This is a genomic window from Spirosoma lacussanchae, from assembly GCF_005870035.1.
Taxonomy (GTDB): domain Bacteria; phylum Bacteroidota; class Bacteroidia; order Cytophagales; family Spirosomataceae; genus Spirosoma; species Spirosoma lacussanchae.
The window spans coordinates 115,344-173,014 of sequence record NZ_SWJG01000001.1 but is presented as its reverse complement, the minus strand read 5'-3'; the positions used below and the strand labels follow the sequence as shown (position 1 = coordinate 173,014).

51 protein-coding genes and 1 tRNA gene (2 of these 52 cut by a window edge) are annotated in these 57,671 nt (G+C 55.3%); 14 read left to right on the top strand and 38 right to left on the bottom strand.

Features of this window, described 5'->3' with window-relative positions:
- From FBR45_RS00795 to FBR45_RS00755, 9 genes are all read right to left on the bottom strand, one after another.
- Nucleotides 1-144: the 5' portion of an AMP-binding protein gene (locus tag FBR45_RS00795; RefSeq protein ID WP_138498426.1), read on the bottom strand. 1,563 nt of this gene lie to the left of the window's left edge; 144 of the gene's 1,707 nt are visible here — the first part of the coding sequence; the start codon lies at nt 142-144; its stop codon lies beyond the left edge, outside the window.
- Between the two features lie 139 nt (nt 145-283).
- A tRNA-Arg gene (locus tag FBR45_RS00790) sits at nt 284-355 on the bottom strand.
- 73 nt (nt 356-428) lie between these two features.
- The gene (locus FBR45_RS00785) at nt 429-1,115 is read right to left on the bottom strand and encodes an NUDIX hydrolase (protein WP_138498424.1); all 687 of its coding nucleotides are present in this window, start codon (nt 1,113-1,115) and stop codon (nt 429-431) included.
- Between the two features lie 166 nt (nt 1,116-1,281).
- Nucleotides 1,282-1,944, bottom strand: a complete 663-nt coding sequence (locus FBR45_RS00780) for a hypothetical protein (protein WP_138498422.1) — start codon at nt 1,942-1,944, stop codon at nt 1,282-1,284.
- Nucleotides 1,945-2,028: 84 nt separating this feature from the next.
- Complete coding sequence (locus tag FBR45_RS00775; RefSeq protein ID WP_171044804.1) at nt 2,029-2,901, bottom strand: phosphodiester glycosidase family protein; 873 nt, start codon at nt 2,899-2,901, stop codon at nt 2,029-2,031.
- Between the two features lie 66 nt (nt 2,902-2,967).
- Nucleotides 2,968-5,196, bottom strand: a complete 2,229-nt coding sequence (locus FBR45_RS00770) for a S9 family peptidase (protein ID WP_138498418.1) — start codon at nt 5,194-5,196, stop codon at nt 2,968-2,970.
- A gap of 93 nt (nt 5,197-5,289) precedes the next feature.
- A complete protein-coding gene (locus tag FBR45_RS00765; protein WP_138498417.1) occupies nt 5,290-5,814 on the bottom strand; it encodes a DinB family protein in 525 nt (174 codons plus the stop codon).
- A 109-nt stretch (nt 5,815-5,923) separates the two neighbouring features.
- The gene (locus FBR45_RS00760; protein WP_138498415.1) at nt 5,924-8,050 is read right to left on the bottom strand and encodes a S46 family peptidase; all 2,127 of its coding nucleotides are present in this window, start codon (nt 8,048-8,050) and stop codon (nt 5,924-5,926) included.
- 90 nt (nt 8,051-8,140) lie between these two features.
- Nucleotides 8,141-9,481, bottom strand: coding sequence for an NAD(P)/FAD-dependent oxidoreductase (locus tag FBR45_RS00755; RefSeq protein WP_138498413.1), 1,341 nt, complete (start codon nt 9,479-9,481; stop codon nt 8,141-8,143).
- Nucleotides 9,482-9,694: 213 nt separating this feature from the next.
- Between FBR45_RS00755 and FBR45_RS00750 the strand changes: the two genes are divergently transcribed.
- Together FBR45_RS00750 and FBR45_RS00745 are read left to right on the top strand one after the other, a co-directional pair.
- A complete protein-coding gene (locus FBR45_RS00750) occupies nt 9,695-12,133 on the top strand; it encodes a TonB-dependent receptor (RefSeq protein ID WP_138498411.1) in 2,439 nt (812 codons plus the stop codon).
- A gap of 2 nt (nt 12,134-12,135) precedes the next feature.
- The gene (locus FBR45_RS00745) at nt 12,136-13,089 is read left to right on the top strand and encodes a DUF4249 domain-containing protein (RefSeq protein ID WP_138498409.1); all 954 of its coding nucleotides are present in this window, start codon (nt 12,136-12,138) and stop codon (nt 13,087-13,089) included.
- A gap of 79 nt (nt 13,090-13,168) precedes the next feature.
- Here FBR45_RS00745 and FBR45_RS00740 read toward each other — a convergent pair whose 3' ends face one another.
- Nucleotides 13,169-14,266, bottom strand: coding sequence for a chorismate mutase (locus FBR45_RS00740; protein ID WP_077923739.1), 1,098 nt, complete (start codon nt 14,264-14,266; stop codon nt 13,169-13,171).
- Nucleotides 14,267-14,541: 275 nt separating this feature from the next.
- Between FBR45_RS00740 and FBR45_RS00735 the strand changes: the two genes are divergently transcribed.
- Complete coding sequence (locus FBR45_RS00735) at nt 14,542-15,762, top strand: proline dehydrogenase family protein (RefSeq protein WP_138498407.1); 1,221 nt, start codon at nt 14,542-14,544, stop codon at nt 15,760-15,762.
- Between the two features lie 112 nt (nt 15,763-15,874).
- A complete protein-coding gene (locus FBR45_RS00730) occupies nt 15,875-16,678 on the top strand; it encodes a lipoprotein signal peptidase (RefSeq protein ID WP_138498405.1) in 804 nt (267 codons plus the stop codon).
- Nucleotides 16,679-16,695: 17 nt separating this feature from the next.
- Here the strand turns inward: FBR45_RS00730 and FBR45_RS00725 are convergent, their stop codons facing one another.
- From FBR45_RS00725 to FBR45_RS00705, 5 genes are all read right to left on the bottom strand, one after another.
- On the bottom strand, nt 16,696-18,282 hold the full coding sequence (locus FBR45_RS00725) for a hypothetical protein (protein WP_138498403.1): 1,587 nt from the start codon (nt 18,280-18,282) through the stop codon (nt 16,696-16,698).
- Between the two features lie 212 nt (nt 18,283-18,494).
- Nucleotides 18,495-19,169 carry an OmpH family outer membrane protein gene (locus tag FBR45_RS00720; protein ID WP_138498401.1) on the bottom strand — a complete coding sequence of 225 codons (675 nt, stop codon included), beginning with the start codon at nt 19,167-19,169 and terminating at the stop codon, nt 18,495-18,497.
- A 6-nt stretch (nt 19,170-19,175) separates the two neighbouring features.
- The gene (locus FBR45_RS00715) at nt 19,176-19,763 is read right to left on the bottom strand and encodes an OmpH family outer membrane protein (RefSeq protein WP_077923734.1); all 588 of its coding nucleotides are present in this window, start codon (nt 19,761-19,763) and stop codon (nt 19,176-19,178) included.
- 208 nt (nt 19,764-19,971) lie between these two features.
- Nucleotides 19,972-22,569, bottom strand: coding sequence for an outer membrane protein assembly factor BamA (gene bamA, locus FBR45_RS00710; RefSeq protein ID WP_138498399.1), 2,598 nt, complete (start codon nt 22,567-22,569; stop codon nt 19,972-19,974).
- A 77-nt stretch (nt 22,570-22,646) separates the two neighbouring features.
- Nucleotides 22,647-23,384, bottom strand: a complete 738-nt coding sequence (locus tag FBR45_RS00705) for an isoprenyl transferase (protein ID WP_138498397.1) — start codon at nt 23,382-23,384, stop codon at nt 22,647-22,649.
- 245 nt (nt 23,385-23,629) lie between these two features.
- Between FBR45_RS00705 and FBR45_RS00700 the strand changes: the two genes are divergently transcribed.
- Both FBR45_RS00700 and rsgA read left to right on the top strand, forming a co-directional pair.
- A complete protein-coding gene (locus FBR45_RS00700) occupies nt 23,630-24,592 on the top strand; it encodes a fasciclin domain-containing protein (RefSeq protein ID WP_138498395.1) in 963 nt (320 codons plus the stop codon).
- 28 nt (nt 24,593-24,620) lie between these two features.
- Nucleotides 24,621-25,547, top strand: coding sequence for a ribosome small subunit-dependent GTPase A (gene rsgA, locus FBR45_RS00695; RefSeq protein WP_138498393.1), 927 nt, complete (start codon nt 24,621-24,623; stop codon nt 25,545-25,547).
- 42 nt (nt 25,548-25,589) lie between these two features.
- Here rsgA and FBR45_RS00690 read toward each other — a convergent pair whose 3' ends face one another.
- From FBR45_RS00690 to mce, 5 genes are read right to left on the bottom strand one after another with little or no spacing between them, the layout of a single operon-like run.
- Entirely contained in the window at nt 25,590-26,981 is a 1,392-nt protein-coding gene (locus tag FBR45_RS00690) for a cystathionine beta-synthase (protein WP_138498391.1), read from the bottom strand.
- A complete protein-coding gene (locus FBR45_RS00685) occupies nt 26,978-27,559 on the bottom strand; it encodes a hypothetical protein (RefSeq protein WP_138498389.1) in 582 nt (193 codons plus the stop codon). The genes FBR45_RS00690 and FBR45_RS00685 overlap by 4 nt, the downstream gene beginning before the upstream one ends.
- On the bottom strand, nt 27,556-28,626 hold the full coding sequence (locus tag FBR45_RS00680; RefSeq protein ID WP_138498387.1) for an AAA family ATPase: 1,071 nt from the start codon (nt 28,624-28,626) through the stop codon (nt 27,556-27,558). The genes FBR45_RS00685 and FBR45_RS00680 overlap by 4 nt, the downstream gene beginning before the upstream one ends.
- A 38-nt stretch (nt 28,627-28,664) precedes the next feature.
- Nucleotides 28,665-30,320: a M1 family metallopeptidase gene (locus tag FBR45_RS00675; protein WP_138498385.1), complete on the bottom strand. Its 1,656-nt coding sequence runs from the start codon at nt 30,318-30,320 to the stop codon at nt 28,665-28,667.
- Between the two features lie 6 nt (nt 30,321-30,326).
- Entirely contained in the window at nt 30,327-30,734 is a 408-nt protein-coding gene (gene mce / locus FBR45_RS00670; RefSeq protein ID WP_138498384.1) for a methylmalonyl-CoA epimerase, read from the bottom strand.
- 153 nt (nt 30,735-30,887) lie between these two features.
- On the opposite strand from mce, the gene FBR45_RS00665 reads away from it, so the two are divergent.
- Entirely contained in the window at nt 30,888-31,214 is a 327-nt protein-coding gene (locus FBR45_RS00665) for a HesB/IscA family protein (protein WP_077923727.1), read from the top strand.
- Between the two features lie 144 nt (nt 31,215-31,358).
- Nucleotides 31,359-31,952 carry an acyl-CoA thioesterase gene (locus FBR45_RS00660; RefSeq protein WP_138498382.1) on the top strand — a complete coding sequence of 198 codons (594 nt, stop codon included), beginning with the start codon at nt 31,359-31,361 and terminating at the stop codon, nt 31,950-31,952.
- Nucleotides 31,953-31,984: 32 nt separating this feature from the next.
- Here the strand turns inward: FBR45_RS00660 and FBR45_RS00655 are convergent, their stop codons facing one another.
- From FBR45_RS00655 to FBR45_RS00625, 7 genes are all read right to left on the bottom strand, one after another.
- Nucleotides 31,985-33,013: a methionine synthase gene (locus tag FBR45_RS00655; protein WP_138498380.1), complete on the bottom strand. Its 1,029-nt coding sequence runs from the start codon at nt 33,011-33,013 to the stop codon at nt 31,985-31,987.
- A gap of 73 nt (nt 33,014-33,086) precedes the next feature.
- Nucleotides 33,087-33,455: a nuclear transport factor 2 family protein gene (locus FBR45_RS00650; protein ID WP_138498378.1), complete on the bottom strand. Its 369-nt coding sequence runs from the start codon at nt 33,453-33,455 to the stop codon at nt 33,087-33,089.
- Between the two features lie 77 nt (nt 33,456-33,532).
- Complete coding sequence (locus FBR45_RS00645) at nt 33,533-34,060, bottom strand: GNAT family N-acetyltransferase (RefSeq protein ID WP_138498376.1); 528 nt, start codon at nt 34,058-34,060, stop codon at nt 33,533-33,535.
- Complete coding sequence (locus FBR45_RS00640) at nt 34,057-34,851, bottom strand: sugar isomerase domain-containing protein (RefSeq protein ID WP_138498374.1); 795 nt, start codon at nt 34,849-34,851, stop codon at nt 34,057-34,059. The genes FBR45_RS00645 and FBR45_RS00640 overlap by 4 nt, the downstream gene beginning before the upstream one ends.
- A 74-nt stretch (nt 34,852-34,925) precedes the next feature.
- Nucleotides 34,926-35,810, bottom strand: a complete 885-nt coding sequence (locus tag FBR45_RS00635) for an ROK family protein (RefSeq protein ID WP_138498372.1) — start codon at nt 35,808-35,810, stop codon at nt 34,926-34,928.
- Nucleotides 35,807-36,589: an SDR family NAD(P)-dependent oxidoreductase gene (locus FBR45_RS00630; RefSeq protein ID WP_138498370.1), complete on the bottom strand. Its 783-nt coding sequence runs from the start codon at nt 36,587-36,589 to the stop codon at nt 35,807-35,809. The genes FBR45_RS00635 and FBR45_RS00630 overlap by 4 nt, the downstream gene beginning before the upstream one ends.
- Nucleotides 36,590-36,887: 298 nt before the next feature.
- Nucleotides 36,888-38,081 (bottom strand): Gfo/Idh/MocA family protein, encoded by a 1,194-nt coding sequence (locus FBR45_RS00625; RefSeq protein WP_138498368.1) that lies wholly within the window; start codon nt 38,079-38,081, stop codon nt 36,888-36,890.
- Between the two features lie 71 nt (nt 38,082-38,152).
- Between FBR45_RS00625 and pnuC the strand changes: the two genes are divergently transcribed.
- The 4 genes from pnuC to FBR45_RS00605 all read left to right on the top strand — a co-directional run bounded on the left by pnuC (nt 38,153) and on the right by FBR45_RS00605 (nt 41,044).
- Nucleotides 38,153-38,830 (top strand): nicotinamide riboside transporter PnuC, encoded by a 678-nt coding sequence (gene pnuC / locus FBR45_RS00620; protein ID WP_138498367.1) that lies wholly within the window; start codon nt 38,153-38,155, stop codon nt 38,828-38,830.
- 320 nt (nt 38,831-39,150) lie between these two features.
- Nucleotides 39,151-39,558, top strand: coding sequence for a lipocalin-like domain-containing protein (locus tag FBR45_RS00615; RefSeq protein ID WP_138498364.1), 408 nt, complete (start codon nt 39,151-39,153; stop codon nt 39,556-39,558).
- 46 nt (nt 39,559-39,604) lie between these two features.
- Nucleotides 39,605-40,570, top strand: a complete 966-nt coding sequence (locus tag FBR45_RS00610) for an AAA family ATPase (RefSeq protein ID WP_138498362.1) — start codon at nt 39,605-39,607, stop codon at nt 40,568-40,570.
- Nucleotides 40,571-40,735: 165 nt separating this feature from the next.
- Nucleotides 40,736-41,044 carry an isoamylase early set domain-containing protein gene (locus tag FBR45_RS00605; protein ID WP_077923716.1) on the top strand — a complete coding sequence of 103 codons (309 nt, stop codon included), beginning with the start codon at nt 40,736-40,738 and terminating at the stop codon, nt 41,042-41,044.
- A 48-nt stretch (nt 41,045-41,092) separates the two neighbouring features.
- Here FBR45_RS00605 and FBR45_RS00600 read toward each other — a convergent pair whose 3' ends face one another.
- The 3 genes from FBR45_RS00600 to lpdA all read right to left on the bottom strand — a co-directional run bounded on the left by FBR45_RS00600 (nt 41,093) and on the right by lpdA (nt 46,812).
- Entirely contained in the window at nt 41,093-42,028 is a 936-nt protein-coding gene (locus tag FBR45_RS00600) for a hydroxypyruvate isomerase family protein (RefSeq protein WP_077923715.1), read from the bottom strand.
- A gap of 41 nt (nt 42,029-42,069) precedes the next feature.
- The gene (locus tag FBR45_RS00595; protein ID WP_138498360.1) at nt 42,070-45,189 is read right to left on the bottom strand and encodes a PVC-type heme-binding CxxCH protein; all 3,120 of its coding nucleotides are present in this window, start codon (nt 45,187-45,189) and stop codon (nt 42,070-42,072) included.
- 222 nt (nt 45,190-45,411) lie between these two features.
- A complete protein-coding gene (lpdA, locus tag FBR45_RS00590) occupies nt 45,412-46,812 on the bottom strand; it encodes a dihydrolipoyl dehydrogenase (protein WP_138498358.1) in 1,401 nt (466 codons plus the stop codon).
- A gap of 370 nt (nt 46,813-47,182) precedes the next feature.
- On the opposite strand from lpdA, the gene prfB reads away from it, so the two are divergent.
- Together prfB and FBR45_RS00580 are read left to right on the top strand one after the other, a co-directional pair.
- Nucleotides 47,183-48,260 (top strand): peptide chain release factor 2 gene (gene prfB, locus FBR45_RS00585; protein WP_129605437.1). Its coding sequence is split into 2 segments (ribosomal slippage): nt 47,183-47,242 and nt 47,244-48,260, totalling 1,077 coding nucleotides; the frame shifts between segments, so codons are not numbered across the junction.
- A gap of 88 nt (nt 48,261-48,348) precedes the next feature.
- Nucleotides 48,349-49,047: an SGNH/GDSL hydrolase family protein gene (locus tag FBR45_RS00580; RefSeq protein WP_138498357.1), complete on the top strand. Its 699-nt coding sequence runs from the start codon at nt 48,349-48,351 to the stop codon at nt 49,045-49,047.
- 16 nt (nt 49,048-49,063) lie between these two features.
- Here the strand turns inward: FBR45_RS00580 and FBR45_RS00575 are convergent, their stop codons facing one another.
- The 8 genes from FBR45_RS00575 to rnr all read right to left on the bottom strand — a co-directional run.
- A complete protein-coding gene (locus tag FBR45_RS00575; RefSeq protein ID WP_138498355.1) occupies nt 49,064-49,744 on the bottom strand; it encodes a DUF2306 domain-containing protein in 681 nt (226 codons plus the stop codon).
- 120 nt (nt 49,745-49,864) lie between these two features.
- Nucleotides 49,865-51,172, bottom strand: a complete 1,308-nt coding sequence (locus tag FBR45_RS00570; protein ID WP_138498353.1) for a hypothetical protein — start codon at nt 51,170-51,172, stop codon at nt 49,865-49,867.
- A 132-nt stretch (nt 51,173-51,304) separates the two neighbouring features.
- Nucleotides 51,305-52,195, bottom strand: coding sequence for a LytTR family DNA-binding domain-containing protein (locus FBR45_RS00565; RefSeq protein ID WP_138498351.1), 891 nt, complete (start codon nt 52,193-52,195; stop codon nt 51,305-51,307).
- Between the two features lie 6 nt (nt 52,196-52,201).
- The gene (locus FBR45_RS00560; RefSeq protein ID WP_138498349.1) at nt 52,202-52,825 is read right to left on the bottom strand and encodes a rhomboid family intramembrane serine protease; all 624 of its coding nucleotides are present in this window, start codon (nt 52,823-52,825) and stop codon (nt 52,202-52,204) included.
- Nucleotides 52,826-52,834: 9 nt separating this feature from the next.
- Nucleotides 52,835-53,806: a polyprenyl synthetase family protein gene (locus FBR45_RS00555; RefSeq protein ID WP_138498347.1), complete on the bottom strand. Its 972-nt coding sequence runs from the start codon at nt 53,804-53,806 to the stop codon at nt 52,835-52,837.
- Between the two features lie 66 nt (nt 53,807-53,872).
- On the bottom strand, nt 53,873-54,697 hold the full coding sequence (locus FBR45_RS00550) for a hypothetical protein (protein ID WP_246082062.1): 825 nt from the start codon (nt 54,695-54,697) through the stop codon (nt 53,873-53,875).
- A gap of 60 nt (nt 54,698-54,757) precedes the next feature.
- Nucleotides 54,758-55,192: a nucleoside deaminase gene (locus FBR45_RS00545; RefSeq protein ID WP_138498345.1), complete on the bottom strand. Its 435-nt coding sequence runs from the start codon at nt 55,190-55,192 to the stop codon at nt 54,758-54,760.
- A gap of 68 nt (nt 55,193-55,260) precedes the next feature.
- Nucleotides 55,261-57,671, bottom strand: the 3' portion of a protein-coding gene (rnr, locus tag FBR45_RS00540; protein WP_138498343.1) for a ribonuclease R. It continues 37 nt past the right edge of the window; 2,411 of the gene's 2,448 nt are visible here — the last part of the coding sequence; the start codon falls outside the window, past its right edge — the gene reads right to left on this strand; the stop codon is at nt 55,261-55,263.

Below are 57,671 nucleotides of genomic sequence, written 5' to 3'. Positions count from 1 at the left end.
CGGTCGGTCGGCAAATTTCCGGAACGCTTCCTCCATCATAGCCCCCAAAGACGGGTAGGCATCAGGATTTATCTCATGGGGTACGCCTTTCGGGTAAAAGCGACGCCAGGGGTATGCTGTTATTTCTGTTGACTGCGTATCCATGTGAAGTGGGCTTATTTGGTAGTTCAACAAAAATAAAACGAAAGCAGGAAATCTTTGTTCTGTTTCGGGAATATACCCGTAGTGACAAGACCGGAAAAAAGCAAAACCCGCCGATTGTGTCGGCGGGTTTTGCGGCTTGTGCTCCCGAAGGGACTCGAACCCCTATCGTCGGTACCGGAAACCGAAATTCTATCCATTGAACTACGGAAGCCTATAATCCCCGGTTTGGGAGTGCAAATATAATAGATTAGTCGACTAGAGCGCAACCCCGACCCGGAAATTCTTTACAACAGCTTCATGGTCTCGTAGTCGCCGACGTGCTGGAGGTATAGAAAATGGATCAGCAGGCCGTTTACATTGTTGACCAGCTTATGCGCTTCGGGCAGGGTGGTCACCGCCGTGGTGATCCGCTCAAACTCCGATGCGTTACCCATGTCTTTGTGGTGGAAAGCCATGATCTGATCGCGGGGCAGCTCGCGCTCGATGTAGAAGAAATGCATGGCCTCGTCGCTGGTGCCGGTGCTGGGAAACCAGAGCCGGGGGTTCAGTTTGGTCAGGTCGGCGGCTGTAGCTTCCAGCCCAATTTCCTCGCCCAGTTCCCGGGCAGCTACCTCATCGGGGGCGTCGTCGGCATCGACCATACCGGCCGGGTGTTCGTAGGTATGCGAGCCGTCGGAGATGCGTCGCTGGCGGACCAGTACCACAAATTTTTCGCGGGTGTCCTGGTCGATCAGGCATACCAGCACCGAGGCTGCGTGGCCTTTCAGAAACAGGGCGGGCGGAATCTTGTCGCCCTCGGGGGTGTCGGCATCTACCTCCAGCATGGCAAACAGCACTTCGCCGTTGTGGCGGTGGCGGACGTAAAAGTCTTTTACCTCGTTTATTTTCAGCCCGTTATTTTCCATCTGGCTTTTCCAGAAACGGAATTTCGGCGCGTCCTGAATGGCTTCCAGCCTGCGTTTCTCACTCATAACAACATCCATCGGCTGACCCTATGTGCATGGTCAGTCAATCGGGTAACCGCAAGTTAGCGAGGTTGGTTGTGAAAACAGCCCGTAACGCGCGGGTACGGGCTGTTTTCACGGAACAGAGGTCTTTTGAATTGCAGCGTCTGGCTCCACGGTGCCGGCCAGCGGGCTAGTTGACTTTCAGGCGGACTTTACCGTCGGTTAGTACGATCTCGTCTTTTTTGTCCTGCTTCTTGTAGCCGTTTCCTTCGGGGTCGATGTCAGAATCATAGCCCGATGCTTTGGTAATGGCTTTATCTTCCATCTTGTTGATCAACCGGCCCATACCGCCGAAGACCGTAGCCGTGGCTTTTTCTTTCCAGTAGGTGCCGGCCAGCTTACCGCTGAACGTGGCCTCCAGAAACCCGTCGGTGCCGAGTTTGACCTGGATGGTTTCGTCGTTATTCTGCGACTTACCCACGTGGTACTCCATGCGGGGCTCACGGGTTTCTTCGACGTATTTGACGATGGCAATGCCTTTATACTTGCCGAAGTCTTCGTATTTCTGTCGATTCTCCTTGGTGTCGGGCTTATCGGCATCAACGACCAGGTAGGTGCCGGACTCGAGCGCATCGCGCCGGTCGAACGTGCCGAGCCAGATGCGAAGCGATTTGTCGGGTTTGACGGCGTTGGCCGTAACCCACCAGTAGTTGCCGACCCGAATCCGGCGGGGCTGCGTCGTATAGTCTTTCCCATCGACCTTGACGCTCAGGGTATTGTCATTCGCAATTTTTTGGCCGATGGCGGCTACCGCCGTCAGGAGAAAGCAGGCCAGAACATAAACCGTTTTCATCGCATTTGTGTGATTGAGCTACCTTATTTCCCATAAACGTAGGAAAATAAGGTAACCTGTTCCTCACCCTTTTGAGTATGCGGTTTACCGGATCAGAATTACGTTACTAACGGCCCGTTCGCCGGTATGAATCCACTGCTTACTGTCTGACGGATAGTTCACAACGCCCTGTTCGGACACCTGCTTTACTCCCGGCAAATCGGGCTGGAGCCAGAGCGTCGTTGAGCCGCCCCCGTCCAGATTGATCGCGTCGCGGCAGCCGAGCCAGCGCATCAGCCGGGTCAGCTCGTGGAGGTTCATCCCCTGTGCGTTAGCGTTGCGCCCGTCGACCGTGGCCAGCACCAGCCGTCGGCCGGGGCCCAGGCACAGGCAGGTACGCGGATGGCGATTGTCGTTAAAGGCATTCTTCGCCAGCGGATGCGGCTGGCCGTTCTGGAGCAGCAGCGGGCCGGTTGTCATTACGTTCTCGTCGGGCAGCTGGCGATCCCAGCCGGGCTGGTTACCGCCGTGTACGATGCGCACCCGGTTTCGGTCAATCACGATGGCCGACTGCTGATGCTCGGGCATGCTCTTGCCCGACAGCCGGGTAGTGTCTATAAGCCGTCCGTCTATTTTGATCAGATCGACCGAGCCGCCCTGTTTCACATCGAAGAACGTCCCGTTCAGCGCTACCAGCGCCCGATCCCGCTTCCCGAACCAGCTCGTTGGCTTCAGGCTATCGCCCGCCGATCCGAACGCTACGACCGGCCGTCGGCGTCGGTTCTTGAGCACCACCAGGTTGACATTCTGTTTTGACCCAAACAAACTGTCGAACTGCGCTTCCTGCCAGCGGAGGTGCCGGGTCAGGCGCGTAGTACGCCAGCGGGCCTTCGTCACCCGGGTCGAATCGGTCGTTGGCTGGGCGTAGAGGCTAGCGCTGGTTACCAGCCACATGACGAAAAAGAGGTTGTTTTTCATTGTCGGTTGAGATTCAGTTGTTAATAAACAAAAGGCCACGGACAACATCGATCCGTGGCCAGGTCATTACTTCTGCGTCAGCCCCTGCGCATCAGGCCCAACGTATCGCTCAAAGAACTCATAGATACGCAGCAGCCGGTCGATGCGCTGCCGCACGTTGCCGGTTCGGCTCAGCTCGTGGGTAGCGCCGGGCATACGCACATACTCGACCGGGCGACCCAGAATTTTCAGACTCTTGTACATCATCTCCGACTGAATGATACCCGTACGCAGATCGTTTTCGCCGTGCTTGATCAGCAGCGGTGTGCGAATATTCTGCACGAAGGTGTAAGGTGAGTTGGCATCCAGTACTTTGGCTTCGGGTGTCCAGGGGTAGGCGAAATAGTTCGGAATGAGCCGCCAGGCATTACCCTCGCCCAGAAAGGTAGTCAGATCATAAACGCCCCGCTGCGCAAACGCGGCTTTAAACCGGTTATCGTGCCCAACAATCCAGGCGGTGAGGTAACCAGCGTATGAGCCACCCGTAATCACCTGCCGGGCGGTGTCGACCCAGGCTTCGCGGGCCGCGTCGGTGACAGCCGCCAGCACGTCTTCGGCGGGCCCGGTGCCCCAATCTTTGATGTTGGCCCGCTGGAAGTTCAGCCCGTACCCACCCGATCCGCGCGGATTGGCGTAAACGACCCCGTAGCCCTGCGCGCACATGTACTGGAATTCGTGCCACATAGATGCTTCGCCCGGTCCCCACATGGCCGTTGGACCGCCGTGCATATTCAGCAGCAGCGGGTATTTTTTGTTGGCTTCCAGCTGGCTGGGCTTCATAATCCAGTAATCGACGGTTTGCCCGAGCGAGTTCTTGTAGGTACGTTTTTCCGGAACGCTCAGCTGCCGTTGCGCTACCCAGTCATTATGGCTCGTCAGTTTGACACCCGCCAGTGTTGGCGTGCCGGTCGTTCGGCTACTACCGCTGCCAACTTCTGCCTTGTACAATTCTGAGGGGTTAGCCACTTCGGTTTTGGCGTATACCAGCTGGTTGCCGGCCACGTCAAAATAGGTAACGCCACTGTCGAAGTCCGACAGCTGGGTTACTTGCCGGGTAGATGGGTCGAGCCGGTACAGCGGGGTACCGCCGTTCGACGATGCGGTGAAGTACAGCACGGCGGTGGCGGCAGCGCCTTTCCGGCCGGCCGGAGTCACCGACCAGGTCAGGCTGCCGGGGGCGCGGTCGAAGGTAACGAGCCGAACATCCGACGCCTGGTTACCGCTGAGGGTAGCCAGGCCGATCTGCCCGAAATTGACCCCTTCTGATGCGCTGACCAGAAACGCCAGCGTCCGGCCATCGGGCGATACATCGGGCGAGCCGTAGCTTTTGCCTGCTTCGGCCAGTACGGTAGTACGGTTACCCGACCCATCGGCCGGAATAAACACAATAGCGTTATCCTGCTCCCGGTCGGGGTGGCGGGTCGAGTCGCGGTCGGTAACGGCCAGCAAGCCCTGCCCACCCGGGAGCCAGGTGCCGGCCTGTACGGAGGCAAAGCCGCGCGTCAGGGGTTTGGGGGTAGCTCCTTCGCGTACATCGATGACGTACATATGCGTGAAACTCAGATCCGGCTCCGTTGTCGATTCGCCCTGAAAGTTGAGTCGGTTAATGACCTTCGCTTTTTTATCCTCCACATCTTTGTTGAGGTAGGCCCGGATTTCGGCCAGCGACCCGTCGGGGTTGGGTTTCGTTTTCGGATCAGTCTTAACGAAGTCGTTGGTCCGGAAGCCAGGCTTCTCGAGCGACCAGGCGGGGGTTTTACGGCCCGGGTTCAGCAACGAGTCTTTCAGCATCTCGGCCATCGTCACGGTCGATGAAAAAGCGATCCGTTTACCATCCGGCGACCACATCGGTCCCGAAGCGCCGTAGGGCAGGCTGGTGAGCTGGTAGGCCTCTCCCCCATCCATCGGCATAACGAATACCTGGCTCTTGCCTTTTACGGTTCGTGAGAACGCCACGTACCGACCATCGGGCGACCATACCGGCTGGCGGGCCGACTCGTTGCCGCGCGTCAGGGCTTTAGTATCGCCGGGCTGGAGGCCGGTTAGGTAGATGTGGGTTCGGTAATCGTATTCGTTGGCTTCGGTGGCAGGCTCGGTCGTGGTAAGCGTATAGACCGCCCGCTTCCCATCCGGCGATAATTCGATACCCGATACCTGCCTGATGCGGGTAATGTCGGTAACGGTAATTTTGGTCTTTGTCTGGCCCAGAGCGACCTGCGCAGTCAGAAAAACAAGAAGAAGTGTTCGGTTCAGCATAGCCGGTTTTGATAGTCCGGCTAAAGTACAAATTTTGGTCGACTGAATGGTACGATAAGTGGCTCTGGAGCGCCGATTGGCTCTTTATTGTAGCTATTTAGTCAGCAGCGGCACGTACCGTTCCTGGATGATGCGGGCGTGGTGCAGCGCATGACCCACCAGGACGAACCCAAGTGCCAGCGATGAGATGGTCTGGTTGTAACAAACACCCGTACGTTGCAGAGCCTCGTCGTCAAAGCTCCTGAACAAGGCCAGGCTCGACTGCCGGACAAGCGCAAACTCATCCAGCAACGACGACAGCGACCGGCGGTTGGCGTTGGCCTGCTGGCCGAACAGTTCTTCGTCGTAGCCTGGCAGGGGCGTTTTGTCGTTCCGCGCAAATCGCATGGCCCGATACGACATAATACGCTCGTTGTCGATAACGTGCTGAACAATATCCCGAACTGTCCATTTGCCAGGTGCGTAAACCTGGTCTCCGAGTGCCAGTAGGGTTTCGGCCGGAATCAGCCCGTCGAACGTAGCGGGTTGGAAAAGGGCGGTCAGCAGGTCAATATCATCGGCCAGGTTGATATACCGGTCGAAGAATTGGGGCATGATGGCAATGTCTGATTTGGTCATGAGCGTCGATAAACGATGGGGCCATAAACTTAGCCAAAATTCCGGAACGGCTGCAGCATCCGGGTCTGACCAGGTTTATGGCCCCAGGGGCCCATTCAATTCGTATGCTTTATTTCCTGGCTTTGGCCGCCGGGGGGGCAGGCGCGCCCGTGAGTTCGCCGATCAGCCGGTCCGCTTTGTAGATGTAGCGCATGGCCGCTACCATACCGCCCGCGTGGACTGAGATGCTACGATTGCGGTCGGGCACGAAGATAAACTCACCCGGCAGGCTTTCCAGATTACCGTCGAACACCAGCCCAACGGCCTCCCGGTTTTTATTGATCATCGGACTACCCGAGTTGCCACCGATGATGTCATTGGTCGAGATAAAACACATGGGCTCTTTCAGCAGTGCCATGGGCGGGTTTTTCCAGCGGGCGGGCAGGTTCCAGGGCGCTTTGTCGCCGAATGAATAGTTGCGGTCGTACAGACCGGCAAAGGTCGTAATGATCGGTGCCTGCGTGCCGTTGTACGGGTATCCGCGCACTACGCCGTCGTTGATCCGCAGCGAGAACGTAGCATCGGGTGGCACAGCCGACCCATAAACGGCATACAACATGCGGCCAAGCTGCCCCCGCAGCACTTCCTGCCGCTGACTGATCTGGCGGGCCTGACGGGCAGCGGCCAGATAACGCGGAAAGCCAATGCGGGCCAGTACCAGCATGGGGTCGTTCGACGCACCGATGGCTCCGGGCCGCGTACGCAGCTCCTGCACAAAACCCGGATCGTTCAGTTTGGTGGTCTTCAGCAGGTAAGCCGCGGCCTCTTTGGGCGACCGCCCGTTCAGGGCGGCTTTTACGTACGGGTCGTCAGTACCCAATCCCGCTTGCGCTTCGGCCAGGTGAGCCGCCAGGTAAGCCTCTTCCAGCGCCGAATTCCTGACCACCGGCGATACCACCAACGAACGCGCCCGCTCCGCATCCTGCGGGCGCGACGTCAGCAGTTCGTTATACTGGGTAAGCACGTTGGCAAAGGTCAGTAATTCACCCATGGTACGCTCGCTGGGACCGAGGAAATTGGCATCGTTGAACAAGCCGCGCAGCTGGGCCGTATTGGCCGCCAGCTCGTCCCAGGTTTTGAGCTGGTCGGCCGGCAGGTTTTTGGCCTGGGCCGCGGCTTTGAACTGCTTCTCGAACGACGCCTTTCGGGCCATCAGTACCGGGTCGCGCAGGCCGGCCAGTTGACCACCGTAAGCTTTCAGGCTGTTTTCGTAGCTGAAGATCTCATTCAGGACGCTATCGTTTTTGGCGGTGGCGTTATAGGCCTGCAGGGCGTTAGACCGGTTCCGAATAAGCTGAATCGTGGCCGGTGTCTGAAAATCGCGGTCAAACTCAAGTTCGGCCACGGTCTTCAGCCGCTCCGTATGGCCCGGATTACCGATCACGAAGATGGGCTCGCCATCGCGTACCCCGTTGGTGTTGAACTTAAAAAAATGACTCGTTTTCAGGGGCTTGCCATTATCGTACACCCGAAAAAAGGAACAATCGAGGGCGTAACGCGGATAGGTGAAGTTGTCGGGATCGCCCCCGAAAAAGCCTAGCTGCAGCTCGGGCATAAACACCAGCCGAACGTCTGTGTAGCGTTTGAAGCCATACAGCGCATAACGGCCACCGTTATAGAATGTGATGGTTTGCAACTCGAGCCCTTTCCAGTTGTCTTTATTGATATACTCGGCCTTTATGTCCGAAAAGACCTGCTCGCGTGCTTCCAGCTGCCCCTGCCCCGAACTCACCGCGCTCATGGCCTGCTGAACCCGGCTGGTGATGTCTTCGATCTGAACCAGCTGGTCGACAAACAGGCCTTCGACCGGCCGCTCTTCGGTCAGGGTTTTGGCATAAAAGCCCGTTGCGTTCAGGTCTTCGCCTTTTCGCTGTACGCCCGTACCGGACTCGCGCGCGCAGTGGTGGTTGGTCATAACCAGCCCGTTGGCCGACACAAACGAAGCCGAGCAGTAATCGGCAAACCGCAGCGAGGCCAGTCTGGCTTCATCGAACCACTTCTGATCAGCCGTGAAGTTGTAGGTTTTCTGAAAATACGCGGTGGGGGGCGCGTCGAATGTCCACATCTTACCCAGGTCGAGCGGCCCACCGGCGGTGTCAGCCTGGGTCTCCAGCGCCGACTGGGCAAAGGTGGCCGTCAGCAGGCCCGTTAGCAAAAGGCCCGACAGCACAACCGGGCGTAGGTGTTGTTTTCGCATCAGCAGTATTATATAAGAAAACAAATATAAACACCCGCCAGCATGTCTCGATGAAGGCGTGCCAGCGGGTGTATCTGAAAACGGATTGGATCAGGCTACTTCGTTCTTCAACATGATCTCGTTCGCCACCTTATCGTCTTTTCGGATAAACGGTCTGATAATAAGCCGCGTACCCCGCTGGTAAGTAAAGAGCCGGTACATCCAGTTGCTGAACACAATCAGCTTGCTCCGGAAGCCGACCAGGTACCAGATGTGTACGAACAGCCAGGCCATCCAGGCAATGAACCCACCGAGATGAATATTGCCCGGCAGATCGGCCACCGCCCGACTGCGGCCGACGATAGCCAGCGAGCCTTTGTCGAAGTACTCGAAGGGTTCGGTTGGTTCATTCTTCAGCATCCGGCGCAGGTTTTTAGCCAGGTGGTTGCCCTGCTGAATGGCGGGTTGAGCCACGCCCGGATGCCCTTTCGGCCATTTTTCGGTCTTCATGAACGCAATGTCGCCGATGGCAAATACGCCGGTCAGGCCCTGCACCCGGTTGATGGGGTCGACCAGAACACGTCCCCGCTCGGTCGACTCGGCCGGGATACCTTCAATCAGGGCTCCCGTTACGCCCGCTCCCCAAACCAGCGTCTGGGTCTTGATCTGCTCTCCGCCTTTGAACGTAACCGTTTGGCCGTCGTAACTCTCGACGAGTGTGTTGAGCTTGACAATAACGCCCAGTTCTTCGAGGTAGCGTTGCGCTTTCAGACCTGCTTCGTCCGACATGGGTGGCAGTACCTTACCCATGCCTTCAACCAGGTAGATGTTCATCTGGCTGAAGTCGAGACCCGGATAATCGGCGGGCAGCACGTGCTTGCGCATCTCGGCCAGCGAGCCAGCCATTTCGACCCCCGTCGGTCCACCCCCGGCAATGACAAAATTCAGCAGACTCTGCCGTTCCGATGGTTCGCGGGTGATGCTGGCCTGTTCGAAGCATTGCAGAAACTGGCTCCGGATGTTGAGCGCTTCGGGCACCGTTTTGAGCGGAAACGAATACTTCTGGATCTGCTCATTGCCAAAAAAGTTTGATTTGGAGCCCGTCGCTACGACCAGATAATCATACGTAAGATCACCAATGAGCGTTGTAACAGTCTTGGCCGCCGGATCTATTTTGTTGACCCGCACCATTCGGTAATGAAAGTCGGTATGTTTATCGAACATTTTCCGGAACGGCTCCGAAATAGCATCGGCCTCCAGACCGGCCGTAGCCACCTGATACAACAAAGGCCAGAATCCATTGTAATTCTGCTTGTCGAACAGCACCACCTGCACATCGGCGGTGCGCAGGCTTTTGGCCAGGTTCATCCCGCCAAACCCTCCGCCGATAATAACGACGCGGGGTTTGGTTGTATCGGGTATATTCAGTGACAGTTTATCGTATTGCAGCATCTTGAGTAAATCGTTTTCTTCTGACGGCTCCCGTTGTTACTAGACCTCGTAATCAGCCTTTTTGTTCGGATTTGGAGCCTGAATTGATCCTCTATCTCTATAACAAAGTTTTTATTAATAAATGTTAATTCCTGGATGCATTGATCAGCTCTTACAACCTTTGATCCGGCTTTAGTATCAACCCAGCATCCTTTACCTGCTCAGCTCAGACTCATGCGTTATCAGTTCTACCTTTTCATTTGTTTATTTCCCTGGTCTGCGCTCCTGGCGCAGGCCCAGCCCAGCGGTCCACGGTCGGGCGTTACCGTGAGCGGATACGTACGGGAAGCCGGTAGTCGGGAAGCCCTGATTGGCGTCAACATTTATTTACCAGGCAGCGCTATCGGCACCACGACCAACACCTACGGCTTTTATTCCCTCACGCTGCCGGCTCAGGACAGCATCAAACTGGCGTTTTCGTTTGTCGGCTACGAACCCCTGACGCGGGTCGTCGGTCTGCGGCAAAATTCCAGCCTCGACGTACAGCTCACCCCCGGTCAGGCTCTGTCGGAGGTAAGCGTTGTGGCCAGCCGCACCGACGAGCGGGTGAGTGAAAGCGCGCAGATGAGCCGGATCGATGTGCCGGTTTCGCAGATCAAGAAAATTCCGGCTTTTCTGGGCGAAAAAGATGTGCTGCGCGTGCTGCAGCTGATGCCCGGCGTACAAAAAGGTTCAGAAGGACAAACCGGCATCTACGTGCGCGGGGGCGGACCCGATCAGAACCTGATCATTCTGGACGAAGCCACCGTTTACAACGCCAACCACCTGTTCGGGTTTTTCTCGGTATTCAACGGCGATGCGCTGAAGAGTGTTGAACTGACCAAGGGAGGTTTCCCGGCGCGGTATGGAGGGCGGCTATCGTCGGTAATTGATCTGAACATGAAAGACGGCAACCGCGACAAGCTGCACGGCGAAGGCGGCATCGGACTCATATCCAGTCGGCTAACGCTCGACGGTCCGTTTACGAAGAACAAGAAAGGATCGTTTCTGGTATCGGGCCGACGCACGTATCTGGATGTGGTAGCGGCTCCGCTGATTCGGGCGCAAAGCGAAGGCGAAACCAATGCGGGGTACTATTTCTACGACTTCAACGCTAAAGCCAATTACGAATTTAGCCCCAAAAATAAGGTTTATCTGAGCGGGTACTTCGGCCGCGACCGCTTCTACGCCCGCGATACCGGCGAAGGAACCGATGTCGGCATTGGCTGGGGAAACGCCACGGGTACCCTCCGCTGGAACCACCTCGTCAACCAAAAGCTGTTTTCCAATCTATCGCTCATTTACAGCGACTACGAGTTTAAGATTTCGTCAGATGAGCGGGGCAGCAGCAACAATCTGAACACCTCGCTCCGCTACAGCTCGGGCATCCGCGACCTCTCGGCTAAGCTTGATTTCGATTATTACCCCTCGCCAAAGCATTCGGTCCGGTTTGGTACGCAGACTATCTTTCACCGGTTTACGCCCAGCGCCGTGGTGGTACAAAACAGCCTGATCGACCAGTTTACCCGGAATGTAGAGGCCATTGACGCCATTGAGTCCGGCCTCTACGCCGAGGACACCTGGCGGCCTAACGAGCGGTGGCGCATAAACGGCGGCCTGCGACTGAGCCTGTTTGCGCAGGGAACCGCCAACTACCTGCGACCCGAACCCCGGCTGTCGGCCTCGTACCAGCTGCGGCCGGGCTTGTCGGCCAAGGCTTCGTACGCCATCATGAACCAATACATTCATTTGCTCAGCAATACCGGTATCGGCCTGCCTACCGACCTGTGGGTACCTACTACAGACCGCATCGCCCCGCAGCAGTCGAGCCAGGTAGCGGTAGGTATTGCCAACGATTTTACGGACAATTTCGTACTGGGTAAGGGGTTCGCCCTAACGGTGGAGGGGTATCACAAAACCATGCAGAACATCATCAACTACCGCGAGGGGGCCAGCTTTCTGCTCATTGACGACCCCACCTCGGCCGAACGCGTACGGTGGGAAGATAACGTTACAGCCGGCCGGGGCTGGTCATACGGAGCCGAAGTTTTGCTACAACGTAAAACCGGCCGACTGTCGGGCTGGCTCGGCTATACACTCTCCTGGACCCAGTGGCAGTTTGCCGAGCTGAACGCCGGAAAGCCCTTCTTTCCTCGCTACGACCGGCGACATGATGTATCGGTAGTGGGTATTTACGAACTCAGCAAGCGCGTGACCCTGTCGGGTACCTGGGTCTATGGTACCGGCAATGCCCTCACCGTGCCCGTGGCCAACTACCGCGCCTTCCGGCATCAGCCTGGTCTGCAAACCTTTTTTGGCCCGAACGGAGTCCCATCGCCGATTGCTCCTCTTTTCGATTATGGATCTGATGTCAGTGACTACGGCCAGCAGAAAAACAGCTTCCGGGCCGAAGCGTACCACCGTTTCGATGTATCGATCCAGTTTCATAAGCAGAAAAAGCACCACGAGCGAACCTGGGAGTTCAGCCTCTACAACGCCTACAACCGCCGAAATCCATTCTTCTACCAGCTCGAATCGGTCAGTCAGGGCCAAGGCCAGCCCAGCCGAACGGCCCTGTTCCGGTATTCTGTTTTTCCCGTTGTTCCGTCGTTCAGCTATAACTTCAAGTTCTGACCATGAAATTATCTGTCTTATTTTATACTAGTCTGCTGAGCGTTCTGCTGCTGGCAGGCTGCGACAGCCTCCGGCAGGAGGTAGAGCCGAAAGGAATTACCCAGCAACCGGAGAAACTGGTAGTTACCTGCTTCATTTCTCCCCAGGATTCGGTACTGGTAGCCCTGGTGACGCGCTCTTTGCCCATACTAGGCACCACTAATCCGATCATCACCCCCACCTCGGTCAAGGACGCCACCGTAACCCTTTCGGATGGCAGCCAAACAATCACGATGATCGGTACAATTGGACGGCTGCCTCTGATAGCCTACGATTACCGCGCCGACGCCCGTGAGATGCCTATTGTAGTTGGAAAAACGTATACCTTAACTGTTAGCGTGCCCGACGGCCGGCAGGTTACCGCTACCTGTACAGTGCCGGGCCCGGTACCCATAGAGCAGGTCGTGCTCGACTCCAGCATCACCAACGAGTTTGGCCTGACCACCAAGAATTACCACGCCCGCCTGCGCTGGCGCGACCCGGCCGGACAACCGAACTATTACCGGGTGGCGGGCGATAACGAGTACACCTACAGAAGCCAGTATGTACCAACGCCGGGTGGCCCTGTTAAGGATACGCTCATCAAAACGCGGTCGGGCTGGACGTTCAACAACGGCTCTACCACTACCGATCTTGGTCGCGACGGGCAGGAGATTGTATCGCAGCGGGCGCGGCTGGCTATTGCCTACTCCTGGACAAACGGTCAGCAGCAGGTAAGTCGGCCTACGGGCCCCATAAACGCCTATCTGCTCAGCGTCGATGAAAACTACTACCGGTACCACGATTCGGTAGAACGCCAGAACGAGGTAGGCGGTAATCCATTTGCCGAGCCCGTACCCATCCAGACCAACGTTCAGGGTGGACTGGGCTGCTTCGGTGCCTACAATCAATCCACGGCCTCCGTAACGTTCAAATAAAAAGAGAGCGTCCTGATCGAAAGAGCTAGCGTTGCAGCATTCTTTCGATCAGGACGCCCCCCTTGATTAGCTACCTGACTTAAACCGCCTGGTTGTTCATCACTTCGGTCTGTTTCCGAATAGACTCCATGTGAATGATCTTGTAAATCTCTTCGACCAGCTCAGGGTACAGACCCAGCCGCTGGCCCAGTTCACCACGGGTTTTCAGAATTTCTTTCCAGCGATCGGGCTGAAACAGGGTTACGTTGTTGTCGCGTTTGTACTCGGCGAGCCGCTCAACCAGCGCCATACGGGCCGCCAGCATCTCAACGATTTGCCGGTCTACGTTATCGATATTCCGACGGGTCTGGTCAGCCACGCTGTTAAACTCAGTGCTGGGCGACTCAACCTGGCGAATTTGCAGGTGGTCGAGCATGTCGCCAAAAGCGGCTGGTGTCAGTTGCTGGGCTGCATCACTCCAGGCATTATCCGGATCGATATGCGACTCAACGATCAGACCATCGTAGTTGAGGTCCATCGCCATCTGCGCCAGTTCGTTTAGATAAGCCCGTTTGCCAGCCATGTGGCTCGGGTCACCAATGATTGGCAGCTGCGGGAAGATCGACTTCAGTTCGATCGCCATCTGCCACATCGGTACGTTGCGGTATTTGGTAGCCTCACCCGTAGCAAAGCCCCGGTGAATGGCACCGAGCTTCGAAACACCAGCACCGGCAATCCGCTCGAACGCACCCACCCAAAGGGCCAGATCGGGGTTAACCGGGTTTTTCACCAGTACAGGTACATCGACACCCCGCAGCGCGTCGGCAATTTCCTGTACGTTGAAAGGGTTCACCGTGGTGCGGGCGCCTACCCACAGGATATCAACACCATATTTCAGGGCCAGCTCAATATGCTCGGGGGTCGCTACTTCAACCGCAAACGGTAGCCCTGTTTCCGCTTTGGCGCGTTGAATCCAGGGCAGAGCGGCTTCGCCCATTCCTTCAAAACTTCCTGGCCGGGTCCGGGGCTTCCAAACGCCAGCCCGGATAACATGAACCGCATCCAGCTGTTTTAGCTGACGCGCGGTTTCAACAAGTTGTTCTTCGGTCTCGGCGCTGCACGGACCGGCAATAATGAGGGGCTTGCCGTTGGTCTCAATCCACGATTCAAGCGGCTCTACGGCTAAATCGACTTTCATAATGACGCGTAATCTGGAGGTAATATGGATACTCTATCGGGAACTTTTCAATGCTATTTTGTGGTATATTTGCAGAGGGAATCGGCTGTTTGTCAAGCTGGTTCCTTCATTTGTCTTATCACAGGTTAAGTTTCTCGAACAAGTCGCGCCGGTGAGTTTAACCGTTTGACCGAAATTTCGTTTTATATTTCGGTCGTGTTAACCGACACGCACCTAACGCTATGGACGTAGCACCGCCAAAACGGAGCATTAATATGTCGAACCGAAGTAATCTAATGCCGGAAACCGCTGAGCGGGTCACGGGCGTGAAACTGGACGAATCCCGGCCAGTCTCTTTTGAAGACACTTCGATTGCTTTTTCCTGCCAGTCGGACTTCAAACTCCGAAAAACGTACTGGCTGTTTGCGTTGATGAATAAGGGATGGCTGGTAAATATAGGGACATTTTTCATAAAGATTGCCCTGCGCTTACGGCTTCCCATCAAATTCCTCATCAAAAACACGATTTTTGAGCAATTCTGTGGAGGTGAGAGTATCAACGATTCTGAACGTACCATCAGGCACCTCCAGAAGTACCACGTCGGAACTATCCTCGATTATTCAGTTGAAGGGGAAGAAACCGAAAAAAGTTTCGACGAGACAACACTCGAAATTCTGCGCACGATAGAACGCGCCAGCGAATCCTCCGACATTCCGTTCTCTGTCTTTAAAATTACCGGCATTGCCTCTACTGAACTGCTCGAAGCAGTTCAGATCGGTGACTCGCTGAATAAAGACCAGAAAGCTGAATTTGACCGAGTGCTGAAGCGGGTCGATACCCTGTGCCGCCGGGCTCATGAGCGGAATGTCCGCATCTTTATCGATGCGGAAGAAAGCTGGATTCAGGACACCATCGACACACTGGCCTACGAAATGATGGATCGCTATAACCACGAGCGGCCCGTCGTTTACAACACCTACCAGATGTACCGCTGGGAGAGCCTGGAACACCTCCGGCGTGATACCGAAGAGGCCCGTGCCAAAGGCTACTACCTGGGTGTTAAGTTGGTTCGGGGTGCTTATCTGGAGAAAGAACGGCTCCGGGCTCATGAAGAAGAATACCAGGACCCGATCCAACCCACCAAAGAAGATACGGATCACGATTTCAACGCAGCCATCGATTTCTGCCTGGAAAACCGCGACATCGTTTCTATCTGTCTGGGTACGCATAACGAATACAGTTGTCAGTACTGCGTGCAGCATATGAAAGACTACGGCATTGCCCCCGGCGATCCGCATATCTACTTCGCGCAGCTGCTGGGTATGAGCGACAACATTTCGTATAACCTTGCTAATTCAGGTTACAACGTAGCTAAATACGTGCCTTACGGGCCGGTAGAAGCCGTTATGCCTTACCTGTTCCGCCGGGCCGACGAGAATAAGTCGATTGCCGGTCAGAGCAGCCGCGAGTTTATGCTGATCAGTAACGAGTTGAAGCGCCGGAAAGGCTGCAAATAAGTATTTGTACGGTCAGTCAGTGTCTGCCCGCAGCTACTGACTGACCAGCCGCAAGGCTAAACAGGCACAGCAGGGTGGTTTTACGCTCCGGTGCTGTGCCGTACTTTTTTATATGATTCGTAAGAACCCGTTTAAGTTTTTTCTACTGACGCTGGTGCTGATTGCGCTCGATCAGGGTGTCAAATTAGCCGTTCACCATTATATGGCTCCGGGCTTTGCGGGTCAAATTAAAGTCGTTGGCGACTGGCTAAAACTCCATTATGTACTTAATCCCGGCATGGCCTTTGGCATGCAGCTGGGCTACGAATATGGCAAGCTGCTCCTGAGTGTGTTCCGGCTATTTGCCATGGTTGGCATCGGGTACTACCTGGTCCATCTCGCCCACCGGGGGGCGCCAAATGGCCTGCTGTGGGCCATGTCGATGATTCTGGCGGGTGCTGTTGGTAACGTCATCGACAGTACGTTCTACGGTGTTTTTCTGAACAACGCGCCCTACGGCTCACCCACCCCCTGGTTCCACGGCCAGGTTATCGACATGATTTTCGTTGATGTATGGGAGGGCTTTATCCCAGAGTGGGTCCCGATCTGGGGCGGTCAGTACTACTCGACCCCAATTTTTAACATTGCCGACTCGTGCATATTCATTGGGGTCTGTCTGATCCTGTTTTTCCAGCGCCGTTTCTTCGGCGAACCACCCCTGGAAGATAACCTCCTGCCCGCTTCGGGCCCGGATGCTACGGAAGCAGCCGTATTGCCTATGGCAGAAGTGCAGGAAGAGGCCGATCAGCCAACTACGCCAGCAGTCGGCGACGTAACCGACCAACCGGCTTCTACAGACCCGCTTCCGGACGAAGTCGATCGGCCCCAGCCTAAACCGGCTTCGGTAACCCAGGACGAATCGAAACCGACCGAATAACCTGCTGCCAGCTCCAGCTATTGCGTTTCGTCCAGCGGCTGGAAATCCTTGAACGTCCGCTTGATGGCTTTGTCGTTGGCTTCTTTCTTGCTTTGCCAGTTGGCATCCAGCTCAAGGGCAACCAGTCCGTTCAGACTCATTGAGTTCCGGAAATCATCCAGCTTTTTCACGAACTCGCCGGTTCGGCGGGTCGATTTGAGCGCAAACTCCCGCGCAAACACCTCGCCTTTATTCTGTAGTTCGGCCCGCTTGCCCAGCACGTAGTTGTAGCGGTCGAGCAGGTCTTTCATCGACTTTCCAATTACTTCGGTGGCCTCCAGAGTACCCATGGTCAGCACCGCCGTCCCCCCGACGGCCGATACCAACCGCCCTGTGTTCTGCGTTTCCTTACTCGTACTGGCGCCAGTTACAGCCGGTGTGACCCCGGTTACCGCTCCAAGCGAAGCATTGGCCACTGATCGGTTCCGTTTACCGCTTTTGGCTTTCCGATAGTCGCGCTTCAGCTGCTCTTCTTTCTCGCCCAGCTGCTCAACCAGCCCCCAGGCCTGCACCAGCAACTGCCGGTACTGAGCGTAATAATACCGGTCTTTTTCAGCTTCGTTGACGGCATTGAAGACGGTAAACGTGATCCGCCGTTCTTCCCGATTCTGCGATTTATCGAGCACGTAGAACGTGACCTGAACATCCAGCGAATCGTAGGGGTCTTTCACAAAGTCATAGCCCGGTTGCCAGATGAACTCATATTGGTTCTCGGTATTCTTGACCAGCGCACTCTTCGGAATATTCTGATTATCGGAGAGGAATCCGAAGGTTGCCACATCGTCTTCGCCGTTGGGATCCAGCAACGAAAACTTCAGGTTCACGGTCGCGTTTTCGCGCATCCGATAGTGCGTTTGCTTAGGAATAACAGCGATATCGGGCGGCAGGTCCATCTGGGTTACCTCAACCTTCAGCCGACCTTTGGTACGGGTTTTGGCCGGCTGATCCTCAACCCAGAACTCAATGTACTGCGGGTTCTGTTTGAGCCGGCTAAACTGGTTAAACGACAAGGTCCACGACAATTCGCCCTGCGACGTCAGTTTACTTCCTTCGGGCATCTGATCGGGAATCGGAATAAAGACGAGCGGATCGCCGTCATCATCGCGCACAAAATCAGAGTTGAGGTTATAGGTGTTGGGCGTCCGGTACCGCACGTAGAAAGGCCGCATAGCGCCCACAACCGGCGGACGATTGACGTGGAGTACTTTGAACTCAGCCTGCTGGGTAGCGACCTGCCCGCGATTGTTGCGAACCTCAAACGTAACCGGATACAACTTAGCCGACTGCACCCGATCGGTCAGGTCGTAGCTGGGTGTCCAGCTAAAATGGCCGAGCGAGTCGAGCTGCATACCATCCTGCTTGTCAGGTCCGAACGAAAAGACAAGCGTATCCTGAGCCGAACCAGTAGCTTTCAGGTCAAACCGCACGGTACTTCCTTCCGGTACTACGTTCCAGTTGGGCTGTGTTGGTAAAACCAGTTGTATTGATTTGGTATCCTGAGCATGAGTGAAGGTGGCCTGAAGAAGACCCAGCAACCCCGCTCCGATACTGGCAAGACGGTTCATAGGCAATGGATAAATGACAATCTATCTGGAAAAACGTAAAAGTATCACCAGACATTTTGTTATTAGATAAAATTGATATTTTTCTTAGGTCAAACCCCTCTTTTTGAGCCTTGTATTGACTATTTCAAAGAAAAAGTCGAATAAAAAAGGCCTCTCTGATCACCAGAGAGGCCTTTTTAAAAGGTAAAAAGCGACTATATCAGCGTCAGCCTCTATTTATTTTTCTTGGGAGCCGGGGTGGTGGGTGCTGGCGTATTGGCGGCACCACTACCTGCCGTAGCTGGTTTAGCCGAAGCAGCAGCCTTAGCCGGATCGATACCCATTTTGCGCAGGACCAGTTCGGTAATGTTGTTTTCTTCCGGAGCTACCAGCAAAATAGGAATGGTATTGGCACCGGCATCCAGGTTGAAGACATAGGTATACCCATTGTCCTTAGCTACGGCGTCGATAGCTTTCTGGATTTTCTGAACGACCGGGTTTACCAGTTGCTGGTACTTGTTCTGCAGCGACTGTTCTGCCGTACGGCCAAACTCCTGAATGCGCTGCTGCAGACCCTGAAGTTCGGTTTCGCGGTCTTTCCGAATCACATCCGACATTTGGGCAGCTCCTTTTTCGTAGGCGCTATATTTGTCTTCCAGCTCCTTCTGCATCCGTTTCAGTTCATTTTCTGACTGAGTCCGCTGAATGGTCAACTGGTTTTGAATGTCTTTTGCTTCGGGCGTTTGAGCTAATACGTAATCAATGTTGGTATAGCCCAGTTTCAACGGACCGGCGGCTGGTGCGGCAGTCGTCGGCGTCGTTGTAGCGCTCTGGCCTTGTGCCTGTGCGTTCAGACCACCAACCAGAAAGGTTGCTGCGGCAAACGCCATGACGAGGTTTTTCTTCATCTCAGTTTACTTGTTTGTATTAGTCGGTTTTGTGGTTGTTTTTGCTCCAGGCGTGGTACCGGCGGTTGTTTTACCAGCAGCATCCAGGCCTAACTCTTCCATGACATAATCAGTATAGTCATGGCGCGGGTTGGTGTACAGCATGACAAAGTCAGACGCTTTGTCGAACATAAAATCCAGCTTTCTCTGCACCGCCACTTTCTCTATAGCCCGGTTTACTAACTCCATCGGCGCTTTCATGAGTTCCTTTTTCTTCTGGAAAAGCAGGCCCTCGTACCCAAACACCTTGTTGTTATACTCCCGCGCTTCGCGTTCCTTTTCACTCATGATCCGCTGCCGGTCACGTTTCATATCTTCCGTCAGCAGAATCTCTTCGGCCTGGTAAGTACGTTGCAGTTTTTCGATCTCAACGTACTTATCCTGAATGTCTTTCGACCATTTGTCGGTGAACTTGTCAATTTCAGCCAGCGCTTTCTGGTAGTCGGGCATTTTGCTAAAAATGAACTCCGTATCTACGTACCCAAACTTCTGAGCCTGCGCCGGTGTAGCCAGCCAAACGAAGGGCAAAAGTACGAAAAAAAGGGCTTTTCTCATTGCCGTTTTACTAAAATTAGCGAGGGAAGTGATTGATTTTCAGTTTCAATCTTCCGACCAGCGTCACCTGGTTGTTAGAGTCTGTTTGTTGCCAATGGTTTAACCGATGCGTTCTGTTGGCAACTGGTTTATATGGCTGCAAAAATCGAGCAACTTCCCTCAAAAGACTCGTTCATAAATTCATATAACGCTGACCACCCCCCAAATCTTATCTAAACTGCTGCCCAATTGTAAAGTGGAACTGACCCGATGCCTTGTCTTTCACGCCCGGAATCTTATCGAAGCCGTAGCCGTAGTCGATACCGATCAGGCCAAACGCAGGCATGAAAATACGAGCGCCAAAGCCAACCGAACGCTTCAGATCGAACGGGTTGTACTGCTTATAGCTGCCCCAGTTATTACCGGCTTCGAGGAAGCCCAGCACAAAGATGGTAGCCGACGGGTTAAGGGAAACCGGGTAACGCACCTCCGCAACGAACTTGTTATAAACGACCCCACCCCGGCTTCGTTCCTGAGCGGTGGTGTTCCGGTCGTAATCGGCCGTATACACGCTCCGGTCGTCGTAGCCCCGTAGACCGATGATGTCCTGCGCCAGCGCAAACTGACCCTGCCCGGCCAGACCCGATCCACCCAGTACAAACCGTTCAAACGGGCCGATATCCGTGCGCCGGTTGTAGCTGCCCAGGAAGCCCATGTGCGCGCGGGTGCTCAGCACCAGTTTACCAAAAATGGTCTGGAACCAGCTGGCGTCGAACATCCACTTATGATACTCGACCAGTTTGTAGCGGTCTTCGGGCGATGAAGCTTCTGAAGTGCTTTTGAACGCCGACCAGGGTGGTGTAAACGTACCGCTTAGCGAGAACGACGAGCCCGATCGCGGAAACTGGGGGTTATCGATGCTGTTCCGGGCCAGCGTCGTGTTCAGCGTCAGGTTGTTTGAAATACCATTGTTGTACCCAATCTGGAAAATATCCAGGTTGTTGAGGTTATACCGCTGGTAAGTAATCGAGTTACTCAGCGAGAAATAGTCATCGGGTACTTTCAGCTGACGGCCCAGACCCACCGTAAACGCCGTGTTCTGATACGAACCCGTTGGGGTCTGACCGCGCAGGGGCTGGTAATAGCTGGCCGGGTTAGTTGGATCGTAGAACGTCTGGTATACTGTATGGCTGGCGCTGAACGACAGAGCGTTGGGCTTGCGACCACCGAGCCAGGGCTCCGTAAACGACAGCGAATACACCTGATACTGACGACCATTGGCCTGGAAACGCAGCTGCACCCGTTGCCCATCACCAGCCGGCAGAGGTCGCCATGCGCTCAGGTTCGGGATATTACGGGCCGAGAAGTTGTTGAACGTCAGGCCGAGCGTACCTACGAAACCGACATAACCGCCCCAGCCACCTGACAATTCGATCTGGTCAGAGGGTTTTTCTTCAACGGTATACTCGATATCTACGGTGCCGTCATTCTGCGGTACGGGCGTGATCCCGATTTTTTCCGGGTCGAAGTAACCAAGGGTGGCCAATTCGCGCTGTGTCCGGATCAGGTTCGTTTTCGAGAACTTCTGGCCCGGCAGCGTCCGGATGGACCGCATCACCACGTGGTCGCTGGTTTTTGTGTTACCGTTCAGAACGATGCGGTTGATGCTGGCCTGCTTTCCTTCGTAGATCCGGATTTCGAGGTCGATCGAGTCGCCGTCGATGGTTTTCTCGATAGGCTGGGCGTTGTAGTACAGGTAGCCGTCGTCCATGTAGAGCGAGCTGAGGTCCTGACCGGGGTTTCCGTTCAGCTTCTTTTCCAGGTCTTCGGGGTTGTAGACGTCTCCTTTTGCTACACCGAGTACTTCGCGCAGACGCTCCGTTTTGTAGAGGTAGTTACCCGAAAAGTCGATGTTCCGGTAGTAGTACTTACGGCCTTCGTCCAGCTTGATGTTCAACGTGATCGTGTTGCCGCCGTTGTTGATGACGGTATCGTGCTCGATGGCGGCATCGCGGTAGCCGAGTTTGTTGTAGTACTCGATCAGCTTCTGCTTGTCTTCTTCGTACTTCTTGGGAACAAACTTAGACGGGCTGAACAACCGGCCAAAGCGCATCTCTTTGGTTCCTTTCATCTTGAGCCGCACCGCCGACTCATCGACTTCGGTACGACCGTCGAAGTTGATTTTGGCAATTTTAACTTTCTGCCCCTTGTCGACCAGTACGCGCATGGTGGCATTGTTACGGGCACTATCGGGGATGGTCGTAATCTTTACCTTGGTGTTCAGATACCCTTTGTCGACGAAAAACTTGCGGACGGCCAGCTGGGTGTTTTTCGTAATCGTGTTGGTTACGATCTTACCCAGGTTCAGTTTGATCTTGTCTTTCAGCTGGTCCTGCTCGCCTTTCTTAACGCCCATAAACGAGACGCGATACAGACGGGGGCGCTCCTGCACCCGGAACATCAGCGCTACTTTGCCTTCTGCCGCGTTGGTGGCAAACAACTCCACGTTGTCGAGCAGGCCCGACTCCATCAGCTTACGGACAGACGACCCGACGGCCTCGCCCGGAATCCGAATTTTGTCCCCTACTTTCAACCCGGCCAGCGATACCAGCGAGTTGGGGTCGAGGTAGCGGGTGCCGGTTACAGTTAGCCCCGTAATTTCATAATCTTGGGGGCTGGCATAGTTGAGTAAATCATCTGTCGTAACAGCAGGCGTATCGTTACGCCCAACGCCTACGCCAACACGCACCTGCGCCAGAACCGACAGATTGACTAAACTGCTAAGCAGCAGGCCGATTCCGAGGATGTACTTTATACGGTGTTTCAATTTTTTACAGTTTTCAGTATTCTGTTTACGGCAGGCGAGCACCCGCGCGGCCCGGCCATAGTCCATCATCAACGACCTTATTTGACCAGCTGCTCACTGGTTTTACCGAAACGACGTTCGCGTCGCTGGTAACTGAGTAGCGCTTCATACAGGTGCTCTTTCCGGAAGTCGGGCCAGAGCACATCGGGCATATACAACTCAGAATAAGCCAGTTGCCAGAGCATAAAGTTACTGATTCGCATTTCGCCACTGGTCCGGATCATCAGCTCCGGATCGGGGATACCGCCCGTGCTCAGATGACTGCCAAAGGTTGCTTCGTCGATGGCTTCGGGGGTCAGCTTGCCGTCGCGTACCTCAGCCGCCAGTTGCCGTACCGCTTCCAGAATCTCCCACCGACCACTGTAGCTAAGCGCCAGCACCAGGGTGAGTCCTGTATTACCCGCCGTTTCGCGCATAGCCTCGGCCAGTTCCCGGCGGCAGTCGCCCGGCAGGCTCTCGGTATGGCCAATGGTAGTCAGCCGCACGTTGTTGTCCATGAGCGTTTTGATCTCTCCTTTGATGGTATGCACCAGCAGGGTCATCAGCGCGTCGACTTCAAGTTTGGGGCGATTCCAGTTTTCGGTCGAGAACGCGTATAGAGTCAAATACTTGACACCCAGCTCGGCACAACCTTCAGTTACTTCGCGAACAGCCTTGATGGCATTCCGGTGCCCAAACACCCGGGCAGCTCCCTGCCGTTTGGCCCAACGACCGTTTCCGTCCATGATAACGGCTATGTGCTGGGGCAGATTGCTCGGGTCTATATGTTCCTTCATCCCAAATGGGGTATTTTAACAACCTTTAACAAGGCCGCGAAGATACGGAATTTTTAGCAGAAGGTCAGTGGTTTAGTGGAGTAGTGTTCAGTCTATACGACGCGAGTTGTTGCCACGGCAAACTACCGTTCGAAGATGGGCAGAAACAGCGATCTGTCGGGAACAGCCGGCCGACTGCTATCTTTAAACCATAAACCAGGGATGGCCGTTTGACTATCAACTAAGTATACACCTGCTTTTTCTTTATGAACAATTGTGCGCGTACCGGGCCTGGCCCACTGGCAATCATCACCCTGATGCTGTCGATGCTGCTGAGCAGCTGCCAGCAGAACGATACGGAAGTTGCCGTTCCTAAAACTATTACCGATCAGATCCTGGAAGACAGCCAGTTCAGCCTGCTGCGGGCCGCCATCCAGCACGCCGACGTAGGCGACGCCCTGAAGGCTGGTAACCTGACGTTGTTTGCGCCCAATGATGCAGCTTTTCAGGCTTCGGGGCTGGGCAGTGCCAGCGCCATTACAACTTTGCCTAAAGAACAGGTACGATCACTGGTCCTTTACCATACTCTTTATGCATCGGTAGCGTCATCGGCTCTGCCGCAGGGTCTGAATTCAGTAGAAACCGCCAGCCGGGGTGTGGCGTTCGTCAACAAAACAACAACAGGTACGCTTTTTATCAATAATGCGCAGGTAACCCAACCCGATCTGCCGACGGCCAACGGGCTGATTCACGTGATTGACCGGGTGTTAACGCCATCGACAGGTACGATCCTGGCCACTATCCAGGCTAATCCGAACCTGACGCTGCTCTCGGCGGCCCTCCGCCGGGTAAGCCAGGCGAATCCGACGCTGCTGACCGCGCTTAACAACTCGTCATCGACGAATCCGGTTACCATCTTTGCGCCCACGGACGCGGCCTTTCGGGCCGATGGACGATTCGGCACGCTGGCGGCTATCGAAACCGCAAATCCACAGACGCTGGCCAACGCCCTGTTGTATCATGTCGTTTCAGGAGTAGTTTTTTCTAACCAGCTGCAAACAGGCACGATCAACACGTTGCTGAACAATACCCGGCTCAATCTGGTAGTATCGACCAGCCAGATCACGGTTCGGGGCGCCCGAAACACGACGGCTGCTGTTGTTCAGACTCCAAACCTGCCCGCTACCAACGGTGTCGTTCACACGATCGATCAGGTACTACTGCCGTAAATCAACCATTTTAACGAGGAAAATACTCTTGCAGGAAGGCTTAATTATTCGCTCAACCGGTTCGTGGTACGACGTTCGCAACGTTGACGGCCATATTTATCAGGGTCGGCTTAAGGGCAAATTCAAAATCAAAGGGCTGAAAGTAACGAACCCCATTGCCGTGGGCGACCGGGTGGTATTCGACGTGGAAGACGAGGCCGAAAATACGGTCATCATCACCGACATCGTCTCGCGCGAGAACTACATCATTCGGCAATCGGTGCATAAAACAGCACACGGTCATATTCTGGCCGCCAACCTCGACCAGGCCGTTTTGCTGGCTACGCTGGCGCTTCCGCGTACGTCGCTGGGCTTCATTGACCGGTTTCTGGTATCGGCCGAGTCGTTTCGGATTCAGACCACGATTGTTTTTAACAAAAGTGATATTCTGAATGACGAAGGGCTGGCCTATCAGCAGGAAATCATGGATATGTACAGCCGTATCGGCTACCACTGCCTGTCGACTTCGGCCACCGAAGGCATAGGCGTAGATGCCTTTCGGCATCTGCTCGACCATAAAGTAACTCTGCTCTCGGGCCATTCAGGCGTTGGCAAGTCATCGCTGGTTAACGCCATTGCGCCTGATCTGAACCTGCGCACGAACGAAGTATCGACGTTTGCCAACAAAGGTGTTCACACGACGACTTTCGCCGAAATGTTCGAGATCGCGCCCGATACGTTCATCATCGATACGCCGGGCATCAAGGAGCTGGGCCTGATGGACACCTCGAAAGAAGAAATCAGCCACTACTTCCCGGAGATGCGTAACCGGCTGAACCAGTGCCGCTTCCACAACTGTCTGCATCTGAACGAACCCGGCTGCGCCATCAAGGACGCCGTCGGCGAGGGCGACATTGCAGAAAGCCGTTACATGAGTTACCTGAGCATGGTAGAAGGCGGAGATAACCGACGGTAACCGAGGAAGGGTACGCCAGGGTAGCCCTTCCTCCGGTCAGTATTAGTTGGTCATGGCGGCCAGCAGGTCGGCCTGGGTAATGATGTGAACCTGCTCTTTCTCGTCGCGAACGAGCAGGGCTTTGTTGTCGCGATCGATCAGCGACGAGAGCGCATCGACCGTATTGTCGAGTCCTACGAATTTGAATGGCTTATCCATCACTTCGCTGACCGGATGGTCTTTCACCGTTGGGTCATCGATAAGTCGGTTCAGGATTGTGCTGTCGGTCAGGCTACCCACAATATGTCCCTCCTCGTCGGTAACCGGAATCTGCGAGATGCCATATCGGTTCAGCACCTGAATAGCCTGACTTACCGACACGCCTGCGCCGATGGTCGTAAGCTGCGCCTGCCGATTGGTAGTTCCGCCGTTTTTACTGTGAACAATATCACGGGCGGTCTTGAAAGCCCGGTCTTCCAGGAAGCCGTGGTCTTTCATCCAGGCATCGTTGTAGATCTTGGCCAGGTACCGAGTGCCGTGGTCGGGTAACAGAATAACCAGCACATCGTCGTCGGTGAGGTGGTCTTTAGCCCACTCCAGCGCCCCGTGTACAGCCGTACCGCACGACCAGCCGATAAACAGCCCTTCTTCCCGCGATAATCGCCGGGCCATAATGGCGGCATCTTTATCGGTCACCTTGATAAACTGGTCAATTACATCGAAGTCTACGTTCTGCGGTAGTATGTCCTCACCAATGCCTTCGGTCAGGTAGGGGTAGATCTCGCCCGGATCGAAGATGCCGGTTTCTTTGTATTTCTTGAACACCGACCCGTAGGTATCCAGCCCGATGGTCACGAGGTTGGGGTTTTGCTCTTTCAGGAATCGGCTCGTACCGCTGATCGTACCACCCGTACCGACGCTGGCCGCAAAGTGAGTAATCCGACCGTCGGTATCGCGCCAGATTTCGGGGCCGGTCGTATCGTAGTGAGCCGCGGTGTTGGAAAGGTTATCGTACTGGTTGGGGTAGATGGAATTCGGAATGTCGTTGTGCAGCTTTTTGGCCACCGAATAATACGAACGCGGATCGTCCGGGGCTACGTTTGTCGGGCAAACGACTACCTCGGCTCCCACCGCCCGCAAAATGTCGATCTTTTCTTTCGATTGCTTGTCGGCCATCGTGAATATGCACTTATAGCCTTTGGCAATGGCCGTTAGTGCCAGTCCGAAGCCGGTATTTCCGCTCGTTCCTTCGATGATGGTCCCGCCGGGCTTCAGTGCTCCCCGCTTTTCGGCGTCTTCGATCATCCGAATGGCGATGCGATCTTTTACCGAGTTGCCGGGATTGAAATACTCGACCTTGGCCAGCACCGTTCCCCGAATGCCTTTCGTTACGTTATTCAGCTTGACCAGGGGCGTGTTGCCAATGGTGTCGACAATCGAATTGTAGTAGTTCATGTTGATGCAGTTTTGTTGTACTGGCTTAGGAAGTCAGTTACCTGTTTATGAAAATGCCTGAAGCTATCAGAGCGGGATTCTAACCAAGAAACATCCAAATCAACTAAAATGTCATTGGCAAATTCAACTTGCCTGGCAACAAGTTTTGTACCGGCATAGATGGCCTGCTTGGCCAAAGAGCGCGGTTGTGACTCCAAAGGAGTGTTCCTGCCGGGTTCTTCACGATGCCGCTTAATGTACCACAACCAGTATTCAATACACTGAACGGGAAGCATCAGGACCGCCGGATGTCCTTTGCACTTGCCTGCATAAAGGTCTAACCGAGTTGCGATCGTTGGCTTATGTTCGGTGTCTATATCACGGCCAACAAAGAGTACATCCAGACTGAGTAAGGCTCGTTGTCTCAGGGCATCTGGCAATAAAACGTCTACCTGCGTGCTATTGCCCGCCCTGAAGCGCCAGCGCTCGTTCTCATCTTCGATAAACGTGTCAGGAAACGTTTGATGCAGATATTTCTCCAGAAAGTTACGCTGGGCTTCATCCTCACCGAAAAAGCCATAGGTAATAATCAGGCTCATTTAGGTACACCTCCTAGAAATCCAACCGTCCAGGCATGGCCCAACGAATCGGTGTAATGTGGTGGCTCAATACCCAGTTCTTTACTTTTCGCCGTCTCTGGCTCAATGACATCATGCTGTAGATTCTTGACATGCGTAGCGCCTTCGTCGTCTTTGTCGAAAATGAAAACCGACTCCGGCATATCTTTAAACATATCAACCACAATTGGGCTATGGGTTGTCATGATAACCTGCACGTCTTTCTCTTCGGCCAGCTGAAAAATAAACTGAATTACTTCAAAGATCCGGCGCGGGTGAATGCCTTTCTCAGGCTCTTCAAGCAGTAATAACTTTGGCGGGTTGGGTTGGTTGATGATACAGAGTAGAGAAAGGAAATATAATGTACCTTCCGAGAGTTCATCAGCCCAGTACTTCACACCTTGGCGACTGTCGGTAAGACCAAGACGTTTGTACGTCCCAGGGCCAAACTGCTTTACTAATTCCTCATTTGAGGGTATGCTTTGGAAATTTATTTCCGTGAACTCTGGGACACATTCCTGTAAATCAGATTTAATACGGTCAAATATTTCGGGTTGATCATCTCTGATATAATCGAAGAAGGCAATTAAATTAGACGCATCAGCATTTACTTTCTGAGCACCTGTGCCCACAATGGAGGGCTGAGTAAGTTTGTTAGGGTCAGGTTTGTACAACACAATTGACCCAACCTTATCTTTCATTTTTTTAGGATCAAAATATAAGTAGCTTCCAGTGCCTTGGCCTCTTAACTCCGTTTTTTGTATTGAAGCTGTACCCGTAATAGTACAGACGAACCCTCTATCATGACTATTCTCATCAAGGTCATACAATAACGTAATCTCTATTTCTATCCCCTCTTGTTGCCGAAAAACTAAACGATCATATTCGGGTTCCTCCTGATTTGTATTGTCCTTGGCCATATACTCCAGCGCCTTCAAGAAATTCGTCTTGCCGGAGTTGTTCGGGCCGATGAGCAGATTGACTTTCTGCAGGTCGAGCGTGACGTCTTTCAGGCTCTTGAAATTCTGGATAGAAACGCGCTTCAGCATGGTTGGCGTTGGGTTGTGCCGGGTAAGTTACGGATTTACTATTTCATCTGCTCGGCCCGCATCAGGACCGTATTATCAGGGTCGATCACGACCTGAGCAGGTTGGGTGGTCAGCGGCACGGTAAAGGTCTGGGTCGGTTGATCCATGGTGAGCCGGGCCGTACGCTGAACCTCGCGGTTGCGACTGTCACGGATGCTGAACGTAAGCGGAATGGTAAAATACGAACCGGTCGACTGGGCCTGCCGCACATCAATCACCAACGCTTTGCGGGCTGCGTCGTAGCGCGATCCCCACACCAGTTCAGGATAGCCGGGCTGGTAGAGCCACTGCTGAAAAAACCGGTCCAGTTTTTTACCCGACACCCGTTCCATCACGGCCTGAAAGTCAGCACTGCGCGCATTGGCGTTCCGGTATTGAGTGTAGTAAGCCCGAATACCCCGCCAGAACGCATCGTCGCCCAGCTCGTGGCGGAGCATGTGTAGTACCCAGCCGCCTTTCTGATACGAGTTCGGGTTCAGCAGATCGTTCAGATTGGTCGTGACCGAATCGACCACCGTACCTTTCGGTTTGAGCGCTGTGTACCGAAAAATCTGCCCTTTGTTCTGGTTCAGCACCGCGTTGAGCGTGTCGCGTCCGTAGGCCTGTTCGAGGTAGAGCGCCGAGAAGTAGGTAGCAAATCCTTCGCTCAGCCACAACTGCGACCAGTCGGCCTCCGTGGCTGAATTTCCAAACCACTGGTGCGCAATTTCGTGGGCCAGCAGAGCCTCCACATCCGAATCTTTCCGGCCCACAATGACCTTTTCGTTGTAGAAAATACAGCTCGCGTTCTCCATACCGCCAAACACCGTCGTCGACTGTACGTTGGCTAGCTTCTCATAGGAGTATGGGCCGATCTGGTTGATAAAATACTGGAGAATGTCTTTCGCTGGCCGGTAATCTATAAACCCCTTCTGGCTGTCGTTGGGATACAGCCAGCTCTGGACCGGCACACCGCTTACAGCCCCTACGTCTTCAACCGCAAATCGAGCGGCTCCGATCACCATCACCTTGGTCGGTATGGGTGTATTTTCCTGCCAGCGGGTACGCTTGCGGGCCGTTCCTCGCCCAGTGGTCGGTATAGCTTCTTCGCCCAGCAGTTTCCCGTTAGCAACAACGCGATAGGTAGCGGGGGCATTGACCGTAAACGCGCAGGTTGCTTTATCGGACGGGTGATCAACAACCGGGAGCCAGTGTCGGGCATTATTGGGCCAGTTATCGCCGAAGAAGGTTCGTTCGCCGAATTTATTCCGGCTGATGATCAGCCCCTGGGCGGGCGTACCTTCGTAGCGAATGACAACTTCGGTGGGCTGATTCGGTGCCGGAGGCAGGTTAACAAACACCCGGTCGTTGCGATGGCTGAACGGCGCGGTTTTTCCGTCGGCCAGCCGAACCTCGCGAACCCGCATCCCCAGTGACGAATCGGCCTTACTGCTAACCAGATCGAACCAGACCGACTGCCGGTCGTCGGCGCGGGTAAAGCGAATCGTAGCTTCGCCCTGGATCTGATTTGTTGAGTCGCTTAGCGTCAATGAGAAGTTATAGTGTACTACATCGACTCCCGGCTGCGTATAACGGGCAGCACTGGTAACAGCCTGTCCGTGCGATAAAAGCGCCGGTATAAGCAACAGCGCAGTCCAAAACCCCTTTTTATTCATTCGTGTTTACTCCTTAATTTCCTGACAAAGTTCAACTAAAACGCCGTTGGTGCCTTTGGGATGCAGGAAACATACCCACTTGTTGTCGGCTCCGCGTTTGGGCGTTTCGTTCAGAACGGTGAAGCCTTCGGCGGCCAGTCGCTTCATTTCGGCCGCAATATCGTCTACCTCGAAGGCCAGGTGGTGAATACCTTCTCCTTTTTTATCCAGAAACTTCGCAATCGGGCTGTCGGGGCTGGTGGCTTCGAGTAGTTCGATTTTGGTCTGGTTGACCCGAAAAAACGAGGTCGTTACGCCCTCCGACTCGACGGCTTCGGCTTTATAGGGCGGTACGTTCAGCAGTTTTGTAAATAAGTCGTTGGATGCGGCCAGGTCGCGCACGGCAATGCCGATGTGTTCGAGATTGGTAAGCATGAGTAAAAGACGATTGACAGGTCAGGAATAGTATTCGATACCTGGTGGTTAATGAAACTTTACGGATTCTGCAAAAGTTACTAGGAAAGAGCGCGGCCAGCAGTCTGTCTGGCCGATGGCTGGTGTTTATTCATCATTATACATTGACTTGCCATGGTTACCGTTTCGGAAATCGCCAAAAATAAAATCATTGAGCTGCGTCAGAAAGATGGTCTTGCCGAAGATTACGCTATCCGTGTTGGCGTTCAGGGCGGAGGCTGCTCCGGTCTGATGTACGATCTTCAGTTCGACGCGACGCAACAACCGACCGATCATGTCGTCGAAGATAAAGGCATCCGGATTCTGGTTGATCGCAAGAGTTTGCTTTATCTGGCAGGCACTGAACTTGACTTTTCAGATGGGTTGAACGGCAAAGGGTTTCAGTTCAAGAACCCCAACGCGAGCCGCACCTGTGGCTGTGGCGAGAGCTTCGCGGTTTAATCGTTTCTCTTCTTTACCAGTAAAAGCCAATCTGTACGCGGGTTGGCTTTTTGTTTAGTGTGCCGGAGCGCGCTGGTCAGCCATCACTTTTCCGGTTGGTTTCGCCCCTATTTGCCTTATTCTGTACCTAACCCGATTAGCTTCATGAACTCTACCTTTGCGAATCATCCCGATGCTCGGCCTGTTAGTTACTCACGCACCACGCTGACCGAGCTGATGATCCCATCCTACGCCAATTTTGGCGGGCGCGTTCACGGCGGCATTCTGCTGTCGTTGATGGATAAAGTAGCGTATGCCTGTGCGGCTAAACATGCCGGTACCTACTGCGTTACGGTATCAGTCGATGGTGTCGACTTTCGGCAGCCGGTCGAGGTGGGCGAGCTGGTATCGCTGATGGCATCGGTCAATTACGTGGGGCGCACGTCGCTGGTTGTGGGTATCAAAGTCGTTGCCGAAAATGTAAAAACGGGTTTTGTCAAGCATACCAACACCAGCTACTTCACGATGGTCGCGAAGGACGATGCCGACAAGCCCACAACGGTGCCGCCCCTGCTGCTCGAAACCCCCGATGATGCCCGTCGTTTTCTGGAAAGCAAAAAACGAAAAGAGCTGCGGGTCACCTACAGCGAACACTTTAATAACGCCCGCAACCGCATGCTGCTCAACGAAAACATCAGCCAGCTGGATCAGGAGCGCTGCCAAATGACACACGCCTTACAGGAACAGTTACGCGGGTAGAGACAGACGCGAGGGGTCGCGTCTCTACGTTTTTACAGTTGAGCGCGTACCAGCTTGGCGCCGGCTACCATGTTGGCCAGCTTTTGTTTGGCGGCCCAGCGGGCGGTCTGGCTCAACCCGCAATCGGGGGCTACGGCCAGTTTTTCGGCCGGAACGTAGGGCAGGCACTTCCGAATGCGCTCGGCTACATCTTCCGGCGTTTCGATGTAATAGCTCTTCACATCAATGACGCCTACGGCTACATCAAATTTCTCCGCAAACCGTTCGAGCAGGTTTACTTCCGAGAAGTTCAGGATCGTCATCTCGGAATGGAGTTCATCGACGGTCATATCCAGAAAGTCGGGCAGCATGGGGGCAATGGTCTTCTTACCCACCGACCGGCCTTTGTAATTACCAAAGCAGAGGTGCATTGACAGGCGGGTCTTTCCGACACCCGGCGCTACCGTCCGGTTAAAAATATCGACAAACCGCTTCGTATCTTCCCGATAGGCATAGCACGACATCGATGGTTCATCGACGCAGATTTCCGGAACCCCCAGCGCCACCAGGTCGGCAATTTCCTGACGGACCAGCGGCAACAGGGCTTCGGTAACCTCCCAGCGGTCTTTGTACAGACTGCCCGGCAGTAACCGGCCGCTCAGCGTGTAGGGTCCCGGAATGGATACTTTCAGCCCTTGCCCGTCGGGCGCGAGTCGTTTCAGCCGCTGGTATTCTTCCACTACGCCGAGCCCGCGCGGGGCCGTGAGGGGCTCCACGATGTTGTGTTTGCCGCGCTGATCGTGGGCGGGCGGGCCGTAGCGCCGGAGTTCGGTATCGTTGTTCTGGATGCCGTTGATGTAGCCGTAGAACGACAGGTTGAAATCAAAACGAGTCTGTTCACCATCGGTGATGACATCGAGGCCCGCCGACACCTGGTCATGGATAGATGTCACAACGGCGTCTTCGATCATCTCGTTGATATCGGCCGGGCCGAACTGACTCAGGTTCTGGCTCGAAAACTCCAGCCAGCCCGGAAAAGGCATCGACCCGACAACGGTAGTTTTGATAGGAATGGGTTGCATAGGAAAAGAGAGAAAAACGATGAAAAGACAAGGGGGCAGGCCGTAGTGATTCTGTACTCACCCACGTCTTCACCTAACTGTAATCACTGATTCGGCTGATTTTGCCGTCGCTAAAGGCGAAGATAGTAACGCCCCGCAGCGTGAGCGCCTGTCCGGCTTTCAGCCCGTTGGGCAAATCGACGGCTACAATGGCGCTGTAGTCGATCTCGACCGCGGCCGTACGCTCACCGAGGGTTAGCGAACGGATGCGCTGCTCGCGGCTTCTAAAGACGCCCAGCGACTGACGGGCCAGGGCCTCGAACTCGGCTTTGCCGCTGGTAGCCGTGATGCCCGATGCGTTCGAGACGTTTTCGAATACGATCACATCGTGCAAAAGAGCCATCATGCCGGCTACGTCCATGGCGTTATAGGCCGATATGTATTGTCGAATGAGTTGCTCCATAGGTTGTTGACAACAAAGTTCGTGGCCGCGGTGGCGTATGATCGTCGCTGGAGAGGTAAGGACCGGGCCGGGTTTGTTTACTCAGCGCTACCAGTTTCCTGACCGATCAGGTACTCCCACCACAGCATGGTCTCGATACGATCGAACAGCCGAAACCCGGCTTTTTCCAGCACCCGCTGCGACGCCGTATTTTCCACATCGGTATCGGCCACAACCCGATGAACGTCGGGCTGCTGACTGGCCCAGCTGACCAGACCTTTTACTATTTCGGTCATGTAGCCACGTCGCTGAAAAGCCGGGTAGGTGCCGTATCCGATCTCGACCGTACCGGTTTCGTCGGGCTCACCCTTGAATTTGGCATCGGCTACGATCTGCTGCCGGTCGCGGTCGATGGCGATCCAGATCGTATGGTACATCGGGTCCAGTTTAGGATCGTTCAGGCGGGGTATCGTGTATTGTTTGATAATGCTGAGTAGCGGCTCGGTTACCTTGCGGTATCCTTTCTGCAAACCCAGCGCCTGCTCCAGTCGGTGCCCATCGGCTACGTGCAGCCGAAGCAGCTCCAGCGTTAATGGCAGCAGTGTCAGGCGGGCCGTCTCCATCATAGCCCGCTCACGTAGCTAGGTACGCCGACGTTTGCATACAGCCGGGCGAGCCGGTGGGCGTGTTCGTCGTAAGCACTTTCGAACAGTGAAACGGCTCGGTCGGCTCCGACCAGCACACCGGCGCTGAGTACGGTGGGCGGGTGACCTGCTTCGGTTAACAGCCGGGCTACCTCGGCTTTGATACTATTCACGATAACAGCTCCCCCTATCGTACTGCCCGGTGCTACGGGCGTGTCGAGTCCCGGTACGGTCAGCATCGCATCGCCAACGGGGGCGCCCGTGTCCAGGATAAGATCGGCGAAATCGCTGAGTTTTTTACCATCGGCCCGTTTGCTGGTACTGGCGTCTGAATGCGCTTTGGTAACGAGCGCAACAACGCGGACGCCCCGCTGCTGAAACAGCTCGGCCATTTCGATGGGAACAACGTTACAGCCGCTGGATGAGATAACGAGGGCCGAATCCTGTTCGCTCAGGTCGTAGTTACGCAGGATGCGATCGGCCAGCCCCGGCACGTTTTCGAGAAACATGGCCTGCCGCTGCCCGTTGGCCCCTACAACGAGGTTATGGAAGGTCAGCGACAGCTCAACGATGGGGTTGAAGCCGGGAAACGACCCGTAGCGCGGCCACATTTCTTCGACCATGATCCGGCTGTGGCCCGATCCGAACACATGAACCATACGCCCGGCCAGGATGGTATCGGCGTACCAGCGCGCCACCTGCTGAATTGATTCGGTTTGGGCTTCGACCGCGTCGAGAATAGCCCGGCATTTTTGAATGTACTCAACCGTCATGAGCGCAAAATACGGGGTGTACCGATAAAACTGATGTATACTAGCCCCATTACTTACAGAATGGGAGGTGCCCCTCAGTCGGCTGTACGCTGAATGGCGAAGCTGGCGGCCCCAATGGCCCCGGCCATATCACCGAAATGAGCAATTCTGACGGGGGTTGTCTGCCCGCCGGGTCGCCATTCGTGCAACCCCATAAACTCGGCCAGAGGCCTGAGCAGGTCCTCTTCGGCCTGGGTGATACCGCCCCCCAGCACGACAAGCTCGGGCGAAAACGCATTGGTGAGCGCACAGATACCGATAGCCAGATGCCGTACCGATGACAACCATACCCACTGCGCCAGATAGTCGCCCTGTTTATAGGCTTCGAGCAGCTGGTAGGTCGACGTAAACCGTCCCTGCGACCGTTTTTCGATGGTGGCATTGCCGATGGCATTTTCCAGGCTACCGGGCTGACCCGTAATGCTCAGGTCGCTTTCGGCGTTGACGGTGATGTGGCCCAGCGAGCCGGCTTTCTGCTGGTTACCCTGATACAGTTTTCCGTCGATCAGGACCCCACCGCCAACGCCCGTACCCAGCGTGAGCATCACCACATTTTTCAGCCCTTTGGCCACCCCGAAACGAGCCTCGGCCAGCAGGGCCGCGTGTGCATCATTGACAACATGCACGGGCGCCTTCAGGAAATTACCCCATAAAAAACCCTCCAGCCCATCCAGCCGACCCGGCATGAACGATATGCACTGGTTACCGGCATCGGGCAGACCGGGCGCCGACAGCCCAATGGCCAGCACTCCGGTTGTGGCAGCCTCGCGCAGTTCGGCTACCGTTTCGGCAACAGCCTGTTTCCAGTCTTTCTCACCATTGGTCGGATGATAGAGCTGTTTACCGATCTGGCCGGTCTGCATATCCATCAGCACGCCCTTGATCCAGGTGCCGCCGAGGTCGATGCCGATTGCGTTCATAGTTGTCCTTCGCTTACACTCCAGCCGCCGTCAACCGTCAGCACCTGACCGGTTGTGAAGCGCGACTGATCTGACATAAAATAAATAGCGGCTCCGTCCAGATCATCCGGCTGCCCGATACGACCACCGTCGAGGGGTTGCTTGGTTTTGGTAAAGGCCAGGATGGTATCGTCGGTAGCCGCGCGCTGCGCCATGGGTGTTTCGACCAGCGCCGGCGCCAGCACGTTGACCCGGATGTTATCATTGGCGTAATAGGCTGCTACCGACCGGGTAAACCCGATCACCCCCGATTTCATGGCCGCGTAGGCGTGGGTGCCAAAATGAACCGGCGAGGGATGCGACCCCAGCACCGACCCCATGTTCAGGATAGTACCACCCGACTGCTGCGCCCGGAACGCCCGTACGGCAGCCTGATTCGACAGCATCAGCGAGGTGAGGTTCAGATTGACGGTATAATGCCACCCATCGAGGGTCAGTTCGTGCAGGGGGCCATCGCCAAACCGACGTCCGGAACCGCCCGCTACGTGATACAATCCATCAAAACCACCAAAAATCTGCTGACAAAGGGCAATGGCTTTCGGGGCCGTTTGCGGGTCCGACGCATCGCCCGACATCGCCAGTCCGTTCCCGTCGAGCTGTTTTTCGGCAGCCGCACAGCTGTCGGGATTACGACCTACCACAACGACCTGCGCTCCTTCCTGAACAAACGCGAGGGCCGCCGACAGGCCCATGCCCGTTGTACCGCCCACCACTACAATTCGCTTATTTTCTAACCACATTGAGATTCGACGTTGTGCTTGTTGATTTAAGGCCTGCAAGAAACAAAATTGATCGGCTACTGCCAATCTTTGCCTTCATGGCCGGGCTTATTCAACCCCAGGCGGATCGCCAACGTTTGTTATCTTTAACCAAACCCCGTTCGTTATGGAGACCAATCAGACCGATATTATCGAAGCATACCAGCATGAAGACATCCCGTCGCTGAACCACTCTAAACTAACTCAAAGGCTACGCGTTGCCCTCGACCGGTATGTCCCCTGAAGACAAGGGCGCTGACCAGGGCCAGCGCCCCATTCCTCAGGCCAGATCGCGTTCTACGATTTTACCGCCTGCTTTTTCTTTCAGAATAACCTTATGCCGCCCGTCATGGGTGATTTCTTCCTTGATCAGGTAGTGGTCGGCGTCGTACTCCGTCAGCGTCGTCTGCTGCGACAAGCCTTCCTGACCGCGCCATACGGGTAGTTGCACCGGCTCCCACTGCTTCGTTTCGGCCGATTTATAGGCGGCATCCAGTATCGCATTCACGACATAGCCGTCGTAAAACGTTTCGGCGGGGTCGCGTCCTTCTTCGGCTGCGCTGAACATATCGGCAAACATGTGATTATAACCCAGGTCGTTTACCTCGTCGCCAACGGGAAACAGCCAGCCCGCGTTACTCTCGGCTTTCTCGGCTACGTAGTCGGCGGCTTTGCCGGTCGTGAACATCTCAAAGCCGGTCCGCAGAAAATTATTGATCCAGATGGTGCCCTCGGTGCCCATCACTTCGTCGCGCAGGTCCATACCGCCCCGGAATGTCCAGCTCACTTCGAACTGCCCGATGGCCCCATTCTCGTACTTCACCAGCGCGATGGCGTGGTCTTCGGCATCGATGGGTTTCACCTGCGTAGCGGCCCAGCACATCACCTCAACCGGCCGAACCTCTTTACCGATGAAGTTGCGCGCAATCTCTACGCAATGACAACCCAGATCGAGCATGCAGCCGCCCCCGGCCTGTTCCTTGTCCCAGAACCAGTTGGAGTGCGGACCGGGGTGCGTCTCGCGTGATTTGGCCCACAGGATGCGGCCCAGTGCCCCGTTCTTTACCGTATCGAGTGCCTTCAGGAACTTGGGTGAATAGCACAGGTCTTCCAGATACCCCCCAAAAATACCGGCTTCTTCAACCAGCTTCATCATCTGCAGAGCCTCTTCGGCGGTACGCCCCAGGGGTTTGGTGCAGACAACGTTCTTTTTGTGTTTGGCACATAACGCAACAGCGGGCGCATGCAGGTTATTGGGCAACGCAATACAGACCATCGTCACGTCCGGATGCGCGATTACCTCCTCCATGTTTGTCGACAGGAACGAGCAGCCGTAGTCATCGGCAAATTTCTGGGCGGTTTCCTCACGACGAGCGTAGATAGCCACCACTTTGTCGCGGCTGCGCTGGCCGTGAAGGGAGTCGGCATAGAAGCGACCAATGAAGCCGCCCCCGAGCATAGCAATTTTTTGCATGAGTCCGAAAAGGGTTTTAAGCGTACTTTCGTCTTTCTAAACGCCGAAACATCCGCTGATTACTTGCCCGAATGCCTGACTTTTTTGACATCGACACGCTTTTCTTTACGCTTTGGGGTTACCCCATGAGTTATCTGGAGTTCTTCGGCGTCGTGAGCGGGGGGGTAGCAGTATGGTTATCGGCGCGGGCCCATGTCTGGAGCTGGCCCATCGGTGCGGTCAGTGTGGTGCTGTTCTTTTTTCTGTTTTACCAGATTCAGCTCTACCCCGACATGTTTCTGCAGGTGTTTTTTCTGATCACGAACCTGCAGGGCTGGTGGCGCTGGAAACACCCAAAACCCGACGAAGCCAACCAGCACCAGGAGCTGCGGATTACCCGTATGCCCGCGCGTCGGTTTGCCGTTTGGGCCCTGGCGGCTGGCGTCGCTACCCTACTGCTCGGTACCTTCGCCAGCCATCTGCACGCCTGGTTTCCCGTGCTGTTCAGCCAGCCCAGCGCCTTTCCCTACGTCGACTCGTTTACGACCGTAATGAGCATTCTGGCTACGTTTCTGATGATCGAAAAGCGGGTCGAATGCTGGTACGTCTGGCTGCTGGTCGACGCTATCCTGACCTACATCTACTTCGTAAAAGGGGTCAAACTGGTAGCGGCCGAGTACTTCCTGTTTTGCTTCGTCGCCCTGTTCGGCGCCTGGAACTGGACCCGCGAATACCGCGGCTACGACCCGCCTAAACCGCTGCGCCCCTGACCGTTACAACGCTTTATCATCCAACCGGGTCTGGTTAATCCGGGGCATCGGTTTATAATTTAATGGCCCGGGTTGAAATCCGACGAATCTATATAAAAATGCCCGGCATGAATGCCGGGTCTATTCATGGGTTTAGCTCAATACAAATCCGGGCCTGTTCTGACCATGAATAGACCCGGGTTTCAACCCGGGGAAATCGGTATACAAAATACCCGGCATTCATGCCAGGGCCTATTCATTTATTTCCCTCAATCCCAATCCGGGCCTGTTCTGACCATGAATAGGCCCTTCAACCCGGGAAACTTAAAACACCCAACCGTATGAAATCGTATCTCTACCTCATCCTGCTTGGTTTTGGCCTCGCCTGTTCAACCGACAACCCCGACCCGGCTGATCAACTCGCCGGCACCTGGCGACTCATCACTTACTGCAAACCCGCTACCAGCTCGACCTGTACAACGGTCAACATACCGTCGGGCAAGGGCGTATTTATTACCTTTGACCGCAACGGGGCCTTTACCGAGTTTTACGAGAATACGATCCCCGTCGAATACGGGTTTCTGGGCTGCGGCCCCGGTCGTTATGCGGTAGAGGGCAGTGACGTTCGCATTATAGCCGGTTGCATGTCGTCGTCGAACGGGCGGTTGATGCCGTTTACGTTTCTGGCCAGTAACCGCATCGTCATTCGGCCGTTTAGCACCGGCGATTACGTATTTGTCCGGCAGTAAAACGGGCGTACCCACCAACAGAACTAGATCATTTGCATCAGTAGGTATGACAACCGGACTGGTTTTCGGCAAGTTTATGCCGGTTCATACAGGGCATCTGGCACTCATCGACTTTGCCCGCCAGCAGTGCGACCGGCTCATTGTGTCGATGAGCTACACGGATGCGGACCCGATCGCGCCCGAGCAACGGCTGGCCTGGCTCACCGAGCTGCTGGCCCCCTACCCAACCATCGAGGTAGTAGCTGAAGCCGACGACTTCCACGACCCAACGCTGCCACTCCCTGAAGCGACGAAGCTATGGGCGGCTTTTATCAAACGTCGGTTTCCGCCGGTCAGCGTTTTCTTTGCTTCCGAAGCCTATGGGCTCCCCCTGGCCTATCACAGCGGCCTTCGCTACGTCTCGTTCGATCCGGCACGGCAGCAGGTTCCGGTATCAGCCACTCAGATCCGACAAAATCCGGCCCGCTTCTGGGACTATCTGCCGACCGTAGTGCGCCCGTACTTTGTCCGGAAAATTTGCCTGTATGGTCCCGAGAGCGTCGGAAAAACGACCACCGCCCGGCAGCTGGCACTGGAGTTCAATACTACGTTTGTACCCGAAGTAGCCCGCGATCTGATTACCTCCAACGAGTTTACAGCCGACGATATCATCCGAATTGGTTATGCGCAGACGGCAGCGGTTCAAGCCGCTGAACAACAGGCTAACCGAATCCTTTTCTGCGACACCGACCTGATTACGACCCAGATCTATTCGGATATCTACCTGCATCAGATACCCCCCGTTCTCTACGAACTCGAAAGGCAGGTACATTACGATGCGTACGTACTGCTCGACATCGATGTACCCTGGGTGGCCGACGGGCTCCGCGACCTGGGGCACCGGCGCGTTGATATGATGAACCGGTTTCGGGCAGAGTTAGACCGGCGGCAATTGGCTTACAAGATCGTAAGCGGCTCGTTCACAGCGCGCTTCCAGACGATTCGTGAACTGGCCAATAATCTACTGAACTGATGAATCAGTCTGCCTCATAAATCAATCTGCGTATTTAGTAGATAAATATAAATCTAAAAAAGATAAATAGTACTATTAAAAGAATATTAATGCTTAACCTACTGATAATTATTATCTTAGTTTTTTTGTGATATAATTTTGCGTTAAACCAAACAATGATCTACTATGGCAGTTGCCAAACAGTTTCTAAAAAGTAAGCCTATTGCAAAAGTAACGTTTGAATTGCCCGCCGAAGCCGTCAATGGTGCCAAAACGGTCGCCCTGGCCGGTGAATTCAACAACTGGGACCCTGCTGCTCAGGTGCTGAAGAAACAAAAAGATGGTTCGTACAAAACCACGGTCGAACTGCCCGTTGGTGGCGAATATCAATTCCGTTACATCCTCGATGGCACGAAATGGGAAAACGACTGGGCTGCTGACAAATACGTTGCCAGCGGTATTGCGGGTGAAGAGAACTCGGTAGTAGTCTTGTAAAGAGCTAACAAAAAAGGGCTGCCAGCGCAGCCTTTTTTTGTTTTCAGCCTAGATGGTAAAGCTGTCTGATTCGAGATACGCTTTGATTAGTGCGGCTTCTCCATCTTTACCCGGCATGGAGTTGCCGTGTTCCATACCGAAGATAAACTCCTTGTTTTCGGCCTTTGCTTTGCGGTAAATGTGTTTGAAAATGTTTTTGTAGTTGATCTCGCCGGTGGTCGGTTCTTTCCGGCCGGGGTTATCACCAATCTGGAAGTAGGCAATCTCTTTCCAGCACCAGTCGATATGCGGAATGATATGTCCTTCGTTTTTCTGCATGTGGTAAATGTCGAACAGGATCTTACACGACGGGCTGTTGACTCCCCGGCAAATTTCATACGTCTGGTCTGACGTGCGCAGGAATAGATTGGGCGAGTCGCTCAGGGGTTCCAGCACCATGACCAAACCGGCCGGCTCCAGAATTTCTGCCCCCCGGCGCAACGCGTCGATGACGTGGCCGGTCTGAATACCGATGGGCAGGTTCCGCTCAAAATCGCCGGGCACAACGGTCGTAAATTTGGCGTTGACGCGCTTGGCCGTTTCGACCGCCCGCCGGCAGCCATTCAGGAAAATATCGATATACTCCGGTTTGCCAGCTGCCAGCGTATTCTGCGAGTTTCCGCCTTTGTCGAGTACGAATACGCCCATGGTCATACCCAGCCGGGCCATCTCTTTGCCCATCTTCTCCTGCATGGCCACGTCGCGCCCCATCATGCCGTTGTCCTCAAGGGCGGTAAACCCCATATCGGCCATGAACTTAAGCTGATCGATGGGGTCTTTACCGGCGCTGTTCTCGAACATGCCGATATGAGGAGCGTATTTGAGTTTGAATGAGTTCTTGGCCAGTAGTGCGGGTTGCGAATGCCAGTTGCCGGCTACAGCTTCTCCGGAAAAAGCGGCCCCTGCCACTCCCAGCGTCGATTTGACAAAATTGCGTCGTTGCATAATGATGATTTAGTGGGATGCCCTGTCGTGTTGACAAAAGCTTATTGTTTTTTCTTTAAACTGGCCAGATACTCGACCAGGTCAACCAGTTCCTGGGTGCTCATGGCCTCCTGCAAACCCGATGGCATCATCGACGAGTCCATCTTCTTCATCGACACCACGTCCGACATTTTGTAGTTCTGCACTACGCCACCCGGAAACTTCATCTGCAGGTCGGTTTCGGTTTTACTCGACACGATGCCCGACAGGGTGCTGCCGTCTTTAAACTTCACCTCCCAGCCTTCATAACCGAAGCTTACCCCGGCGTCGGGGTGCAAAATGGCCAGATACTGCCCTTCTTTGGGCAGTTTAGAGCCGATTTCCGACAGTTTGGGACCGAAGTCCATACCCTCGCCGTTGATCTGGTGGCAGGTCGAGCAGTTGGCCTTGAACACCGTGGCGCCGGTAACGGCGTTTCCGTTCATGGCCAGCAGTTCTGTCATGGCAGGCAGTTTACGACTTCCCGTACCAGCTCCCCCGTCTATGTATTTGGCCGCTTCGTTCCGGATGCTCTTCCGCCAGGCGCCCGATACCCCCTGAACGGCAGCTGCTTTATAGTCGCCTTTGATGTCGCCGGATTTCAGCAACGCAATGACGATATCTTCGCCGTCGTTACTGCCCCCCAGCGACCGGGTAGCTTCCCGGCGCAGGGCTGCTGTCCGTTTCTCGTCGAGCGCTACCGCCTTCAGTATATCGATCGATTCTTTGCTGCCTACCCGGCGCAGGGCCGTTAGCATGCTCAGAGCCGCTTCTGCATCGTTGCCGTTAATGACCTCCCAGGCCATGGTGCCGCCCCCCTGTTTGAGCAGCTGGCGAGCCGCATCACGCCCCAGACCATCCAGCGGTTTGGCTACGGCCAGTTGCCGCAGCCGGGCATTTTCGGCCGTAGGTTCGTAACGCGCAACCAGTTCCATATACTCCTGGGTGCCGTATACATCATCCATCAGCTTATTCAAAGCGCTGGTAGCTACGGGTGATGTTTTCACGAAAGCGGGGTCAAGGTGACGGAGGGCTAGTTTGGTAACGTCGGTAGCCGATGCGCTGTTGCCGTTGCTGCTGGCCTGCAGAATGCTGAGCAACGCATTCGATTTATCCGTTGCACCGGGGTTAAAATCAAAGGCCCGGAAGTAGCGGAGCCGCTGGTTCAGATCAACGCTGTTATCACCAGCCAGTTTGGCCAGGAGCGGAACAGCAGCTTTGGTACGTGCCCGCCAGACGATATCCCGGCCACCGGCGTTGGCCAGCGGATCGTTGTTCATCAGCCCGAGCCAGGCGTTGTAGTAGCTATCCCAGTTGCCATCGGCACCAATGCCCAGCGCTTCGAGGTACCAGCGGTCTTTCCCGTCGTGTTTGGCGGCCAGCTGGGCCCACAGCGCGGGGGCTTCGGGCGATGTATGCCGACGCAGGGCAATGGCACACTCGCGACGCACCTGCGGATCGGCATCGGCAACGAGTTGCTTTACCGCGGCCAGCGTGGCCTGGCTACCCATCTGACGAGCCGCCCGCAGGGCCGTCATACGTAGGTTTGGGTCCGTTTCTTTCAGAGCCGCCGTAACGTAGCGGGCTCCTTTATTGTCGGGCAGTTTGCTCAGCAGCCACAGAGAGCGGGCTTTCTGACGCGGGTCGGTGGTGGCTTTATAGAACCGGGCCAGCGACTTCTCGGCTTTTGTACCCAACGCATGAAGCGCCTGCCAGCCCGCATGCCGAACGTTCATATTCGGGTTTTGCAGAGCCTCGATTGCACCCTCTATAGTTGTCACATCGACCTTCGGCACCGTATAGGCCGAGTTGGGGGGCGCTACCCGATAGACCCGCCCTTTGTTGAGATCGCCCGCCTGGTGACCGCCCACACCGGGGTCGTACCAGTCGGCAATGATCAGCGAGCCGTCGGGCGCTACGCAGACATCGGCCGGGCGGAACCACTGGTCACGCACTCCTTCCAGCACGTTGACAATACTGGCCTTATAGCCAGCGCCGTCGTTCTCTACCGGATACGACCGAACCACATTCGGACCGGCATCACAGTGAATGATCTGGTTTTGAAAGACCTGGGGCAGCAGCTTGCCTTCGTACACAATGATACCGGTGGGCGAACCGGCGCCGGTCTGGAGCAGGTTCGGTACGGAGCCGGGGTCGTTCAGGTGCCAGTGTCGCTGCGGAATGGTGGCTTCGAGGTTGGTCCGGTTGGCCTGCCAGCCTGCGCCGGTCATCTCATCCGAATAGCCATAGTTGCCGTATTCCATAACGTAGTTGATCCGAACGCCCTTGTTGCCGTCGTCGTCGTTGTCCGACTGCCAGAGCGCCCCGTACGAGTCGACCGCCACTTCGTAGTTGTTGCGGAAGTTCTGGCCCAGCAGTTCTACGTTTTTCCCGTCGGGATCGCAGCGGAAGACCATACCCTGTTTGAAATTCTGACGGTTAATGGCTTTGCCCGTGGCTATGTCAATAACGGGTTTGCCGTCTTTATCCATCAGCTGCCGACCTTCGTTGCCGAAGTTAAAATACCACTTGCCGTCCGGCCCGACAATGAACGTATGCATGCCGTGGTCGTGCTGTTCGCCACCGATCCCGGTAAAGAGCAGCTCTTTACGGTCGGCTTTATCATCGCCGTTATCGTCGGTCAGGATCCATACGTTCGGGCTGTCCGATACGATGACGCGGTTGCCCTGCACCCAGATACCCAGGGGCGACTCGATGCTGGGGTCTTGATAAAAAACCTTGCTGACGTCGGCCTTACCGTCTTTATTAGTGTCTTCGAGAATCACGATCCGGTCGCCTTCTTTGTGGGTCGGGTTTCCGGTAATGGCAGGCCGGTAGTTATACGCTTCGCAGACCCATACGCGCCCCCGTGCATCGACATCGATGTTGGTCGGATTGGTCAGCATGGGTTCGGCTGCAAACAGCGTTGCCTCCAGACCCGACGCGACGTTGAGGCTGCCGACGGCGTATTTCGGATCGCGCTTATCATCGTCGGTCAGCCGGGCAAAGAGGCTGGTGAGATACGTTTCTGAAGCACCGTTCAGACTCCGGTTCTGGTAGGCGCTGACCAGAGCCCCGGCTACCAGCAGCCCGGCCGCCGAGAGAGCTACTGTCCGCGGAAAAGAAACAGTTTGTTTACGCATGGAAGGTATCGTCAGTAGATTACAGGTTTACATCTTGCACTTTACCGCCTAAATATAAGGATTTTCCGGGCGCGACGGCGTTCACAACCAGATCACAGTGTCCGGTGTAGTAATAAGCAGATAGGCCAAAAAAAATACCGCCAGCTCAACACACATAGTGCATCGAACTGGCGGTAAAGACCGGTATTCAGAAACGCGCTTCGGGAGGGCGTTTACGGATTTTTACAAGTGAATAGCCTCACCGTAAGCGGCCTCGGTGGCGTCCTTGATGGCTTCCGACATGGTCGGGTGCGGGTGAACGGCCTTCAGGATTTCTTCACCGGTGGTTTCCAGCTTGCGGGCGGCTACGACCTCGGCAATCATTTCGGTCACGTTGGCCCCGATGAAGTGAGCGCCCAGAAACTCGCCGTATTTGGCATCAAAAATTACCTTCACGAACCCTTCAGGCGCACCGGCCGCTTTGGCCTTGCCCGAAGCCGTAAACGGAAACTTACCGACTTTCAGCTCGTATCCGGCGTCGCGGGCGGCTTTCTCGGTATAACCTACCGACGCAATTTCGGGCGTGCAGTACGTACAGCCCGGGATGTTGTTGTAGTTCAGCGGCTCAACATGCGGCAGACCGGCAATCTTCTCTACGCAGATGATGGCTTCGGCCGAGGCTACGTGGGCTAGGGCCTGGCCCTTGGTGCAGTCGCCGATGGCGTAGTAACCCTCGGTGCTGGTACGGTAGTAATCGTCGGTGACGATCTTGCCCCGGTCAGTAGCGATGCCGGTTTCTTCGAGACCAATGTTCTCGATGTTAGCGACCACCCCCGCAGCCGACAGAACGATATCGGCTTCGAAGGTTTTCTCGCCATCCGGCGTTTTAGCCGTTACTACGCAGCCTTTCCCACTCGTATCGACTTTCGTCACCTCCGAGTTGGTGAAGAGCTGAACGCCCATTTTTTTGTAGTTCTTGGCCAGTTCTTTCGAGATATCCTCGTCTTCGACCGGTACGATATTGGGCATGAACTCGATGATGGTCACCTTGGTGCCCATGCTGGCATATACATACGCAAACTCGACCCCGATAGCCCCCGAGCCGATGATGACCATCGAATCGGGCCGCTTCTCGAGCGTCATAGCTTTGCGGTATTCAATCACTTTCTCGCCATCGATCGGGGCGGCCGGCAGCTGACGGGCGCGGCCACCGGTGGCAATGATGATGTGTTTGGCTTCGTATTCGGTGGCTTTACCGTCGGCCCCGGTCACCTCTACTTTTTTGCCGGGCTTTACTTTCCCGTTCCCGCTGATGACGTCGATCTTGTTCTTCTTCATCAGGAACTGAACCCCCTTGCTCATGCTGTCGGCAACGCCCCGGCTCCGTTTGATAACGGCGCCAAAATCAGCTTCCGATTCGCCCTGTACGGTAATGCCGTAGTCTTTGGCGTGCTTGATGTATTCAAAAACCTGCGCCGATTTGAGTAGCGCCTTGGTGGGGATACAGCCCCAGTTGAGACAAATACCGCCGAGGCTCTCGCGCTCGATAACGGCCGTTTTCATACCTAACTGCGAAGCGCGGATGGCGGCAACATATCCGCCCGGCCCGCTACCTACCACGATTACATCGTACTGTGAAGCCATTTCTATGAATGAAAAATGTAGAATGTATACTAAAAAAAGTACCCTGCTCCGGCGTACCGTCTGCAACAATCTCTTGATTTGAGAACGCAAAGGTAGGGCGAAAAGTTGGTTCGTGCCGGTCCCAACCAGTGGGTCTCTGGTAAATCCGCCGGTTTAGGTGGCTCATAGCGACCGGGCAGCCCAGCCGCTGGAAAATAACGCCGTGTCCGGCCGCTGCGCCCTGGTTTCCGGCAATGATCCGCTTTCGGCAGAAACAAGGCCCCCCGCTCCTTTTGTTCTATCTTTGTATCCATGAGCCGAAGAACGTTCGCTGAAATACCGGTTCAATTTTCGCTCATTCATTTGTTCGCTCATTAATTACGACAAGTTCATGACAACTGACCAGTTGACCGACTTGAGGGCCAGAGTAGAGGCTCTGAGGAGGTATCTTTGACTACGACGCTAAGAAAGAACAGCTAGCCGAACTCGAGCAGCAGACGTTCCAGCCCGAGTTCTGGACCGACGCGGCCCGGGCCGAAGGCGTAATGAAACAGGTACGCGCCCTGAAAGGCTGGACCGGCGGTTACGAGAAACTGAACAGCCAGTTCGGCGATCTCGAAACGCTCTTCGAGTTCTACGAAGCCGGCGACGTTACCGAAGAAGAAGTAGACGCCGAGGGCCAGAAAGTATCGGCTATTCTCGATGACCTCGAGCTTAAAAAAATGCTCGGCAATGAAGAAGATCAGCTCAGCGCGGTTCTCGAAATCAACGCGGGCGCGGGCGGCACCGAAAGCCAGGACTGGGCCGATATGCTCTACCGGATGTACATGCGCTGGGCTGAAAAACACGGCTACGCCCTCAAACAGGTCGATTATCAGGAAGGCGATACGGCCGGCATCAAGTCTGCCACGATCGAAGTCGACGGGCCGCTGGCTTACGGATTTCTGAAGTCCGAGAATGGAGTTCACCGGCTGGTGCGCATCTCGCCCTTCGACTCCAACGCCCGGCGCCACACCTCGTTTGCGTCGGTTTTTGCGTACCCGCTGGTTGATGACACCATCCAGATTGAGGTGAACCCGGCCGACATCGACTGGGATACCTTCCGATCGGGCGGAGCGGGTGGCCAGAACGTTAACAAGGTCGAAACGGCCGTGCGGCTGCGGCACCGCCCGTCCGGGCTGATCATCGAATGTCAGCAGGAACGGAGCCAGTTGCAGAACAAGGAAGTAGCCATGCGCCTGCTGAAGTCGAAGCTGTACGAGATTGAAGTACAGAAACGAAACGCAGCCCGCGCCGAAGTAGAGGCCGGAAAGCAGAAAATCGAGTGGGGCTCGCAGATTCGGTCGTACGTCCTGGACGATCGACGTGTGAAAGACCACCGCACCGGCTATCAGACGTCGAACACCGACGCGGTACTCGACGGCGACATCGACCCGTTTATCAAAGCATTCCTGCTCGAACAGGAGTAAGGTATAGCAGGGCGTTTGCGGGGTTACTGGCAATCCGGTCTCTAACCTGGCTCGTAGGTAATCCCGTAAACAGCCCGCTACATACCCGATGAAGTTACTGCTCATTATTACCTCGCTTTTGCTGGCCTGCACCCGGCAACAACCCGAACCGGCTATGCCTACCAGCCCCGCCCCTTCTCAGGCTTCGCTTACTTACCTGGCTCTCGGCGACTCGTACACTATTGGCGAAAGCGTGTCGGAGTACGAACGCTGGCCCGTACAGCTGGCCGACCGCCTGCGCGACGGCAAGATAGCCGTGGCCGCGCCCGATATTATTGCCCGAACGGGCTGGACAACGGCCGAGCTTCAGGAGGCTATTCAGCAAAGCGGTAATCAGAAAACATACGATCTGGTATCGTTGCTGATCGGCGTCAATAACCAGTACCGTGGCCAAAGCCAGGATCGCTACCGGACCGAGTTTCGGGCGTTGCTACAGACCGCAATCCGGTTTGCGGGCAAGCGGGCCGACCGGGTGTTCGTACTCTCTATTCCGGACTGGGGTGTTTCACCGTTTGCCGCCGGCCGCGACAAAGCCAGCATTGCCCGGGATATCGACGCCTTCAACGCCATCGCGCAGGATGAATGCCGCCAGGCCAATGTGGTGTACATCGACATCACTCCCCTGACCCGCCAGGCCGCCGACAACCGCACCGCCTTTGCATACGACGGGCTGCATTACTCGGGCCAGCAGATGAAGTTGTGGACTGACAAAGCCCTGCCCGTTGCCAAAGCCCTGCTGGCCCGGTAGCTGGCCGCCGACCTCATCAGACCAGTTTGAACTTGATCAGATAGTGCCGCACGGTCCGACTGATGATGATACTGCCAACTACAGACGGGGCAATCCAGAAAAGCGTACCTATCCACTCAGGTGAGTCCGCCGGGGCAATCCGCCCAATATTGGTAACGACGGCTGCCGTAAATGTGGCAATATAGGCCCCTCCCATCCGGGTAAAATGCTGAAAGTACCACTGCATCTTCCGGGCAGGCTGCCGCATGGCCTGCAGGTCGCGCCCGGCGAAAACAAAGGTCAGTACCCCGAAGAAAGAGAACACGATCGGGAAAAACGACGCTCCGTTCAGTATGAGCAGGTACAGCCCAAAGCCAATCATGCCGATGCTGACGAGCATAGTCGCGTAGGTCAGCCCCCGGTCGAACGCGCTGATTTGTCCGTCTTTCTGTTTGGTAGCCCGCCAGCCGGTCATGCTCAGATAGAAACTGAACACGGCAATGCCGGTCAGGAACAGCCGCATCATTTTGAACGGCTGCAGCACGCAGAGCAGCAGGGCCGTTATGGCTACGGTGATCATGCAATAGACAAACACAAGTCCGGCGCGGTTATGCAGGCGACTTCCCTTGCGGGCAAACATCGGAATCAGCCCGACCAGCAGGGCCGTAATGCCCGTTACAATATGAGTAATCAGAAATAATGTCAGCAACGTTTTCATGTGATTCAGGCGTTTTTTGGGATGCGAGTGACGAAACAAACGTAGGCGGATCCGGCGCGACTGACAAGGCGAAAGGGCCAAACAGCAACGGTTGGGACGTTTGACAAAGAGAATCGCCCATCAGGGGCGGGCCCGATGTTGGCGGTATACGGCCTTGCGGCCGAAGTAATGAACGTACTGGATGAAGTTGAACTCGATATTGTCGAACAGAACCCGCTCTCCGCTGGCGTTCAGGTGCAGGTTGGGCACCCAGCGCAGGTTAGTCCGGAGCAGGTTCACTTCGGTACTCGTTACCCGGATGTCCCAGCCGAAGATCAGTCCAATGGCCGGTTTGGTTTCCTGAAAGCGCTGCCCGGTATCGTTCATCGACAGGCGTTCGAGCGAGAGCGTTGGTCCTACGTAAGGCGCAAACCCCAGGTAGTTGAAGAGATATTTGTACGCTTCGAGCGCAACGGAGTGACGACGGAATCGAACGTTGGCGTCGAATCCGTCAGCGCGGGCGCCCATAGTCCGGTACGACACGCCTACATTCAGATCGGCCTTATGGAAATAACGACCAGCCGCCAGATCGGGCATAATTCCGCCCAGGGTTTCGCCCTTCAGGTACGGCCGGTACCGCTCCATGTACGACGAGCGGCTCAGCGGGCGCGGTAAAGCCGCCGACGGACCAAACCCGGCATACCAGGCGCTGAGCCGCCGGTTCCGTTTCAGCAGTTCATGCTTGATGTTGAGTTGATCGACGGCTTTGGCTTCGGTCAGGTTTCTGTCGGAGTCGATGTAGCGTACCAGGCCAATGTTGACCGAAACCGGGTTGAACGAGGTAGTACCGAAGGCCGTAGGCGAGATGGCGTAGGGCAACTGGCGGGTGGTCTGATAATGCACTCCGGCCGTAACCAGGTATTTCGACGTGGTATAGGTCAGACCGGCCTGAACGGGAACAATCATCCGCTGCACTTCCGGAAAGTTATGCACGTAGTCGGTACCAGCCGTCTGATGACCGTACGACAGGAGCCGGAAACTCACGCCCGCATAGGGACTCAGCCGACCCGGCCGTAGCCGAAACGGATAAATCCGAGCCCCCGTCTCAACGCCCTGCCGATACCGCATGGTCGAAAAAACCGACGGACGGGCCGTTACCCGAACTGGCAGCGGAAAGGAGACGTAAAAGTCGGCATGGCCCCAGAAGTGAACGCCCCCAATGGTCAGTCGCGGAATGGCGGTCGCCCCAAAGTCGGTGGTTCGGTGGTCACCTTCGGGTGTCTGGTAATCGGCCCGGCCGCCACCCAGCGTCAGCACATCGGCACCAAAGGTTGTCCAGGCAAACGAAGTGCTTTTCTTTAGATAGGTGGTAGTATAAACCGTATCGATCGGCTGGGCTGTCAGTCTGTAAGCGAGCAGAAAAAAAACGAGAACCGTAACGAATCGCATGGCTTGTGCAGAAATTGATATGACACAAACCTATAGCTTACCTGTGGTTACGGGTAGCAGTAAGGGACGAATAACAGCGTTTGGGGCGTTTGACAAATACCGGGCAGCTCTGGGACGAACAGCCGGGACGTTTTACAACGATTTCAGTTCGGCCACGAGCGTATCGTTATACTGGCGCGACACCGGAACCACCAGCTGCCCCTCGGCCAGGTGTAGCTTGTAACCCTGCGCATTGCCCGTAACCCGCTCTACCCGGTCGAGGTTGACTACGTACGACCGGTGGCATCGAACAATATGGGGAACGTCGATCTGGGCAACCAGCCGGCTCAGGCTACTCCGCAGCAGCAGTTTGGCGGGTTTGCTCCGTTCGTTATCCTTCCAGTAGACCACGGTGCAGTAGTTATCGCTCGATTCGATAAACAGCAGATCGGCGGGGCTGAGGCTGAGCGTGTCTTTATCGTTGTCGGCGACGAGCGTTAGTGAATGGCTGACGGGCGCCGGCGGACGGAGCAAGCTGTCCGGCTGAACGGGCGGATGAACCGGCAACTGGGCAGCCAACTCGCGGTATTTCTTCAGCTGCCGAACGTAGTTGAGCAGCACCACCCCCGTTGTCGGAAAAAGGCCGACCAGAAACGTAATCAGGATCATGCTTACCCAGTTGACCGAATACGACAAGCCCTCCAGGCGTAGCAACCATTCCATATACAACCGGTTGGCCAGTGCAATCAAAAGAATATTGCCCGTTATCAGCAGAATTTCGCGGCCAACCGTCCAGCGCTCGTCCGAAAACTGACGCGGAAACAGCCGATTCCAGACCGTAAAGTTCAGCGCCGTAACCACGAAAGTGACCAGGCCGAAGCCCAGTAGCTTGAGCGACTTGTGGTCGGTATCCCAGAGATTGATACCAAACGGCTCAAACGTCAGCAGGAACAGGCCTACAAACAACCCAATGAAAGCCGCCTTCCGAACCTGCCGACCGGCCGATTCGCTGGATGGATACGGTTGACGGAGGAGGTTGAGCATATTGTCTTAGAAAAGCCGCCACCCGGCAATCTGCTCGATAAACTGAGGCAGTACGGCCGGGTAAACCACGATCATGAACAGAATTCCGAACAAAGCCCCGTAAAAGTGAGCGTCGTGGTTAATGGTCCCGTAGCCGCGTCGGGCTTCGTAGTAGGAATAGGCCAGGTAGAGCCCGCCAAAGATGAAGCCGGGAATGCCGATGGGAATAAAAAACATGGAGATCGGCATCAGCGGTCGGAACAGGATAGCCGCAAACAGCACCGCCGACACCCCACCCGACGCACCCAGCGCGTTATAGCCCGGATCGTTCCGATGCTTCAGAAAGCTCGGAATATCGGACACCAGGATCCCGATCAGATAGAACCCAACCAGATACAGCGTCCCGCTACCCGGAAAAAGGGCGTCGAACACCTGTTCGATAAACCCACCGAAGAAGTACAGGCTGATCATATTGAACAGCAGATGGCTCCAGTCGGCATGCAGAAACCCCGACGTAATGAGCCGATAATACTGCCCCCGGCTGGCTACGCGGTAAGGATTCATGATCCAGCGATCCATTAGGGCCGGATTGTTCCAGGCAGCCAGACTGATGCCAACGGTAACCAGAATAATAAGAAGGGTGGTGCTCATGGCGGTTTGTTAACTTTCGCGTTCGACCAACTGCCGCGCAAACTGACTTAATAACGATTTACGGGCAGGGTCGGCGTTGATCTGCTCGAAATTGGTGAAACCGCGCTCAAAATAAGCGTTGATCCGGGCCTCGGTGATCTCCCGGATACCCAGTCTGTCATAGATTGCCGTGACGGCCCGTACCTTCTCGGCCTTGTCGAAACTGGTTCGGGTCAGCCAGTCGGTGAGTTCATCGCGAACGGCGCCCTGCGCCTGTTCCAGGGCTTCGATGAGCAGAAACGTTTTCTTATTGGCAATGATGTCGCCCCCGACCTGCTTGCCAAACTTGGCCGGATCACCGTATACATCGAGCAGATCGTCTTTGAGCTGAAACCCGATACCGATGTTGACGCCCCCTTCGTAGAGATGCTGATTCGATTCGGCGTCGGCCCCGGCAATGAGGCCGCCCAGCTCCAGTGCGTAGCCCAGCAGCACCGAGGTTTTGAGCCGGATCATGTCGATGTATTCGGCTTCGGTCACATCCCAGCGGGTTTCGAAATTCATATCCATCTGCTGGCCTTCACATACCTCAGCGGCCGTGCGGCTGAACCGACTCAGCACCGCCTTTATTTTGTCGGCATCTACGTTCAGTAGCAGTTCGTAGGCGTTGACGAGCATCACATCGCCCGACAGAATGGCGATATTATGGTTCCATTTTTCATGCACCGTTGGCTGGCCCCGACGAATGGGAGCCTGGTCCATAATGTCGTCGTGCATCAGGGTGAAATTATGGAACACTTCTACCCCTAACGCTGGCCGAACGGCCTTCTGCCAGTCGTCAGTGAACAGATAAGCGCCCATCAGCGTGAGCAAAGGCCGCATCCGTTTGCCCCCCAGGCTCATGATGTAGCGGATAGGGTCGTAAAGTTCGGGCGGGTACTGACCGTATTGAGTGTGTTGAAGTTCTTGTTGGATCGCGTCAATGAAAGCAGCGGGACTCATGCAAATGGGTTTTGGGCCAAAAATAAGGCAAAAGCCCCCAAAAGCCTAACCGCTGAGTGAGCGGGGTTACCGCCCAAACTTTTGCCGGTAGTTTTGGTAGAGTGGGGTCGAAAGTACGTATACAAAGCGCCCCGAAAACACCCAGTATCCATCGTTTCTGGTGCTGTTCCCGCGCTGCTCGCCGGGCCGATTCAGCGGCCATCCAATCTCGGCCCGCCGGTCTGCCAGCACCGCAGCCAGTGGCGTCAGGGTACTCTGATCCACGTAGACCGTGCTGACATCGTCCAGATAGTCGCTCAGCACATGCGTATAGGTACCCTCGAGCTGAACCCGGATTCGATGGCTGGTGTACACCGGCATACCCATCCCGTAGCGAATGATCGGCGGAAACAGATTGTAGCTGACCCCTTCGGTCCGCAGCTCGGCCAGGCCGTACGATTTTCCTTCGAAAGTCGTACGGGGCCGCATGTAGGTAAGCCCCGCGCCTAACAGCGCATAGGGCGCATTACCCAGCGTAGGATGGTTGACAGGCCAGAGATCCAGCTGAACACCCGCCCAGATGTCGGGGTTGAGGCTAAAAAAAGACAGGTTATTATAAAAATTACGCGTGTCTTTCTGGCTTCCGTAAATGTAGTAGATCTGCCCTTCGGCCCGGAGCGATAGCCGGTACGACAGTCGGTAGGTAATGGCTCCGTTGATGGCAGCGCCCAGCCGCAGGCGGGTCAGGCTACCCGATTCGTTCAGGTCACCGGCATAGCGGGTAGCGCCCAGCCCCGCACTGATCTGCCAGGTGCCGGGCTTATCTTGCCAGTAACGGGACCGCTGAGCCCGGCAGTTCAGCGAAAGAGCCAGCTCCAGAAATAGCACCAGGCCACAAAACAGTCGGAACATACGCGCGCGGTACGGAAGTAAAAATCCTTCGTAAGACGCACGATGCCGGTGAAGTAACCGCTACAGCTCGCCGATGTCTTCGTTCCAGAGCGTGGGCTTGTCGGCAATGAACTGCTCCATCATCTGCACACATTCGGGCAAGTCAAGGTCAACGACTTCAACGCCATGCTCCTCCATGAAGGCGCGCGCTCCGGCAAACGTCCGTGATTCGCCCACAATCACTTTGGGAATCTTGAACTGCACAATCGTTCCGGCACACATGTAGCACGGCATCAGGGTCGAGTAAATAACTGTATCGCGAAACGACCCGACCCGGCCGGCGTTGTTGAGGCAGTCCATTTCGCCGTGCAGAATGGGGTTATCTTCCTGCACCCGTTTGTTATGACCCGAAGCGACCAGTACGCCATTTTTGATCAGCGCCGACCCAATCGGGATACCGCCTTCGTTCAAACTTTTGCGGGCCTGGTTGATGGCCTCCTGCATGAATTCATCCATCTTGCTTGCGCTTTACATGAAAAGCCCGGTCAGCCTGCGCCAACCGGGATAAAAAGTATCCGTCTGCCTTACCGCCGTCCGCGGCCGCCCCGCCGGTTTTGGCCTTTAGCCGCGGGCGCGTCGCTGCGCCCCGAACTACTGCGCCGGGCCGAAGAAGCCGACGACCGGCCGGCCGAGTCCCGTTTGCCGTCGGAGCGCCGACCCGATGTTTTACCACCGGTGGCCCGGCTGGCGTTGTCGCCGACGAGCACGAAATCCATACTCCGGCGGGCCAGGTTGGTTTCTTTGACCCGGACCTCTACCGCATCGCCGAAGGTGTATATTTTCTTGTTCCGCTGGCCAATGATCCGGTAGTTCTCTTTGTCGAAATCATAGAAATCGTCGCTCAGGTCCTGCATCCGTACAAGGCCTTCGCAGTTGTTCTCGGTGATCTCGACGAAGATCCCGAACTCGGTAACGCCCGAAATTACCCCCGCAAACGTCCGGTCCGGCTCCATCCGGCTCATGAACTCGACCTGCTTGTATTTGATACTGGCCCGTTCGGCATCTGACGCCATTTTTTCGCGGGCCGACGCGTGTTTACACTGGTCTTCGAGCGTGTCGCGCTCAACCGGTTTGCCTTTGTCGAGATAATGTTGCAGCAGCCGGTGGGCCATCATGTCGGGGTAGCGCCGGATCGGCGACGTGAAATGCGAATACCGCCGGAAAGCCAGGCCAAAGTGCCCCAGATCTTCGGTACTATAGCGCGCTTTCGACATGGTCCGCACCGCCAGCTGCGATAGCATACTGGCTTCGGGTTTGCCTTCGATACTGGCCATGAACTGATTCATGGAGTTCGAGAGATGCTCTTCGTCTACTTTCAGTTTAAAGCCCAGCCGACCAGCAAAATCAGCAAACTGCCGGAGTTTGTCTTCGTCGGGGCCTTCGTGTACGCGGTAGACCATCGTATTCTCATCGCCTTTTTTGTTCAGAGAGTGGACAAACTCGGCTACCCGTTTGTTGGCCAGCAGCATGAACTCTTCGATGAGTTTATTCGTGTCTTGCCGCAGTTTCGGATATACCGACAGCGGTACGCCGTTCTCATCCAGTTTGAAGCGAACCTCTACCGTTTCGAAGTTGATGGCCCCCCGTCTGAAACGTTCAGCCCGCAGCTTGTAGGCCAGTTCGTTGAGCAGTTGCAGCTCGGCCAGGTAATCGCCGTTGCTGTTGTTCAGGATGTCCTGCGCTTCTTCATAGCTGAACCGCCGATTCGAGTGGATAATAGTACGCCCAAACCACTCTTTTACGATGTGGGCATCGGGCGTAAGCTCGAATACCGCCGAAAACGTCAGCTTATCTTCGTTGGGCCGGAGCGAACACAGGCCGTTAGACAGCTTTTCGGGCAGCATCGGCACCACCCGGTCCACGAGGTAGACCGACGTAGCGCGTTTGAACGCTTCTTCTTCCAGTTTCGAGCCGGGCCGCACGTAGTGGGTCACGTCGGCAATATGTACGCCGATTTCGTAATGCCCATTATCCAGCACCTGTACCGACAGCGCATCGTCAAAATCCTTGGCATCGACCGGGTCGATGGTGAAGGTAGTCACCTCGCGCATGTCGCGTCGTTTGGCCAGGTCTTTCTTCAGGATTTTGGTCGGAATGGCTTCCGCTTCCTGCTCTACATCGGCTGGAAAGTGGATTGGCAGTCCGAACTCCGCCAGAATGGCGTGCATTTCGGTATTGTTCTGCCCGGCCACGCCCAGCACCGTTACGACTTCGCCCTCGAACCGCTGTTTGCTACTGCCCGGATCGGGAAATTTGGTGAGCCGGACAATGACTTTTTCGCCATCACTGGCCCCACCCAGTTTCTCTTTCGGGATAAAAATATCGTCGTATATCTTCTTGCTGTCGGGAACGACAAAGCCGTAGGTGGGCCATACGTCAATACGACCAACCAGCTCGGTACGGCCGCGCTCGACTACGCTGACCACTTTACCTTCGATCCGCCGACGCGAGCGCCCGCCCGATCCGTTGCGCGAATCGGCAAAGCGAACCACCCGAACCCGGTCACCATCGACGGCGCCGTTCAGGTCATCGGTCGACACCCAGATATCATCGTCGCGATCGCCCCGGCCGCCCGTTGGCGACTCGGCAATGACGAACGCAAAGCGGGAGTTGACGTGATCGACTACACCTTCTACGACGTTGGCGTCGGCATCGGCCCGGTAGGAATTGTCGGGCTGGCGAACAATGGCTCCCTCGTCGGTCAGTTCGCCGATGAGGCCATGCAGAATGAGTTTCATCCGCCGGTCGCCGATGTCGAAATGCTCGAGCACCTGCTCCTGCGTAAACGACTGTTCGTCGTTAATCTGGAAAAACGCCATCAGGTCGTTTTTCATCTCGTCCAGAAAGCTATCGGCCTGTTGAATAGGCCGGGCTTTACTTTGTTCCGAACCTCGCTCGCGAGCACGTGGTTTCGTGCTGTCACCGCGGTCGGGCC

Excerpts from the sequence above, each read along its gene's own strand:
- FBR45_RS00785 (WP_138498424.1), bottom strand. The coding sequence starts at position 1,115 with ATGAGTGAGAAACGCAGGCTGGAAGCCATTCAGGACGCGCCGAAATTC.
- FBR45_RS00780 (WP_138498422.1), bottom strand. The coding sequence starts at position 1,944 with ATGAAAACGGTTTATGTTCTGGCCTGCTTTCTCCTGACGGCGGTAGCC.
- FBR45_RS00775 (WP_171044804.1), bottom strand. The coding sequence starts at position 2,901 with ATGAAAAACAACCTCTTTTTCGTCATGTGGCTGGTAACCAGCGCTAGC.
- FBR45_RS00770 (WP_138498418.1), bottom strand. The coding sequence starts at position 5,196 with ATGCTGAACCGAACACTTCTTCTTGTTTTTCTGACTGCGCAGGTCGCT.
- FBR45_RS00765 (WP_138498417.1), bottom strand. The coding sequence starts at position 5,814 with ATGACCAAATCAGACATTGCCATCATGCCCCAATTCTTCGACCGGTAT.
- FBR45_RS00760 (WP_138498415.1), bottom strand. The coding sequence starts at position 8,050 with ATGCGAAAACAACACCTACGCCCGGTTGTGCTGTCGGGCCTTTTGCTA.
- FBR45_RS00755 (WP_138498413.1), bottom strand. The coding sequence starts at position 9,481 with ATGCTGCAATACGATAAACTGTCACTGAATATACCCGATACAACCAAA.
- FBR45_RS00750 (WP_138498411.1), top strand. The coding sequence starts at position 9,695 with ATGCGTTATCAGTTCTACCTTTTCATTTGTTTATTTCCCTGGTCTGCG.
- FBR45_RS00745 (WP_138498409.1), top strand. The coding sequence starts at position 12,136 with ATGAAATTATCTGTCTTATTTTATACTAGTCTGCTGAGCGTTCTGCTG.
- FBR45_RS00740 (WP_077923739.1), bottom strand. The coding sequence starts at position 14,266 with ATGAAAGTCGATTTAGCCGTAGAGCCGCTTGAATCGTGGATTGAGACC.
- FBR45_RS00735 (WP_138498407.1), top strand. The coding sequence starts at position 14,542 with ATGCCGGAAACCGCTGAGCGGGTCACGGGCGTGAAACTGGACGAATCC.
- FBR45_RS00730 (WP_138498405.1), top strand. The coding sequence starts at position 15,875 with ATGATTCGTAAGAACCCGTTTAAGTTTTTTCTACTGACGCTGGTGCTG.
- FBR45_RS00725 (WP_138498403.1), bottom strand. The coding sequence starts at position 18,282 with ATGAACCGTCTTGCCAGTATCGGAGCGGGGTTGCTGGGTCTTCTTCAG.
- FBR45_RS00720 (WP_138498401.1), bottom strand. The coding sequence starts at position 19,169 with ATGAAGAAAAACCTCGTCATGGCGTTTGCCGCAGCAACCTTTCTGGTT.
- FBR45_RS00715 (WP_077923734.1), bottom strand. The coding sequence starts at position 19,763 with ATGAGAAAAGCCCTTTTTTTCGTACTTTTGCCCTTCGTTTGGCTGGCT.
- FBR45_RS00705 (WP_138498397.1), bottom strand. The coding sequence starts at position 23,384 with ATGAAGGAACATATAGACCCGAGCAATCTGCCCCAGCACATAGCCGTT.
- FBR45_RS00700 (WP_138498395.1), top strand. The coding sequence starts at position 23,630 with ATGAACAATTGTGCGCGTACCGGGCCTGGCCCACTGGCAATCATCACC.
- FBR45_RS00690 (WP_138498391.1), bottom strand. The coding sequence starts at position 26,981 with ATGAACTACTACAATTCGATTGTCGACACCATTGGCAACACGCCCCTG.
- FBR45_RS00685 (WP_138498389.1), bottom strand. The coding sequence starts at position 27,559 with ATGAGCCTGATTATTACCTATGGCTTTTTCGGTGAGGATGAAGCCCAG.
- FBR45_RS00680 (WP_138498387.1), bottom strand. The coding sequence starts at position 28,626 with ATGCTGAAGCGCGTTTCTATCCAGAATTTCAAGAGCCTGAAAGACGTC.
- FBR45_RS00675 (WP_138498385.1), bottom strand. The coding sequence starts at position 30,320 with ATGAATAAAAAGGGGTTTTGGACTGCGCTGTTGCTTATACCGGCGCTT.
- mce (WP_138498384.1), bottom strand. The coding sequence starts at position 30,734 with ATGCTTACCAATCTCGAACACATCGGCATTGCCGTGCGCGACCTGGCC.
- FBR45_RS00665 (WP_077923727.1), top strand. The coding sequence starts at position 30,888 with ATGGTTACCGTTTCGGAAATCGCCAAAAATAAAATCATTGAGCTGCGT.
- FBR45_RS00660 (WP_138498382.1), top strand. The coding sequence starts at position 31,359 with ATGAACTCTACCTTTGCGAATCATCCCGATGCTCGGCCTGTTAGTTAC.
- FBR45_RS00655 (WP_138498380.1), bottom strand. The coding sequence starts at position 33,013 with ATGCAACCCATTCCTATCAAAACTACCGTTGTCGGGTCGATGCCTTTT.
- FBR45_RS00650 (WP_138498378.1), bottom strand. The coding sequence starts at position 33,455 with ATGGAGCAACTCATTCGACAATACATATCGGCCTATAACGCCATGGAC.
- FBR45_RS00645 (WP_138498376.1), bottom strand. The coding sequence starts at position 34,060 with ATGATGGAGACGGCCCGCCTGACACTGCTGCCATTAACGCTGGAGCTG.
- FBR45_RS00640 (WP_138498374.1), bottom strand. The coding sequence starts at position 34,851 with ATGACGGTTGAGTACATTCAAAAATGCCGGGCTATTCTCGACGCGGTC.
- FBR45_RS00635 (WP_138498372.1), bottom strand. The coding sequence starts at position 35,810 with ATGAACGCAATCGGCATCGACCTCGGCGGCACCTGGATCAAGGGCGTG.
- FBR45_RS00630 (WP_138498370.1), bottom strand. The coding sequence starts at position 36,589 with ATGTGGTTAGAAAATAAGCGAATTGTAGTGGTGGGCGGTACAACGGGC.
- FBR45_RS00625 (WP_138498368.1), bottom strand. The coding sequence starts at position 38,081 with ATGCAAAAAATTGCTATGCTCGGGGGCGGCTTCATTGGTCGCTTCTAT.
- pnuC (WP_138498367.1), top strand. The coding sequence starts at position 38,153 with ATGCCTGACTTTTTTGACATCGACACGCTTTTCTTTACGCTTTGGGGT.
- FBR45_RS00615 (WP_138498364.1), top strand. The coding sequence starts at position 39,151 with ATGAAATCGTATCTCTACCTCATCCTGCTTGGTTTTGGCCTCGCCTGT.
- FBR45_RS00610 (WP_138498362.1), top strand. The coding sequence starts at position 39,605 with ATGACAACCGGACTGGTTTTCGGCAAGTTTATGCCGGTTCATACAGGG.
- FBR45_RS00605 (WP_077923716.1), top strand. The coding sequence starts at position 40,736 with ATGGCAGTTGCCAAACAGTTTCTAAAAAGTAAGCCTATTGCAAAAGTA.
- FBR45_RS00600 (WP_077923715.1), bottom strand. The coding sequence starts at position 42,028 with ATGCAACGACGCAATTTTGTCAAATCGACGCTGGGAGTGGCAGGGGCC.
- FBR45_RS00595 (WP_138498360.1), bottom strand. The coding sequence starts at position 45,189 with ATGCGTAAACAAACTGTTTCTTTTCCGCGGACAGTAGCTCTCTCGGCG.
- lpdA (WP_138498358.1), bottom strand. The coding sequence starts at position 46,812 with ATGGCTTCACAGTACGATGTAATCGTGGTAGGTAGCGGGCCGGGCGGA.
- FBR45_RS00580 (WP_138498357.1), top strand. The coding sequence starts at position 48,349 with ATGAAGTTACTGCTCATTATTACCTCGCTTTTGCTGGCCTGCACCCGG.
- FBR45_RS00575 (WP_138498355.1), bottom strand. The coding sequence starts at position 49,744 with ATGAAAACGTTGCTGACATTATTTCTGATTACTCATATTGTAACGGGC.
- FBR45_RS00570 (WP_138498353.1), bottom strand. The coding sequence starts at position 51,172 with ATGCGATTCGTTACGGTTCTCGTTTTTTTTCTGCTCGCTTACAGACTG.
- FBR45_RS00565 (WP_138498351.1), bottom strand. The coding sequence starts at position 52,195 with ATGCTCAACCTCCTCCGTCAACCGTATCCATCCAGCGAATCGGCCGGT.
- FBR45_RS00560 (WP_138498349.1), bottom strand. The coding sequence starts at position 52,825 with ATGAGCACCACCCTTCTTATTATTCTGGTTACCGTTGGCATCAGTCTG.
- FBR45_RS00555 (WP_138498347.1), bottom strand. The coding sequence starts at position 53,806 with ATGAGTCCCGCTGCTTTCATTGACGCGATCCAACAAGAACTTCAACAC.
- FBR45_RS00550 (WP_246082062.1), bottom strand. The coding sequence starts at position 54,697 with ATGTTCCGACTGTTTTGTGGCCTGGTGCTATTTCTGGAGCTGGCTCTT.
- FBR45_RS00545 (WP_138498345.1), bottom strand. The coding sequence starts at position 55,192 with ATGGATGAATTCATGCAGGAGGCCATCAACCAGGCCCGCAAAAGTTTG.